This is a genomic window from Corynebacterium sp. ACRPH, from assembly GCF_022347285.1.
In the GTDB taxonomy this organism is placed as follows: Bacteria; Actinomycetota; Actinomycetes; order Mycobacteriales; family Mycobacteriaceae; genus Corynebacterium.
This window is the reverse complement of the sequence record NZ_JAKRND010000010.1, coordinates 1-57671: the sequence shown is the minus strand read 5'-3', so window position 1 is coordinate 57671 and position 57671 is coordinate 1. Positions and strand designations below refer to the sequence as shown.

Below are 57671 nucleotides of genomic sequence, written 5' to 3'. Positions count from 1 at the left end.
GGGGTCACGCCGTCGAAGCGCTGCCCGATCTCCAGCGCTGCGCGTGCCCCGCCTTCGCGCACCTGGTCGACGATCGGTGCGACGGTGGGGATCACCGAGTCCACGTCCGTTCCCCCGCGCGGCAGCCGATGGCGCAGCTCGGCGGTAGTCGGGGCCTGTCCCCGCAGATCGATCCGGCTAAAGTCCAGCTGGGCGCTAGTCATCGTGTACGCAGCTTCCTTACTGATTAATACTGATTAATACTGGCTAATACTGAATAATTATGTGCGGTTATGTACTCGGCTAAAGTTTACGCCATGGCCCAGACACTCCATTCACTGCTCCGGGACAGCCGCACCGCCGCGCAATCGGGGGCTTCGGCGGCGACGAGTTGGCGCCTGGCCAGCGACTTCGCCCGGCAGTACTGGCTGGCCACTCCCGACGAGGTGCCGGACGAGCTGGTGGGCGAGTTCTACAGCATGCGGGCCAGCGCCGCGGATCACCTGGGTTTTGCCGACGAGGCCATCGCCGCCTTGCGGGACCTGCGAGCGTGGGCGCGCAGTAACGACGATCACGCGCTGGCGCTGGAGGCTTTGGCGCTGCTGGCTCACCAGTCGCTGACTCTTCAGGAGCGCCCCGCCACCTTGGCCGTGCTGCACTCGCCGCGCGAAATGCTGGCACAACTAGCCCAGGGTTTCGCCGACTTTCGCCTGGATCCGGATTCCCCCACCCTCGCCGAGGCGCCGCACATCACCCACCGCGACCTGCCCAGGTCGATCGCCGCGCGGTTGACCTCGGCCGCCACGACGGGCTTTGCGGTGGCCACGAATCTTTCTGGTTCTTCCGATGACGCCGATGGGGGCGCTGACAATGACGCCACAGCCTTCGACTTCGCCGACACCTTCGCCCAACTGGTGCGGAGGTTCGGCTCGAAACCCCCGAGCACGGCCGACCGGCAGCTGTGGTTCGCCCAGGAGGCATGGTTCCGCGGGCGGCGCGAGGAGGCCTACGACCGGGTGACTGCACTGATCGACCGGCTGGAGGAAGATTCCCTGCTGAGCGGCAGCACGGACGCGCAAATAGTTTCCCTCTATAAGGCGCACGACATGCTGGCGCACTTCGAGATGTTCCGAGCCACCGAAAGCATCGGCGAGGATTCCTCCCTGGCCGCCGTGGCGGATCATTGGAAGGAGTGCGTACGCCTGGCCGGGAAGCTGAATGCGGAGGTGATCGCCCTGCAGTGCGCGGGTCTGGCGGCGATGGCGCTACTCGGCGAGGGGCGCGAGGGCGAGGCCTGGGAGCTCGCCAGCGCGGAGCTGGCCGCCACGGAGGGCTGCCCGCTATCCCCCGCCATTTTGAACCTGCGCTACACCCTGGCGGAGGCAGCTCTAAACTGCGGGCTCTTTGAGGAGGCTCTGGCGAACGCCCGCCTGGTGGCGGAGTGGTCGGAGTTCAGCGCGGACGACGAGCGCACCATCGGCGGCTATTCCATGGCGCTAGTCGCCGCCGCGGAGCTGGGCTACGCGGAGATTGCCGCGGAGCTGGACCAGCGCCGACGCGCGGCGCTGGAACGCTGGGAAGCCTAAAAGACCAGAACTCTAGTCCAGGCCGATGTCCAGCGCCCGCACGCTGTGGGTCAACCCACCCACGGCCACGGACTCCACGCCCGCGGCGGCGTAATCCCCGGCTACGTCCAGGGTGAGCCCGCCGGAGGATTCCAACAGCACCTGCGGGGCCAGCTGGTCGCGCAGCTCCACGGCCTTGCGCGTGTCCTCCACTGTGAAGTTATCCAGCAGCACCTGCGGCGGGTGAGCCTTGCCCTCCGCCAGCAGGTCGGCGAGCTGGTCCAGGGTATCCACCTCGACCTCTACCCACGTGGTGGCGTCCTCCCCCAAGAACTCCCGCACCCGCGCGTACGCTTCGGCGGCGCTCGAGAGCTCCACGTGGTTGTCCTTGACCATCACCTGGTCGCCCAGGTTGTAGCGGTGTGGGTAGCCACCGCCGTGGACGATCGCTCGTTTTTCCAGCATGCGCATGCCGGGCAAGGTCTTGCGGGAATCGCGAACCTTGCAGCCACGCGGGCTGGTGGCCGTGGACTCCACTGCGTCGACCCACTTGCGGGTCTGGGTGGCGATGCCGGAGGCATGGCTCAGGATGTTCAGCAATGTGCGTTCGAGCATGAGGATGTGCTGGATCTTGCCCTCCACTCGGGCGACCTCGGCCCCGGCCTCCACGCGGTCGCCGTCGGCGACCAGCGGGACGAACTCCACGTGCCGCTCGTCGGCGACCTCCGCGACGATGGCCAGCGCATCCAGTCCGCTGATAACACCCGCCTGCCTGGCACGCATGACCTTCGTGCCAGTCGCGTCGGCGGGCACCGTCGCCAGGGTGCTGACGTCCGCACCATCGCCGAAGTCCTCCTCCAGCGCGACCTTGGCCATGCGCAGATACGCAGCACGGATGCGGGACGGGTCGGTGAGCTGTGCCGGGTAGGGAAGCTCCAGGTCTTGCTGCTCCACGCCTACTCCCCGCTTCCCGGGTTGCCGATGGCGATCATGCGCTCCACGGAACGGCGGGCCGCGGCGGCGGTCTCCTCGTCCACCGTCACCTCGTCCTCGCCCAGCGCCAGGCAGCGCAGCAGGGCCGCCGGGGTGATCATCTTCATGTACGTGCAGGCCGCCCAATCGTTCACGGCGCGGAAGTCCACCTCTGGGTTGGCCTGGCGCAGCTGGTGCAGCATGCCAACCTCGGTGGCCACCAGCACGGTGGACTGGTTGGTGGACTTGGCCTGCGAGATCATGTCGCCGGTGGAGAGCATCTTCACCCGCTCCGGCTCCACGATGCCCTCGCCCGCCAGGTAGATGGCGGAGTTGGCGCAGCCGCACTCCGGGTGGATAAACAGGTCCGCCGTCGGGTTGTCGTGCGCCTGCTGGCTCAGCTCCTGGCCGGAGATGCCGGCGTGCACGTGGCACTCGCCCGCCCAGACGTGGATGTTGTCTCGCCCGGTCTCGCGGCGCACGTGCGCGCCGAGGAACTGGTCGGGGCCGAACAGCACCTCCTGATCCTCCGGCAGGCTGGCCACCACGTCCACCGCGTTGGAGCTGGTGCAGCAGATGTCCGTCAGCGCTTTCACATCGGCGGTGGTGTTGACGTAGCTGACCACCACGGCCCCCGGGTGCTCGGCCTTCCACTCGCGCAGCTCGTCGGCGCTAAGGGAATCGGCCAGGGAGCACCCCGCGTTGGCGTCAGGAATAAGAACAGTCTTTTCCGGCGACAGGATCTTCGCCGTCTCGGCCATAAAGTGCACGCCACAGAAGACGATCACGTCGGCGTCCGTCTCCGCCGCGATGCGCGACAGGGCGAGGGAATCGCCGGTGTGGTCGGCAATGTCCTGGATCTCCGGCAGCTGGTAGTTGTGCGCCAGAATCAGCGCATTCTTCTGTTCCTTCAGCCGGCGGACTTCCGCGGCCCACTCGTCGGTGGAGATGCTATCCGGCATGGTCCAGAGGCCATCCACGCGAGTGATACTCTCTATGGTTTTGTTTAGCATTCCCCCACTTTAGTCCCTAGCAGCGCGTTTCTACCTAATCCTCAAAGTCTTCCGGGTCGGCGAAAATCGTCGCCATCCAGTAGACGATCAGCGCCAGCGCCGGGGCCACGACCATCCCCACAGAGGGGCCCGCGGCGTCCAGAATGTGGAAGACATCTCCCGCCTGCGGGTGCTCCGGGAGCGGGTCTGCGTACAGCCTCTCGGCCACGCTGACGCCCACCGCCCAGGCCGCCACGGCGCCCCACAGCACAGCAAGGGTAGTCCACAGCATCATGAGCAGCCCCCGCATGCGCGTGCGAAACGCCCACAGCGCCACCGCAATTCCACCCAGCGCCGTCAGCGCCACGTAGTAGGTAAACCCGCGGAACGAGGCATCCTCGGTTCCCGGCGCGATTTCCGCACCGCCGTCGGCGGCCACCACTAGCTCGGAGGTCGGGTGGATCACACCCCACAGCACTCCCAGCAGCAGGAAGCTCACCAGGGTAATAAAGAGGACCTGCGCCGCCTCCCCGATCGGGCGGGGGATCTTGAAACTTCTGCTCAATGCGCTAGACCTACTCGCCGTCCTGGGTTTCCGCGGTTTCTGGCATGCCCACGGCGTGACAGAACTTCCACTTCTCGTCCTCGCGCTTGAAGTACATGCGGTTGGAGTCCTCGCGCTCGGCCTCGGAGATGGTGACCGTGGCGTGTGCGTTGTCACCCTCGGCCATCACTTCCTGGATGTCGGTGATGTTTGGGGTGCGGCCCGGCTGTTCGTCGAAGTTGCCCTGCCCGGCGGAGGCATCGGCCTGTTCACGCGCGGCTTCCTCGCCGCCCTGCTGCTCGATGTCGGCTCGGCAGGTGTTGTCGATGGTCCAGTGCAGGTACTCGTCCATGGGTCGGGCACCGTTGCTCAGCTCGTGCAGCAGGTTGACGATCTGCTGCTTGTCTTCGTCGCTGGCCGGGGTTGCGTAGACCGGCCCTTCGGGCATCGCTTCTTCGGTCGGGGCGGCTTGGTCAGCCTGGTTTGCTTCGTCCGCGTGACTCGACTCGCCGCTGTTTTCTCCGTCGTCGGATCCGCACGCCGTGAGTGCGAGGGGCAGGGTACACAGGGCGGCTAGGCATGTCTTCCGAATCTTCATGTCGCTCACCCTACGGCAATGTAGTCCACTACCCTTGGACACCGTGCAGTTAAACCGCAAGAAAATCGTGAGCACCGCAGTCGACATCCTGCAGCAGTACGGCCTGGCCGACCTCACGATGCGGCGGCTCGCCCGCGCTCTCGACGTCGCCCCTGGCGCCCTGTACTGGCATTTCCCCAACAAGCAGGCGCTTTTGGGAGGTATCGCCGAGTCGATCCTCACCGCCGTGCCCGCCCGCCCCGGCAGTGCGGCGGATTATTGTTCTTTTCTTTTTGACGCCCTCACCTCCCTGCGCGACGGTGCCGACATCACGCTGGCGGCGGTGGCCAGCGGGACGCTTGACCGGGACTTGGCCGAGGAAGTAAGTGCAGAGCTCAGCGCGGAGCTGGGCACAGAGCACAGTGAGGAACACAGCGCGTTGGACAGCGCGAAGCTCCTCCTGCGCTTTGTTTTCGGTTCTGTGCTGGAACTCCAGGCCCGCCAAAGCGTCGCCGTGAATTTGGGGGCGTCAGTGGGCGAACAGAAACAGGATAAAGACCAGGAACAGGAACAAGGTGCGCCTTCCGAAGCTCGCGCACGCCAGGAAGTAGTGCTGGGAGTAGAAACAATACTGCGCGGTCTTAGCCGTTAGAATGGTGGCCATGACTTTCGGACTGTCAGATAAAAGTGGATTGCGTGCGCCCGGCGAGCCTTTGGTCGGGTGGCCCGGAAAGCCCTACCCTCTCGGCGCCACTTTCGACGGCAATGGCACCAACTTTGCTCTATTCACAGAGGTCGCGGAATCCGTCGAGCTCTGTCTCTTCGACAGCCAGGGCGCGGAGACCCGGGTGAAGATGGAGGAGGTAGACGCAGACATCTGGCACTGCTACCTCCCCGGAATCGTCCCCGGCCAGCGTTATGGCTACCGCGTCGACGGTCCATGGGATCCGGCGAAAGGACTGCGCTGCGATCCCTCCAAGCTACTGATGGACCCCTACGGAAAGTCCTTCGACGGCGCCTTCGACGGCGATGCCTCCCTGTTTAGCTACGACATCAACGACCCGGATAACCCGGAGGGGCGCAACCAGGAGGATTCCGCCCCGCACGCGATGCGCTCGGTGGTGATCAACCCCTACTTCGACTGGCACCACGACCGCCGTCCGAACATTGAGATGCACAAGACCGTCATCTACGAGACCCACGTCAAGGGCCTGACGATGACTCACCCGGACGTCCCGGAGCACCTGCGCGGCACCTATGCCGGTTTGGGCCACCACTCCATCGTGGAGTACTTCAAGGACCTGGGTGTCACGGCCGTGGAGCTGATGCCGGTGCACCAGTTCGTTCACGACGACCGCCTGCGCGAGCTGGGTCTGCGCAACTACTGGGGATACAACACCCTGGGCTTCTTCGCCCCGCACCGGGACTACGCGGCATCCCCCAGTGCCGAGGGCGCAATCGCGGAGTTCAAGCAGATGGTCCGCAGCTACCACGAGGCGGGCATCGAGGTGATCCTGGACGTGGTCTACAACCACACCAGCGAGGGCAACCACATGGGCCCCACCCAGAACTTCCGCGGCATCGACAACGCCGCCTACTACCGCCTGGTCGACGGCGACGAGGCGCACTACATGGACTACACGGGCACGGGTAACTCCCTGAACGTCCGCCACCCGCACACCCTGCAGCTAATCATGGATTCCCTGCGCTACTGGGTGACGGAGATGCACATCGACGGCTTCCGCTTCGACTTGGCCTCCACCCTGGCCCGCGAGTTCCACGACGTGGACCGCCTCTCCGCATTCTTCGACCTAGTGCAGCAGGATCCGGTGGTCAGCCAGGTCAAGCTCATCGCCGAGCCGTGGGATGTCGGCGAAGGCGGCTACCAGGTGGGTAACTTCCCGGCCCTGTGGAACGAGTGGAACGGTAAGTACCGCGACACGGTGCGCGACTTCTGGCGCGGCGAGCCCTCCACCCTGGGCGAGTTCGCCTCCCGCCTCACCGGCTCCTCAGACCTTTACACCGGCCGGCGCCCCACGGCCTCCATCAACTTCATTACCGCCCACGACGGCTTCACCCTCAACGACCTGGTCAGCTACAACGAGAAGCAGAACGAGGCCAATGGCGAGGACAACCGCGACGGCGAGAGCCACAACCGCTCCTGGAACTGTGGCGTGGAAGGCCCCACGGATGACGAAGAGGTTTTGCAGCTGCGCGACAAGCAGCGCCGCAACTTCCTGACCACCCTCATGCTCTCCCAGGGCACACCGATGCTCTCCCACGGCGACGAGATTGGCCGCACCCAGGGCGGAAACAACAACGTCTACTGCCAGGACAACGAGATCGCCTGGATGGACTGGGAAAACATGGATAAGGATCTGCACGCCTTCACGCGCTACCTCATCCACCTGCGCCAGGCGCATCCGGTGTTCCGCCGCCGTCGCTTCCTGGCGGGCGGCCCGCTGGGCCAGGACGTGGCCAAGCGCGACATTGCGTGGCTCACCCCGGATGGCGATCTGATGTCCGATTCCGATTGGAACGCGGACTTCGGTAAGTCCCTGATGGTTCACCTCAACGGCATGGCCATCGAGGAGCCGGATCCACAGGGCCGCCCGGTGGAGGACGATTCCTTCATCTTCTGCTTCAACGCCCACCACGAGCCGATCACGTTCACGCTGCCGCGCCGCCACAAGGTGATGCACGTGGAGCCGAGCGAAGAGGAAAGCTGGACCGTCGTCGTGGATACCGCGGAGCCGACTGGCGTGCCGGAGGAGCCCCGCAGCTTCGCCGGTGGCGACACCCTGGAGGTCGACGCGCGCAGCACCGTGGTTCTGCAACGTCCGATCACCACGGAGGTCAAGCTCTAGGCATGGCCGCCGCTTCGTCCCCCTCCCCTGCAGCCTTCCCCGCCCGCGGCGCGGAAGTCACCCTTACCACAGAGGAGATCCGGGTGACCCGCTCGCCGCTGGCTTCCTCGCTGTACCCGGATGCCGCTCGCCCCGCCGACGAGCTCATCGGCTGGTACAAGCAGGCGCCCGAAGGCTGTTCGCCGGGGTACATCCAATTGCTTTTTGACGCCGAACGTCCCCGCGTGAACTTCTCTCCCTCGCAGACCGAGGAGTTCGCCGCGCTGGATCTTCAGCTCACCAACCTGCAGGCCGGCTACCCCCTAGATGCCGGGGCGGGATCTGCTGGGGCAGGCGCTGCTGGCTCTGCAGGCTCTGAGGGCACTGAGAACACAGAGATCTCCGCCGCGGACTGGGTCAGCTCCGCTGAATCCACCGGCGGTGGGGACGAGGGGGCGTCACCAAAGAAGACCTCAAAGAAGACACAGCAGCGCTCGCCGGCGCCGTGGGCGAAGGTAGCCACCCCGGACGAAGTCCCCGAGACGAACGAGGAGGCGGACATCGACGGCCCCATCTACGGGCAGACGGTGTGCGTGACCGGCGACGTGGAGCCCTACGACAAGGGCGAGGTGTGGGACATGATCGCCTCCCGCGGCGGTGTGGTGGCCAAGAACGTGACGAAGAAGACGACGATGCTGATCGTCGGCGAATGGCACTCCATGACCTCGAAGGAAAAGCGCGCCCGCGAGCTGCAGGATAAGGGCCAGGAGCTGCAGATCATCGGCTTCCAGGAGTTCCTGCAGCTAATCAAGTAGGCAAGTAGCCTAGAGAGCATGTCAGCGACCTATCGCCTTCAGCTCCGCGGACCTGGATCCGACCCCACCCAAGCCTTCACTTTCGCAGATGCGGAAGATCACCTGCCCTACTTTTCCCGCCTCGGTGTTTCGCACCTCTACCTCTCCCCGGTGATGCAAGCGCCGAAGGAATCCACCCACGGCTACGACGTCACCGACCCGTCTGTCATTAACCCTGAGCTCGGGGGCATCGACGGTCTGCGATCCCTGGCCGAAAAGGCCCACGAAGCAGGTATCAAGCTGCTGTTAGACATCGTGCCGAACCACGTCGGCGTGGACGATCCGCAGCTGAACCCCTGGTGGTGGGACCTGCTGAAGAACGGCAAGGAGTCCGAGTACGCGGAGTACTTCGACGTGGACTGGTCCGAGGACAACGGTGCGGGCGGGCGACTGGGCCTGCCGGTGCTGGGCAGCGAGGACGATGTCGCAAAACTGCGGATCGAAGAGGGCACAAAGGGCACAGAACCGGTGCTGTGCTACTACGACAACCGCTTCCCCATCGCCGAGGGCACGCTCGGCGGCACCCCGCAGGAGGTGCACGACCGCCAGCACTACCGCCTGATGTACTGGCGCGACGGGGTGATCAACTACCGCCGCTTCTTCAGCATCAACGGGCTGGCGGGCTTGAGGCAGGAAGACCCGGTGGTGTTCGAGCACTCCCACCGCATCCTGAACCAACTGATCGCGGCGGACATCATCGACGGTGTGCGCGTGGACCACCCGGATGGCCTGGCGGATCCCTTCAATTACTTAAAGCAGCTGCGCAAGCTGATCGGCGACGAGCGCTGGCTGCTGGTGGAGAAGATCCTCGGGGTCACCGAGCCGCTGGATCCCCGCCTGACGGTCGACGGCACCACCGGCTACGACGCGCTACGCGAGCTGGACGGCGTGTTCGTTCACCGCCCGGCCGTGGGCACCATGGCCAACCTAGCGCTGGACGTGACCGGCTCGGAGTGGGACGCAGAGGCCTTCGAGAAGGCCGAATACGAGCTGAAGTCCGAGGTCGCCGGGCAGGAGCTCGCGGCCGAGGTGCGCCGCCTGGCCCGCGCCGTGCGCAGCGACAACTGGTCCACCTCCGGCGAGGCCGTGTCCGACGAGGAGCTGCGCGAAACCCTGATCGAACTGATCGCCTCCATGCCGGTCTACCGCGCGGACTACGAATCCCTATCCCGCGTGACCAGCACCGCGATCGCCCAAATGATCATCCGCTACCCGGAGCGCGCCGACGCGCTGGACCTGATCGCCACCGCCCTGATCTCCCGCGGTGAGGCGAACGTGCGCTTCGCCCAGGTCTGCGGTGCGGTGATGGCCAAAGGCGTGGAGGATACCGCCTTCTACCGCGGCTCCCGCCTGGTGAGCCTGCAGGAGGTCGGCGGTGCGCCGGGCCGCTTCGGCGTTTCCCCCGCCGAGTTCCACCTACTGCAGGCCGAGCGCGCCCGCCTGTGGCCAAAGGCGATGACCGCGCTCACGACCCACGACACGAAGCGCGGGGAGGACGTGCGCAGCCGCATCAGCTGCATCACCGAATCCGCCGAGCGCTTCGCTGAGCTGTGCGACGGCATCGAATACGTCGACGGCGGCACCTGCCACTTCCTGCTGCAGAACATGATCGGTGTATGGCCGGTGGACGGCAACGTCACCGACGAACTGCGGGAGCGCCTCCACGCCTACGCGGAAAAGGCCATGCGCGAGGCGGGTGTGCACACCACCTGGTTCGACGTGAACGAGGAGTTCGAGACCTCCATCCACCAGTGGATCGATTCCACCATCGACGATCAGGGCGAAGACATCACCGCGTTCGTCGCGGAGATCGCCCCGGCGGCGGAGGTGGTCTCCATCTCCAAGAAGCTGCTGCAGATCATGGGGCCGGGCATTCCCGACATCTACCAGGGCACGGAGTTCTTCACCGACTCACTGGTGGACCCGGACAACCGCCGCAAGGTGGACTTCGCCGAGCGCATGGAGGCCCTGGATCGCGTTTCCCGCGGCGACGTGCGCAGCACCGACGACGAGCGCCTGTACGTCATCACCACTGCCCTGCAGATCCGCAACCAGTTCGAGCTGGACGAGGCCAGCTACCTGCCCGTCATGGCCACCGGCACCATGGAACGCCATGTGCTGGGCACCCTGCGCGGCGAGGACGTCATCACGCTCGTCACCCGCCGCCCGCTGGACATCCTGCGCGACGGCTGGGGGGACACGACGGTAGCCCTGCCCGAGGGCGTGTGGGAGGATCGCCTCTCCGGCAGCATGTGGGAGGGCGAGGTTCCGCTGGACAGCCTGTTTAGCGAGCGCGGCCAGGCGATCCTCACGCGCATGGGGGTTTAAGCCTTGGCCAAGAAAGCCCGCCGGGCACTGCAGGACTACGACACCTGGATTCAGGCGCACCCCACCGTCGCCGCCGACCTGGAGGCGCACATTATTGATGTTCTTGATGACGCCGGCCTCACGTTTGACCGCGTGAGCGTCCGCATCAAGGACCGGACGAGCTTCGCCCGCAAACTCGCCAACGAGGCATACCCGGACTACGACTCGTTTACGGACGCCCACGACGTGATCGGCGTGCGCGTGATCACCTTCCACTCCTCGGAGATCCCGCAGCTCAAGGACGCACTATCCGGCCTGTTCACAGTGGTGCGAGTGATCGACAAGGCCGCCGAAACCGCCCGCGAGGGGCGCTTCGGGTACGCCAGCCAACACCTGATTGTCTCCGCTAAGGATGAGCCGTGGGCGGCTGAGGACGGGGCGTCACCAAAGTACATAGAGATACAACTACGCACCGTGCTGCAGCACGCATGGGCCGAGTTCGAGCACGACGTGCGCTACAAGAACCAGCAGCATCCAGAGACCAGCTCCCCCGAGGTGCAGCGCGCATTCACCCTGGCCGCGGGGCTGATCGAGCTGGCGGATGAGCAGTTCGACAAGATCGCGGGCATCATCGGCACCTCCGGCGAGGAGGTCGAGGGGGCGCTCGACGAGGAGTCGCTGCCGCGCGTGCTGAGCCGCATTGTGGGGTCGAAGTACCCAACCTCGCGCGTGGACTACTACCACTACGCCATCGAGATGCTGGCCGCCCACGACATCACGACGGTCGCGCAACTCCGCGAGCTGCTGGCGCCGAAGCGGCTGAAGGCGCTGCGCAAGGCGATGAACTACCCGTACTACCCCGGCCAGGTGCGCCTGGTGGACGATATGCTGCTATTCGCCTACGGGCGCGAGCACATCCGCAAGACGGTACACATCGGCGACAATGCGCAATCCCGCCCCGGCAGGCTAGGCAACAGGTGGCAGCAGCTGGGGCAGAAAACTGGCTAGCCCCGAGAAAGAGCCAGCTAGAGCTCGCCGCGCTTGAAGCGCTCCAGCTGACGGCGCTCCCGCTTCGTCGGGCGGCCCGCTCCCCGGTCCCGGCGAGGCATGGCGGGGATCACCGGCGGGGGTGGCGAATGGTCAATATAGGCCTTGCGGGCGAGCTCCGCGCCCACGCGCTTGGAGAGCAGCTGCGTGACCTCCACGATGTGCTCGCGGTGGTGGATCCACACGCGCACCGTGTCGCCCACCACGACCGGCTGGGCGGGCTTCACCGAAACGTCGTTGATCTTCACGTGCCCGGCGCGGCAGGCAGCGGCGGCCTGGGCACGGGTCTTGCACAGGCGAACGGCCCACACCCAGGCATCGATGCGGACCTTGCTAGAGGTTGCAGGGTTGGCCAACGGGGTGCGTCACCACTGATCTTTGTGCTCGACGATGCCCTTGATCTGAAAGCCACTGTAGGCGATGAACGCCACCGCCAGGATCGGCACGATGATGGCGAAGAAGGTGGTGGGCAGGATCGTCACGCCACCGATCAGGCTGACCGCGCCGACACCGCCGGCGATCTGGATGTTCCGGGTGTGCTTGCGGACCTCCGCCTTGCGCTGGGCGATGGGATCGTTGCCCGGGCGGTTGGCGGGCAGGTTGCCATAGTTGCTCATGCTTAGCCAGTGTAGTTAATCGGCGTGTAGTTAATCAGCTACAGCGCGTCCTCGATCCAGCGCTGCCCCTCCAGGTGGGCCTCCACCGCCCCGCTGGTGATACTGGCCAGGAAATCCGGCAGCGGCGCGCCGGGTTCGCAGGCAATCGCCAGCTCCGCCGCCGCCATGTATTCCACTCCCACCACGGTGTATCCGGCGGCGCGGACCTCGGCTTCCACGCGCCCAGCGTCTGCGTGCGGCACCTCGCAGGTGTACAGGTCCAACTGGCGGCGCAGTTCTAACGGCACCTGCTGCAGTACCTCGCGGGTGGCCTCCTGGTAAGCGCGCACCAGCCCGCCGGTGCCGAGCTTCACCCCGCCGAAGTAGCGCACCACCACGACCGCCACGTCTTGCAGCGGCTCCGGGTCGTGCCAGCCCTTCAGTACTTCCAGCATGGGCTGGCCCGCGGTGCCGGCAGGCTCGCCGTCGTCACTGGAGCGTTCGATGGGCTGTGCGGCATCCACCTGCACCACGAACGCGCTGCAGTGGTGGCGCGCGTCCGGGTACTCGCGGCGGATGGCGCCTATGAAGTCGCGCGCCTCGTCCTCGGTGGCGCAGCGCGCGGCCAGGCCGATAAAGCGGGAGCGTTTGATCTCCACCTCCGAGGAGTACCTGCCCGGCTGCGGGCGGACGTACGAGGGTTCGGGGTGGGAGGCGCTCTGCGGCGCTGTATCGTCAGGCATTCTCCCATTATCGCAGCTAGGGTTGGACACATGTATTCCGTGTGGGCTCCCCTGGCCGAAAACGTAGAACTAGTCCTGCAACCTGCGCAAACAAGCACCGATACCGATTCCGGCGCAAGCACAGGCACCGAACAGTGCATCCCCATGACTCGCGAGGCGGATAACTGGTTCCTCGCCGACGTTCCCGCCACCCCTGGCGACCGCTATGGCTTCTCCGTCGACGGCTCCCCCGTCTTCCCCGACCCGCGCTCCAAGCGCCAGCCCGACGGCATCCACGGCCTGTCCGAGGTGTGGCAAATCGACAAGCCACGCAAGCAGCTGGGTCGCCCGCTGCGCGGCGAGGTCCTCTACGAGCTGCACATCGGCACTTTCACCCCGGAGGGTACCTTCGACGCCGCGATTGACAAGCTCGACGAGCTCAAAGCTGTGGGCGTCACCGCCATCGAGCTCATGCCCGTGCAACCCTTCGGCGGCGAGCGTAACTGGGGCTACGACGGCGTGATGTGGCACGCGGTCACGGACGTTTACGGTGGTCCGGACGGATTGTTGAGACTTATTGACGCCGCCCACGACCGCGACCTGGCCGTGGTGTTGGACGTGGTGTACAACCACTTCGGCCCCGACGGTAACTACACCGGGGTGTTCGGCCCCTACACCGCTGGTGGTTCGACCGGCTGGGGTGACGTGGTGAACCTGCAGGGCCGGGATTCCGACGAGGTGCGCACCTACATCTTGGAGGCAGTGCGCCAGTGGACCCAGGAGTTCGGGGTGGACGGCCTGCGCCTGGACGCGGTGCACGCGCTGGACGACACGGGCGCGGTGAGCCTAATCGAGCAGATCCGCGACGCGGCCGAGCCCGCCTGGATCATGGCCGAATCCGACCAGAACGATCCCGTGTACACCGAGGGCTACAAGGTCGCGCAGTGGAACGACGACATCCACCACGCCATCCACACCGTGGTCTCCGGCGAGGATCACGCCTACTACTCCGACTTCGGCACGGTGGAGGTGCTGGCCACGGCGTTCCAGCGAGTGTTCTGGCACGACGGGCGATATAGCTCCTTCCGCGGGCGCACGCACGGCAGGCCGGTGACGGACCCGGAGCTGTGGCGCTTTGTGACGTACACGACCACCCACGACCAGACCGGCAACCGCGCGGCGGGTGACCGGCCGAGCATGAACCTGTCGGTGAACCAGCAGCTGGCGAAGGCCACGCTGGTGCTGACCAGCCCGTTTACCCCGATGCTGTTCATGGGCGAAGAGTGGGGAGCCTCCACCCCGTTTGCGTTCTTCGTCGACCACGAGAACGAGGAGCTCAACCAGGCCACCCGCGAGGGCCGCATGCGCGAGTTCGCGCGCGCCGGGTGGGATCCGAAGGAAGTGCCGAACCCGGCAGCGGAGGAAACCTTCCGGAACAGTGTGCTGCGGTGGACGGAGCGCACGGAGCACCCGCACGCGGAGGTGCTGCGCGGGTACACGGATCTGCTGGAGTTCCGCCGCACCCACCGCCTGGCCGAGGCGGAGCTGCTAGACGTCCGCTGGTGGGCCGACGGCGAAGAGCCGGTTAGCGAGGCCCTGGCGGGAGTGAACCCGACGGTGGCGCCGGTCGACGCAGGCGACGAGCTGGCGCACGGCCGCTGGATCGAGCTGACCTACCAGGCCCCGGAATCGCTGGTAAAGGTGACCGTGAACCTGGCCGACGCGCCGCACGATGGGCTGGGGCTCGACCCGTGGGAGGCGCGCTACAGAGCCGAGTAGCTAGCCGCAGCTGGCCGGTTAGTTGGCCGGTTATTGCCAGCTGCGCACGTGGTGCAGCAGCATGCGGTTCTTGCGCTGCGAGCGGTCCATCTTCACGCCGATCTCCCGCAGGATCGCGATGGCCTCCGGAATGTGCGGCCCCTTGTTCAGCATGATGCACTCGGCGCGCAGCGCCCACGCCACGTCGGTGATCTCCGCGCGGGTAGGCAACCCGGACTTCGCCATCGATTCCAGCACCTGGGTGGCGATGATCAGCGGCACGTGCGCGGCCTCCACCATCGCCATCACCTGGCCGGGCACCTCCGCCATGCAGGCAAAGCCCATCTCCACTGCCAAGTCGCCGCGCGCAAGCATCACGCCGAACTTCGCGTGCCGCATGCCCTCCAGCAGGATGGTGGTCAGGTTCTCGAACGCCGGAATCGTCTCGATCTTCAGCACCAGGCCCAGGTCGTCGGCGCCCAGCTCATGGAACTTCTCCAGCACATAGGCCACGTCCTCGCGGGAGCGGATGAAGCTCACTGCAGCCATGTCCGCGTGCTCGGCCACGAACGCCAGCGCGGCCTCATCCTCCTCGGTCAGGCTCGGCAGCGGCAACTCCGTGTCGGGCAGGTTGATGCCCTTGTACTCCGCCAGCTTCGCCCCGCCGCGGGTGACCAGCAGCTCCGCCTCGACCGTCTCCTCTGGGCCTACTGTGCCTACTGTGCCCCCTGTGCTCTCTGTGTCCAGGGTTCCCCGCTTCCCCACCACCTTAGCCGCAATTGCGCCATCGTCGAACAGCACCTGCTGGCCTACCTCTAGTGCTCGCACTGCCTCCGGCAGCGTACAGCTGATCTTCGGGATGTCACCGTCCTGCGGGTCGCACACCACGTCGGCGCTGGTCAAAACAATCCTATCGCCGGTCTGCGGCCGCAGCTTCTGCAGCACCTGTGGCACCGCTCCCACCGCCGTCTTTGCGTTCTCCGTTTTCAGCTCCGCGCCGAGCTGCAGGTAGATGTTCTGTTGCCCCTTCGCCAGGGCGCCCTCGCTGTCTTTCTTAATGACGCCCAGCTTCCGCTTCTTGCCGCGTGCGTCCTCCACACGGATCGTCTCTCCAACCTCCAGGGCATCAAAGAACTCCCGGGAGACGTGCACGCTCACGATGGGGCGGCCCAGCGTGTTCTCCGCCATGGGGGCCTCAGCCAGCTCACGATCCTCCGGGATCATCCACAGGCGGCAAGGCTGGATGACCGTGCCCGCGTCGTCCCGCTGCACACGCACGCGCACCACCGCCGGGCCCGGCGCGATGCGGCCGGTGCGGATCTTCGGCCCGGCCAGGTCCATGCTGACGGGGATGTAACGCCCCGCGGCCTTACCGGCCGCGCGGACGTTGTCGATCATCCGCTTCCATACCTCCGGCCCGTCATGGGCGCAGTTGATGCGCGCCAGCTCCATGCCGGAATCCACCAGCCGGGCTACCAGCTCCTGGTCGTAGGCGGCCTCGATCGGCAGGGTGACCATGATGTACGAGGAGTCCCCTGGCAAAGCTTCTACCCCGAAGAGAGCCTCCGTGTGCTGTTCAAGCAGCTCATCGGCCCCCACGATGGCGTCAGAAACACCCTCCTCAGCGAACTGCGGCGAGCGACCATCCAGAGCAGAGACCACGTTGTGCGCGGCTTGCAAGCGCGCCTTAACCGCCGGCTCCGCAGTGGACAGGCGCGTGGCGCCCAGGCTCTCCAGATTCCCCTGCAGGCCGCGGCGGTCGCTGGTGCGCAACGTGGTGTAGTGCACCAGGTTGCGGGCGCCGACGAAGTGGGTCGGCGCGGTGGCGCTGATCTCCGGGTACCAGTGCAGGGTTTGGCTATCGAGTTCGTCGAGGAGTTCCTCGATCGCTTCTAGAACGGCTTGCTTGTTGACCTGCATGGTGAAGGGACGTCTCCTTGGGAAGTGCGCGGCTGCGCGAGCGTTGTGTCCCTTCTATCGTGTCAGGTTGGCCGGGGTTGCGCTCGGCAAAGATGATGCGGGGCTATAGCTCGGCAATAGCTCGGCAGCAGCTCTAAGAGAAAATGTCCTCCCACGTGGAAGCCTTCAGCGCCCCCATCAAGGACGGAGACTTGTTCACGCGCATCTCCGGGGCCAGGAGGAACTGCACCTCCTCGTCGCCGTCGATGAGGGTGAGGTAGACATCCGAATCGCCCTTGTTCTGGCTGAGCACGCGGCGCAGATTGGCCATGTTGTCGGGAGTTGCCTGGTCTACGCGGAGGTTCAGGCGCAGCGGCACGCCGGAGCCCGCGCCGACGGTGAGCTCTGCCGACTTGATGTCTTGGCAGAACAGGCGCATATCGTCTTCGCGGTAGTTGATCTTCGCCTTAGCCAGAACGATGGCGTCCTCGACGATCTGCGGGGCCACAATCTGGTAAGTCTTCGGGAACACCAGTAGCTCCACCTGCGCGCCGTGCTGGTCCTCCAGCGTGGCGATTGCCCAGGGGTTGCCGTTGCGGTCGATGCGGCGCTCGACGGCCGAGATGATGCCGCCGATCTTCAGGTCCTTGTTGTTCGGCAGTTCGCCGGACAGCACGGTAGTCAGGGGCGTGTCGACCTGCGCATCCAGCGCGTCCTCGAAGCCGTCCAACGGGTGACCGGAAACGTACAGGCCCAGCATGTCGCGCTCGAGGGCCAGCTGGTGCTTTCGCTCCCACTCCTGGTCGGGCACCTCAACGCGGAAGACATCGCCCGCACCATCGTCGCCGCCCAGGCCTGCAAAGAGGTCGAACTGGCCCTTCGCGGCGGCCTTCTTGGTGGCGGTGACGGCATCCACCGCGTCCTCGTGGACCAGCACCATGCCCTTGCGCGGATGGCCCAGCGAGTCGAATGCTCCGGCCTTAATCAGAGACTCGGTGACGCGCTTATTCGCCGCTACCAGGTCGATCTTGTCCAGGTAGTCGGAGAAGTCGGTGAACGCACCCTTTTCCTCGCGGGAGGCGATGATGGAATTCACCACATCCTCGCCCACGTTGCGCACCGCGCCCAGGCCGAAGCGGATGTCCTCGCCGACGGACTGGAAGGTGTAGCGTGAATCGTTGACATCCGGCGACAGCACCCGAATGCCCAGGTGGCGGCAGTCTGCCAGGTAGATCGCGGACTTGTCCTTCTTATCCGCCACGGAGGTCAGCAACGCGGCCATGTACTCCGGCGCGTAGTTGGCCTTCAGGTATGCGGTCCAGAAGGAAACCAGGCCGTAACCCGCGGCGTGGGACTTGTTAAATGCGTAGCCGGCGAACGGCAGGATCGTATCCCACAGCGTCTTGATGGCATCGGCGGAGTAGCCGTTGGCCTCCATACCGGATTCGAAGGTGACGAACTCCTTTTCCAGCACCTCCGGCTTCTTCTTACCCATTGCCTTACGGAAGCCATCGGCCTGGCCGGCGGTGTAGTTCGCGACCTTCTGGGAGATCTTCATGATCTGCTCCTGGTACACGATCAGGCCGTAGGTCTCCTCGAGGATCTCGTGCAGCGCTTCTTCCAGCTCCGGGTGGATCGGCACGATCGGCTTGCGGCCGTTCTTACGGTCGGCGTACTCCCAGTGCGCGTCCACACCCATCGGACCCGGTCGGTACAGCGCCAGCGCGGCCACGATGTCATTGAAGCCCGTGGGCTTCATACGCTTCAGCAGCTTCTGCATGCCCGCGGAATCCAGCTGGAACACGCCCAGCGTCTCGCCGCGCGCCAGCAGCTCGTAGGTGGGGTCATCCACCGTGTCGAGGTTTTCCAGGTCCAGATCGAAGCCGCGGTTGGTCTTGATGTTTTCTAGGGCGTCACCAATAACCGTAAGGTTTCGCAGCCCCAGGAAGTCCATCTTCAGCAACCCGATGGCCTCACAGGCGGGGTACGGCCAGCCGGTGATCAGCGCGCCGTCCTGCTTGCGCTTCCACATGGGGATGCAGTCCAACAGCGGCACGCTGGACATAATCACGGCACAGGCGTGCACACCGGCTTGGCGGATCACGCCTTCCAAGCCGAGTGCGTCCTTGTAGATCTTCGCCACGTCCGGATCGGTTTCGATCAGCTGGCGAACCTCGGCGGCCTCGGGGTAACGCTCGTGCTCGGGGTCGGTGATGCCGTGGAGTGGAATGTCCTTGGCCATGATCGCCGGCGGTAGGGCCTTGGTGATCCGGTCGGCCATCTGGAAGCCCGCCTGGCCGTAGTGGGCGCGCGCGGAGTCCTTGATGGCCTGCTTCGTCTTCACCGTGCCGAAGGTGATCACCTGGGCGATCTTGTCCTCTCCCCACCGGTCGGCGGCGTAGCGGATCATTTCGCCACGGCGGCGATCGTCGAAGTCGATATCGATATCGGGGGCGGATGGGCGCTCGGGGTTCAGGAAGCGCTCGAACAGCAGGCCGTGTTCCATCGGGTCGATGTTCGTGATCGTCAGGGCATAGGCGACCAGCGCGCCGGCAGCCGAACCACGGCCGGGGCCGACACGGATGCCCACGGAACGGGCGTACTTAATCAGCTCGGCGACGATCAGGAAGTAGGACGGGTAGCCCTTCATGTCGATCACGCTGATCTCGTACTTCGCGCGGTCGATGTACTCGGCGGGCACTTCCTTGCCCGGGAAGCGCTCCTCCAGGCCCTTCATCACCTCGTGGGTCAGCCAGGTTGTCGGCGTGTGACCTTCCGGCACGTCGGCGATGGGCATGCGGTCGTGCGGGTGCTCCTCCCAGATCTCGGAGTAGTCCTGCACGCGCTCGGCCACCCACAGGGTGTTGTCGCAGCCCTTCGGCACTTCCTTGTCCCACTGCGCGCGGATGTCCTCCGCGCTGCGCACGTAGTAGCCGGTGCCGGAGAACGCGAAGCGCTTACCGCCCTGGTCCAGAGTCGGCTCGTCCAGCGTGGAACCGGTCTGCACGCACAGCATCACCTCGTGTGCCGGGGCCTGCTGCTCCAGCACGTAGTGGCAGTCATTGGTCACCAGCGGCGGCAGCTCGAGCCTGCGGCCGATCTCCAGTAGGTCGTCGCGCACCCGCTTTTCGATCTCCAGGCCGTGGTCCATCAGCTCCAGGAAGAAGTTGTCCTTGCCGTAGATGTCCTGCCACATTCCAGCGGCCTCCAGGGCCTTGTCGAACTGCCCCAGGCGCAGGCGGGTCTGCACGTCGCCGGACGGGCAGCCGGTGGTGGCGATGATGCCCTCGGAATGCTGGGCGATCAGCTCGGCATCCATGCGGGGCCATTTGCCCAGCTGACCTTCGTAGCTGGCCATGGAGGACAGGTAGAACAGGTTGCGCAGGCCGGTCGCGTTCTCCGCGATCATCGTCTGGTGCAGGTAGGCACCGGAGGCCGACACATCGTCGGACTTCTGCTCCGGCTTGCCCCAGCGCACACGCTGCTGGTTAAAGCGGGATTCCGGGGCGATGTAGGCCTCGATGCCGATGATGGGCTTCACGCCAGCGTCGGTCATCGCACGGTAGAAGGCGTCCGCGCCATACATGTTTCCGTGATCAGTCATTCCGACGGCGGGCATCCCCTGCCGCACCACCTCTTTGGCCAAGAGATCGACCTTGGCCATGCCGTCGAGCATGGAGTACTCGGTGTGGTTATGCAGGTGGACAAAGGAGGAACCGCTCATGATTGGCCATCATAGCGCGTCGCAAAAATCGCATTTTTCGGCACATGCGATTCCTTATCGCTATACAGTTATTTTTCATGAAAAAAGATATTCGCCTCGCAGTGGCGCACCTGGACGCACCCTTCGCGGTGTTGGATCTGGATGCCGCCAGAGCCAACGCCTTGGACATGGCGCACCGTTCCCGCGGTACCCCGATTCGGGTGGCCAGTAAATCGCTCCGCATCCGTTCGCTGATCTCGGAGGTCCTCACCCTCCCCGGCTATCGCGGCATTCTGGCCTATAACCTCAATGAAGCCCTGTGGCTGTGCCAGGAGCAGGTCAGCGATGACATCCTCGTCGCCTACCCCTCCACCCACCGCGAGGGGCTGCACCGCCTGATCCACGATGCGCGCGCAATGGAATGCGTGACCCTCATGGTGGATTCGATTGCTCACCTGGACTTTATTGATGCTGTGGTACCACCCCGTGAGCGCGGTGAGGTACGGGTCTGTATTGATATTGACGCCGCATTGCGCGCCGGCCCCGTTCACATCGGAGCTCTACGCTCTCCCCTGCACACGGCTGACGAGGTGCGTGAGATCGCCCGGCAGGTTCGCCAGCGCGAAGGCTTCCGCCTGGTCGGTTTGATGGCTTATGAGGGCCAGGTGGCGGGCACCACCGACACTTCCCCGGCGATCGCGGCGATGAAGGCGCTGTCCGTCCGCGAGCTGGCCGGCCGCCGCGCGAAGATCGTCGCCGCCGTCGCAGAAGAACTGCGGGTAGCGGGCCTGCCCCCTTTGGAGTTCGTCAACGGCGGCGGCACCGGCTCCATCGAAACCACCAGCGCGGAGGCCGCGGTCACCGAGATCGGCGCGGGCTCCGGCATCATCGGCCCGGCCCTGTTCGACCACTATCGGCAGTTCCAGCCCACTCCGGCGGAGTGGTTCGTGGTGCCAGTCGTGCGCCGCCCTGCGGAGGACACGGTGACGGTGGCCGGCGGCGGCCGCGTCGCCTCCGGCCCGGCTGGCAAAGACCGACTGCCGGTCGTCGACTGGCCCCGCGACCTGAAGATGGCACCCCTGGAAGGCCCGGGTGAGGTACAGACTCCCCTGACCGGCCCCGCCGCCCGCAACCTCCGCCTCGGCGACCACGTTTGGATGCGCCATGCGAAGGCCGGCGAAGCAACTGAATACATCGATACCGTGCTGGTCGTCTCGGCCGGCGAAATCATCGCGGAGTGGCCCACCTACCGCGGCGAAGGAAAGAGTTTTGTCTGATGAGCACCACCACAACCCGCAAGCCCGCTTATAACTCTCGCTGGGTCAACTGGTCCGGTGTCTCCGCCGCCCAGCCGCGCAAACAGGTCGCACCGCGTGATGAGGCCGAGCTGATCCAGATCATTCAGCGGGCAGCTGCCTCCGGCGAGAGGGTCAAGCCCATCGGTGCTGGCCACTCCTTCACCTCCGTGGCCGCCACGGAGGGCATCCAAGTGAGCCTGGACAACCTGGCCGGACTCATCCGCTTCGACCCGGATAAGATGACCGCCCGCCTGCGCGCGGGCACCCGGCTGCGGGACGTGCCGGGCATCCTGGCTCCCCTGGGCGTGGCGCTGGCCAACCAGGGCGACGTGGATCCGCAGTCGCTGGCAGGCGCGATCGGCACCAGCACCCACGGAACAGGGCTGGGCTTCACCGGCTTCGCCGGAATGCTGCGCGCCTTCCGCATCATCACCCCGGACGGCCAAGCGCACGAGTGCTATCCGGGCGCAGACGGCATCGCCGGCGAGCTATACGACATCGCGCGCGTTTCCCTGGGCGCCTACGGCATCATCACCGAGGTGGAGATGGACGTGGTGGATACCTTCGTCCTCCACGCGGTCGAGCGCGCAGAGCCGAACGACGAGGTGGTGGAGAACTTCGCCGAGCGGGTACGCGGCAAGGATCACCTGGAGTTCTACTGGTTCCCCGGCACCGACGTGGCCCACGTGAAGACGAACACCCGCCTGGCGGGCAACACTCCCACCAACCCGATCCCGCGGTGGAAGGAGGTGCTGGACGACGAGCTGCTGAACAACGGTGCATACCGGGTGATGAACGATCTGGCGCACCACTTCCCCTCCTTATGCCGGCCTTTCGCCAAGCTGAGCGCGAAGACGCTGGCGCAGCGGGAGTACTCCAACGTCGCTCACGACGTGTTCGTCAGCGCCCGTCGAGTGCGTTTCAACGAGATGGAATACTCGGTGCCGCTGGCCGATGCCCGCGAGATCCTGCGGGACGTCCAGCACACCATGAACACTTGCGGCGAGCAGGTGCTCTTCCCCATCGAGGTCCGTGCCACGGCGGCGGACGACGTGCCGCTATCCACGGCTAAGGGCCGCGAGTCCTGCTACATCGCCATCCACCGCTACAACAAGGACAGCCACCAGGCGCTGTTCCGTCACATCGAGCCGATCTTCAAGGCCGCTTCCGGTGGCCGCCCGCACTGGGGCAAGCTGCACACCCTCACCCACGAGGATCTGCTGGAGCGGCACGAGGATCTGGCGCGGGCATGTGGGATCCGCGCGAAGGTGGATCCGCAGGGCATGATGCGCAACGCGATGATCGATCGCGTTTTCGGGCTGGCCTAACTCAGCTTTTTCACCCGCCGCACCCGCGGCGGGCGGTTGCGCACAAGGTCGACGATGAAGACGATCACCGCGATCCAGATCAGCACGAAGCCAACCCAGCGGGCGGGCTCGATGTGCTCGTTGTTCACGAACACCGCCCACAGCATCTGAATCACTGGCGTGATGTACTGCACCATTCCCAGACTGGTCAGCGACATTTCCTGCGCGGCGCGTGCGAAGCACAGCAGCGGCAATGCGGTCACCACGCCCGCCAGCATCAGCAGTGCTGCGTGGCCGGCACCCAGCTGCACAAAAGTATTGGTGCCCTGGGATTGCAGGAACCCCAGGTAAATCAGCCCTACCGGCGCCAGTACAAGAGTTTCGGCGGTGAGGGACTGAATGGGCGTCAAACGAACCTGCTTTTTCACTAGCCCGTAGAACCCGAAACTAAAGGCCAGACCCAAAGAGATGATCGGCGGCGAGCCGAGTGCGACTGTCAGAACGACCACGGCGATGGTGGCAATGCCGACGGAAACCAGCTGCAGGCGGCGCAGCTTCTCCCCCAGTACGATCACTCCCAGCAGCACGCTGACCAGTGGGTTTACAAAGTATCCGAGGGCAGCGTCCGCGACGTGGTTGTTGTTCACCGCGTAGATGTACAGCCCCCAGTTCACGCTGATCAGCACCGCGGCGGCAGAGACGATCCACCACTGGCGCGCCGTGATCGCCCGCAGCTGCTTGTACCCGCGCACTGCAGCGAGCAGCAACAGCATGAACACCAGCGTCCACACGAAGCGGTGCGCCAGGATCTCCATTGGCGTCGCCGGCTGCAGGAGGGGGAAGAATGCGGGGAAAAGCCCCCACATCAGGTAGGACAGCAGGCCCCAGATCACTTATCTAGCTCCCATCGGTCGAATTCCAATACGCCCATAGACCGCCTCGGGGTCCGCGGGCTCCACGGCGTATGCCCGCTGCGCGAGTTCGCGGAGCTGCTCGGGCGTGGCGTGAACCAGCACCCCGTCGATCCGGAGCTTCTCCGGCTCGGTCTGCGCACTGCGGGCCATCCGTCCTACTGCCTGATTGATGACATCGGCGCGGGTGCGGCCCACCGCCGGCTCGGGCAGCACAGCCTGCGCGGTCGCTCCGAAGTATAGGGTACTCACGCGCGCATCCAGGCCCTGCACCAGGTCGATCACCGCCTTAGAGTCCCACGGGTGTTCCGGGTCGGGGGAAACTAGTGCCCAGCGAGGTTCGTCCCCGGTCATCTGGTCTAGCTGCTCGCGTGCATGCTCCCGGTACTGCGCCGGGGTGCCGTCGAAGGGGCCGAGCTGGTCGCCGTTGATGTTCGGCGGTTTCGAGGTCAGGTCCGAGGTGCTCATGGCTATGACGCCCAGTCCCATCGCAATGAGGCACAGTCCGGAAAGCCAGGCTACCCAGGCGGGCCGGCGCGTATCCTCCCAGTCCAGCTGGCGCTGCCGCTTCTTGTTCGCCTTCAACTGCTGGGGGCTGCGTCCCCGATACTGCCGTTCTTGGCTCACGGGTGTGTCCCTTCACCGGAACCCGGCGTGGCTATACCGTTGGCATCCCGCAGCCTGTCGAGGGCCAGCTGCAGATCCTCCGGGTACGGCGAGCAGACGGTCTTCCAGGAGCCATCAGGGTGCGGAAAGCCCAGCTCCACGGCGTGCAGCCACTGGCGGATGAGCCCCAGCTTCTCCGCGAGCTTCGGATCGCTGCCGTACATCGGGTCGCCGCACAGCGGGTGATGCAGCGCAGAGAAGTGCACGCGGATCTGGTGGGTGCGGCCTGTTTCCAGCTTCACCTCCAGCAGACTGGCTTGGCGGTGCGCCTCCAGCGTGTCGTAATGGGTGATGGCATGTTTGCCGTCTTCGCGCACGCTAAAGCGCCAGCCCGCGGACGGGTGGCGGCCGATCGGCGCGTCAATCGTTCCGGAGGTCGGGTCCGGGTGGCCTTGAACCAACGCATGGTAGGTCTTGGAAACCTCCCGGTCGCGGAAGGCATTCTTCAGCACGGTGTAGGCGCGCTCGCTGGCGGCGACAATCATCACCCCGGAGGTGCCGACGTCCAGGCGCTGCACGATGCCCTTGCGCTCCGGCGGGCCGGAAGTGGAGATGCGGAAGCCCGCGGCAGCCAGGCCGGAGGTCACGGTGGGGCCCTCCCAGCCGACGGTGGGGTGCGCGGCCACACCGACGGGCTTATCCACCACGATCACATCCTCGTCGGAGTAGAGGATGTCCATTCCCTCCACGTGCCGGGCGGGTTCTGCAGCCAGATCCCGCGGCGGGGCGGGCAGCGTCACGTCCAGCCACGCGCCTGCCACCAAGCGGTCGGACTTCCCCACCGGCGCCTGGTCTTGCAGGATGTCGCCGTCGGCAGCCAGCTCCGCCACTGCGGTACGGCTGAGCCCCAGCAGCTTGGATAAGCCGGAATCCACGCGCATGCCGGCCAGACCGTCCGGCACGGGCATCACTCGGTTCTCGCGAGTCATCGGCTCACCTCCTCGCTGGCATCCTCCTGTTCCTCACCGGCGTCCCCCTGTTCTTCCCGCTCCTCCCGTTCTTCACGCACGTGATTCGCTGGCTCGATGAAGAACGCGTAGATCAGGTAGCAGACAACACCGACGGTGATGGCGGCGTCCGCAACATTAAAGATCGCGAAGCTACCGAAAGAAAGAAAGTCCACAACGTGCCCGTGCATGCCCCCGGGCTCGCGAAACATGCGATCCAGCAGGTTGCCCGCCGCACCGCCGCCGATCAGGCCGATCGGTAGCGCCCCGGCCATGTAGCGCGTGCGCAGAGCCAGAACAATGCAGGCCAGGAACGCGATTAGCTGGAATACGGAGAAGATGATGGTGACGTTCGTCCCCATGGAAAAAGCCGCGCCGGGGTTGCGCACCAGATAAAGCCGGAAGAACTCGCCGATGACGGGGTAGGCCCGTTGCTCCTCTAGATTTTCGACGACCGCCCATTTAGTGATCTGGTCGACGACGATGATCCCGAACATCAGGGTCAAGGCGGCGAGAGATGCACGTTTTGAAGTCACGCTTATTCAGTCTAATGTCCGCCTGTTACGCTGTGAACTTGTGGGTATTTCTAGTAAGTCCGCGCTGGCTGTTTGCAGCGCCATTGGTATGGCCTTCACGACCGTCGCATGCTCTGACTCTGAGCAGCCGCAAGCTAAGCCGGCAGATGTGGCCGTGCCGGGCGTCAAGGTGGAGCTTGTAAGCCGCGGGGCTTCTCCCCAGGAGCCGATCGCCTGGTTCTCGCAGGAGGGCAGCCAGGAGGTCACGTACCACGCCACCCAAGGGTTCGCTCAGCACACTGTTGGTGCCGCTAAGGATGATGACGCCACCGCGTCGGCCACCGACGCCTCAGAGACGGCGAAGGAAGACGAGCAGCCGGATGTTGACGAGCTGGACTACGACGAGGTCACCATGAACCTGCCCTTGTCCGCCGAGGTCACGACTGACGGTAAGGGGCGCCAGACCAATGTGACCGTGGGCGAGCCAACCGGCACCAACGACGAGCGGAACGAGGACATCGCCACGGCCAAGGGCTTCAAGATGACCACTGAACAGGAAATCGACGGGCGCGCGACCTCCCGCAGCTACACCGCCCCCGATGAAGCCAGCGCGACCGCCCGCGCCAGCGTGGAATCCGCGCTGAACCAGATGAACGACTTCCCTTTGATCTTCCCCACCGAGCCCGTGGGAGTGGGCGCGAAGTGGACGGTTTCCAACCGCGTGGACGGCGACATTTCGATGACCCAGAAGGTCACTTATTCCCTGCTGGAACGCGAGGGGCAGACCGTCTCGCTCAAGGTGGAGGTTTCCCGTAGTCCTGCAGTGGCCACGTTGGCACAGACCGATCTGAAGGTGCTGGACGTCGAAACCGAGTCCAGCGGGCAGATCGCGCTGGATCTAAACAAGGTTCTGCCCACCCGGGGCCACATCAACGTGGAGACGAAGGTCACCTACGGGCAGGATGATTCCCCGGTCCGCGTGGTGCAAACCTCCACCTCGAAGTCGAAGTGGAGCCCTGAAAACTAACTCCCCCCCTGAAAAGGCAGGCGGCCTAGAGGTCCTTGCACATCGGCGGTACCTGATCCGGCAAGACGTTTTCCACCAGGGTGCAGGCCCAGCCCTGGTCCAGCTTCCACTTGCCGTCCTCGCTGACGAATTCCACGTCGCTGACCACGTGCGGTTCCTGGTCGGGCACGGTCAGGTTCACGGTTGCGTTGACGTTGCCGGGGGTCAGGCTGGGCAGTACGGGGTCGACGACTTCGAGGGTCGCGCCGGACTCGGTGCGGGACTTCGTCAGGGCGTCAAAAAGCTCCGGGGCCTGGTCGCCGTTCACGACCGTGTCCACCTTCTCCTCGGTCGGAACTTCCGGGTCTACGGCGCGGTTCAGCACGCCCGACAGCTCCTCCGCAGTCGGGGTTTCGTTCTCAGCCGCTTCAGAGGATTCAGCGGAGGTGGTGGCAGAGGAAGAGGAGGTGCTGTCGGAGGAATCGTCGTCGTTGCCGCAGGCGGAAAGGGTCAGCCCGGCAGCCAACACGGCGGATACCGCCGTTGCGCGAGTAAGGATCTTGGTGCTACGAGAGTGGCGCTGGGTAGAACGCACGAGAATGCTCCTTCGAAGATTGGACGGTGTAATGCTAATGATCGTGTGCAAATAACCGAGTAGGAAAATAGTGCTCGGTGGCACACTGCCGGAGACAGCTGTGCACATGGAGTACACGTTCCAAAAAAAAATTTGGGGAACCAGTTTCCGACTATACAAGCCATACTGTTGCAGATGTTATTCGTGTGATTTGCACCAAAAGGCACGAGCCGCCGACCAGGGATGGACATTACAGAAGCAGCCTCACCTATGCGTTGGCATACACGACTATTCCGTGGAGCTCATACGCTGCCGGGCAAACTGACTGAGCAACGCCAGCACTGCTATCCCGGCCGCGGAAATACAGAGAAGAGTTGGCGTCGCATTTACCGAAACCAGTAAAGCCCCGAAGATTGCCCCTAGTGCGGAGCCCAAGTAATTGGCGGAAGCATTCGCAGCCACGGCTGTAGCCCCGTCGGCCGGGTTCGCTTGAAGCAGGATGTGTTGCTGAGGTGCGAGCGAGGCCCACCCGCACATTCCCCATACGAACAAGCTAGCAACCATGATCCACGCGGTTTGGTCTTGTGTCATGCCGAGCAGCGCAAGAGTGAGACCCCCGAGTATGACCATGCTCAGTTGCAACGGGGCACGCCGGTCTAACAGTCTGCCTACACCTAGTGCTCCCACCGCGCCCCCAATGCCCCAGACCCAAATCGCAAGCGTCTGGTGAGACGCCAAGCTTCCTGCGGACAAAATCACGGTCATGTAGGTGTAAAGCCCAAGAGAAGCAACACCAGTCAGCAGAGTTACGGTCACCGTAACTAGATTTTTAGGTCGCGCGATCGAGAGCAATCGTTCCCGGGCACCAGAAGCAGGGATCTCTGGCAGCTCGCCTCCGCGCAGGACAATTCCCGCTAGCGCGGCGCCTCCGATAGCTGCGATCAGCAGCATGGCGGCTCGCCATCCCCATTGGTGTGCTAACGCCAGACCTGTCGGGACGCCAAATACGGTGCCGATTGCCAAACCCGCAAGAACCAGTGCCAATGCACGCCCACGATGTGCTTCCCCTGCAATCTCTGCCGCGACCGCGGATGACAAGGGCGAGTACACACCCGCTGCTGCGCCAGCCACCACTCGGGAGACTAAGAAGAACCCTACAGTCGGCGAAAACGCCGTGGCTAGGTTTGCCACAGTGAAGATAAGCAAGGACACGATGAGGCTCCACCGTGACCGCCTTCCTGCGCGTCCAGCCAACAAGGGCCCTGCTATCGCATATGAGCCGGTGAAGGCTGCTACGCCCAGGCCGACAGTAGCTTCGCGTGCGTCTAGCGATGAGGCGATAGTGGGAAGGAGACCAGCAACAACATATGCGTCCAGCCCGAGCGCGACACTCCCCACCACGAAGGGCCAGAGCCGTCCCATCATTCCTGTACCTCTGTAGAGACAGTATTGGCCACCACAGCGGAAAGCACTCCAGGGAACAAGCGATCGAGGTCTTCACTCCGCAACCGGATCAGACATGCACGCCCCTCGCTCCGGGTCCAAGTCACGCCCGACTCCCGCAACATACGGGTGTGGTACGTAAGCGTCGATCGAGGCAAGTCGTCCGCGAGCTCGAGACTGTCGTGCTCGAGCCCGTCAGCCAGACGTCGAATCATCTCGAGACGCGTGGGATCGCTCAGGGCGCCCAACACCCTGGCCAAGGTGATTTCATCAGTTTCTGGGTGGTGATACTTGCGAGGGGACATACAACCTCCTTCAATCGTGCAACAATACTTGCATGATAATCATGCAAGAATTACTGCACAACTTCATCCCATTCGCCGAGACTCGATCAACGCCTTCGATTAACGCGCCTAGGCGTCACGTAAATTGGTCACATGACTTCCAGCCCCTCGCAGAACTACCTGCAGATCCCCGTCCTCGGCACCGGCGGTACCATCAGTTGCACCCACTCCCCCGAAGGCGACCTTGTACCCACTCTGACCTGTGCAGACATTGTCAACCAGGCTCGTATTCCCCAGGGCTTCCAAGCCCTGCCGCACGACATCATGAGCATCGACTCCAGCTCCATCACCCTGCCCCAGATCGACGAGCTCGTCGCCCACATCGCACGCTTCTGTTCCCCCGCCCCGGCCGGCGTCGTGGTGCTGCACGGAACCGACACGATGGAGGAATCCGCACTCGCCGCCGCATGCGCTTTGGATCTTCCCTGCCCTGTTGTGTTTACGGGCGCCCAGCGCCCGGGTGATGACGCCGCACCGGACGGCCCGGCCAACCTTTCCCGCGCGTTCGCCGCACTTGCATCGGGGGAGCTTTCTGCGGGGGTTCACATCGTTTTCGGGGATGCCATCCTGCCCGCCCGCGGGGCTTACAAGGCTCACACCACTGCCGAAACGGCCTTCCGCAATGCACTGATTGACTCTGGGAAACACGATGGCGCGTCCCCCATCACGGATGGCACTGCCCTACCTCCGCTACAGGTAGCGGGGCTATACGTGCCCATCGTCAGCACCTTTGCGGGCGATGATGGGCAACTTATTCGGGCGCTGCGAGAGCAGGACAAGCGGGAGCAGGGCACAAAGGTTGGCGCCAAGGTAGGTGCCGTGGACGGCCTGGTGCTGGCCGCCATGGGCTCCGGCAACATTCCCACAGCTGTCGCCGAGGAGCTGGAGGCCTGGCGCGCGGAGCGTACCGCCGAGCTGCCGGTGGTGGTCTGCAGCCGGGTACCAACCGGCGGGATTTCCTTCGTCTACGGAGGTACGGGCGGCGGCGCCCAGCTGGCCCGCGCCGGCTTCCGTAGCGGCGGGGCGCTGCGTCCCAGCCAGGCGCGCATCGAATTGCTCTACAAACTCGCCCGCGCTCGCTAGTCCCCTCTCAGTTTCTAGTCCTCCGCCAGCCCGTCGAGGTCCCAGGCCAGGCTGTCCAGCGGGTCGGCGGGGCTTAGGTCTTCATCGTCAATGCGGAAGGTGCGGGTCTTCCCCGGGCCGGTCGCGGCGGTCTCGAAACGCACGCTGACCACCCCGTTGCCGGATCCCTGCACCCACCCGTGCCCGAACTCCACGTGCGATACATCCTGGGTGGCATGCCACACGGGGCGGGCCGTGGTGGCGTCATCAACCAAAGAACTAAACCCCGCATCGGTTTCAGGGGCGACGATGGGCACCGGCGGGCCGTCGAGTTCGGGGAACAGCAGCTCCTGGCGGTCGGCCACCAGCCCGGACACGCTCACCCCGACCAGGCGAAAGGCACCGGCCTGCTCGGGGCGTGGCATCAGGCGCTGGGCGAGGGCAAAGATCTTGTCGAAGTCCTCCGTCGGCGCGGGCAACCCGGCGGACTTCGTGTGCAGCTGAAAGTCGGTGGTGCGCGTCTTGACGGTCACAGTGCGGGCGGCGCGGCCGTCCTTCAACAGGCGGCGGTGCATGGCCAGCGCGGTCTCGTGCAGCACGCGCATGGCCTCTGCGGTGGTGCGCGCGTCCACCTGCAAAGTCCTTTCCGCGCTGACTTGCTTGGCGGGCGCGCGGGGAGCGACGGGCCGCGGGTCGTCGCCGGCGGCCATGCGCTGCACCTCGACCCCAACCGAGCCCAGGGCGCCGCGCACATCCGTGGTGTCGGCGGCAACGAACTGTCCGATCGTGTCGATCCCCATGGTGTGCAACTTGCCTTGTGCAACCTTGCCGATCCCCCACACGTCGCCAACGGGCCGGTCGGCGAAGACCTCCATGCGCGCCTCGGGCGGTACTACGAACACCCCGTGGGGCTTAGCCAGGTCGCTGGCCATCTTCGCGTCCAGCTTGGTCGCGGCCATGCCGACGGAAGCGGGCAGGCCGGTCTCCTCTTCGACTCTAGCCTGCAGGTTCTCGGCCCAGTCGCGGGCTTCCGCGGCGCTATCCAACCCCTGCGGCTCGGCGAAGCCCTCGTCCACGGATAGCTGTTCCACCACGCCAGCGTGGGAGCGGATGACCTGGAAGATGCGGCGGGAGGCGGCCGCGTACACCTCCTTGCGTGGTTTAACCACCACGGCGCGGTTGTTGCACAGGCGCACGGCCTGCCCCATCGGCATCGCCGAGCGGGCCCCGAAAGCCCGAGCCTCGTAGGAGGCACCGGCTACTACCCCACGGCCTCCCAAGCCACCGACCAGCACCGGCCTATCGCGCAGGGTCGGTCGGGTGAGCTGCTCGACGGAGGCGAAGAACGCATCCATATCGATGTGAGCCACCCAGCGCATGCGCGTACCCTGCGGGTCTTTCTTTAGGACGCCACCGACGCCACCGCGATGTCAGCCGAGCAGCCATCGGCGACGTCGTGGCTGAGCTGCTCGTCGACGACAACCTTCACATCTGTGGCCAGCACTTCCTTGGCGATGGCATCCGCGTGGGTGCGCGCCCACTCTTCCTTGTCCGCGGGCACGGAAAGGGTCAGGTGGATCCGGTCGGTGATCTGCAGGTCGGCGGCCTTGCGGGCCTCCTGCAGGCCGCGCACGCGGTCGGCGGCCCAGCCCTCGGCCTCCAGCTCCGGGGTGGTCTGGGTGTCCAGCACCACCAGGCCGTCCTGGCCGGATACCTCTGCCGTGTGCTCCGGCTCAGCGGCCACGAGCTTGCGGGTGAACTCGCCATCCTGCAGGTCGATGCCGTCGGCGGTGACCACGCCCGCGTCGTCGACGGTGTAGTTGCCGGACTTCACGGCCTTGATGACGCGCTGGACGTCCTTGCCCAGACGTGGCCCGGCCGCGCGGGCATTCACCACGACCTCGAAGCCGCCGACCTGGGCGACGTCCTCGGTCAGCTCGACCTGCTTGACGTTCACCTCGTCGGCGATGATCTTCGTGAAGTCCTCCAGCGCGCTGGCGTTCGGCAGCGCGACGGTCAGCTTCGGCAGCGGCAGGCGGTTGCGCAGCTTGTGTGCCTTGCGCAGGGAGCTCGTCGCGGAGCTGACCGCGCGCACGGCATCCATGGCCTCCACCAGCTCCGCGTCGGCGGGTAGATCCTCGGCCTTCGGGAAGTCCGCCAGGTGCACGGAGCGCTCACCGGTCAGGCCGCGCCAGATCACCTCGGTGGTCATCGGCAGCAGTGGAGCTGCCGCACGGCACAGGGTCTCCAGCACGGTGTACAGGGTGTTGAAGGCCTCGGGGTGGACGGCGTCGCCCGCCCAGAAGCGGTCGCGGGAACGGCGGACGTACCAGTTAGTCAGCGCGTCGCAGAACCAGCGGATCTCGTCGCAGGCAGTGGCGATGTCCGTGTTGTTCAGCGCATCGGTCACCCCCTGCACAGTGTCGCGCAACTTCGCCAGGATGTAGCGGTCCAGCACGTTGGTGGAGGACGTATCGTACTGCGCCGGCAGGGAGGCGTAGAGGCGCAGGAAGGAGTAGGCGTTCCACATGGGCAGCATCGCCTGGCGCACGCCCTCGCGGATGCCCTGCTCGGTGACGATCAGGTTGCCGCCGCGCAGGATCGGCGAGCTCATCAGGAACCACCGCATGGCGTCGGAGCCGTCGCGGTCGAAGACTTCGTTGACGTTCGGGTAATTGCCCTTGGACTTACTCATCTTCAGCCCGTCATCGCCCAGCACGATGCCGTGGGCCACGACCTTTTTGAAGGCCGGGCGGTCGAACAGGGCGGTGGACAGAACGTGCATGGTGTAGAACCAGCCACGGGTCTGGCCAGAGTACTCCACGATGAAGTCCGCCGGGGAGTGGGTATCGAACCACTCCTTGTTCTCGAACGGGTAGTGCTTCTGCGCAAACGGCATGGAGCCCGACTCGAACCAGCAGTCCAGCACCTCCGGCACGCGGCGCATGGTGGACTTGCCCGTCGGATCATCCGGGTTCGGGCGGGTCAGCTCATCAATGTCCGGGCGGTGCAGAGAGGCCGGCTTGCGGCCGAAATCGCGCTCCAGCTCCTCCAGGGAGCCGTAGACATCCATGCGCGGGTAATCCTCGGAGTCAGAGACCCACACCGGGATCGGCGCGCCCCAGTAACGGTTGCGCGAGATGTTCCAATCGCGGGCGCCTTCCAGCCACTTGCCGAACTGCCCGTCGCGGATGTGGGAGGGCATCCACTCGATCTGCTCGTGGTTCAGCTCCACCATGCGGTCGCGGAACTTGGTCACGGCCACGAACCAAGACGGCAGGGCCATGTAGATCAGCGGCTCGCCGGAGCGCCAGGAGTGCGGGTAAGAGTGCTCGATCGTCTGGTGTCGCAGCACGCGGCCCGCGGCCTTCAGGTCCTTAATGATTGCCTTGTTCGCGTCGAAGACCAGCTGGCCCTGGTAGTCGGGCGCCAAGGAGGTGAACTTGCCGTCCATGTCCACCGGGATCTCCAGGTCAATGCCCGCTGCCTCACAGGTGAACATATCGTCCTCACCGAAAGCCGGAGCCTGGTGGACCACGCCCGTACCGTCGGCGGTGGTGACGTAGTCGGCGCACAGCACGCGGAAAGCACCCGCCTTGAACTGCCTGCCCTCTCCGCCCTCGGTACCCTCGCCGGCGCCGGTTTTCTCGCCCGCACGCTCGGCGAAGTACTTGAACAGCGGCTCGTAGGTCATGCCCTCCAGCTCAGCACCCGTGAAGGTGCCCAGAACCTCGGCCTTCTCCCCCAGCTCCTTGGCGTATGCACCGCGCAGGTCGTCGGCCAGCACCACGGTCTTTCCATGCATGCCCTCTGCGCCGTCGGCACCGATGGCGTCATCACCAATCCGCACCGCGGCGTAGGTCACCTCGGGGTGGACCGCCAGGGCGAGGTTCGCCGGCGTGGTCCACGGGGTGGTCGTCCAGCCGATAAACGCGGCATCGGCGAGCTCCGGGTGCTCAGCCAGGGTCTTCACAGAGGCAGTGTCCTCGGTCGCGCCGGTGATCGGGAAGGTCACCGTGATGGTCGGATCCTGGCGCATCTTGTAGGAATCATCCAGGCGGGTTTCCTGGTTGGACAGCGGCGTGTGCTCCGCCCAGGAGTACGGCAGAACGCGGAAGCCCTGGTAGATCAGGCTCTTGTCGTAGAGGGCCTTGAAGGCCCACATGACGGACTCCATGAAGCCCGGGTCCATCGTCTTGTAGCCGTTGTCGAAGTCCACCCAGCGCGCCTGGCGGGTGACGTATTCCTTCCACTCGTCCGTGTAGCGCAGCACCGAGGTCGCGCAGTACTCGTTGAAGGAGCGCATGCCCATCTCTTCGATGCCGGCGCGATCCTTGATGCCCAGCTGCTTCTCCGCCTCCAGCTCGGCGGGCAGGCCGTGGCAGTCCCAGCCGAAAACGCGGGCAACCTTCTTGCCCTGCATGGTCTGGTAGCGCGGGACGATGTCCTTGACGTAGCCCGTCAGCAGGTGGCCGTAGTGCGGCAGGCCGTTGGCGAAGGGCGGACCGTCGTAGAAGACATATTCCTCGTTGCCCTCGCGGGAGTTAACGGATTCGTTGAAGGTGCCGTCCTTCTCCCAGTACTTCAGCACGTTCTCTTCGAGTGCGGGGAAGGCGGTCGAACCGCCATTGGACATATCGACGCGCGGGTAGGCGCCGCCTGCTGGGGTTGCTTCGCTCATGGTGTGGTACCTGTTTCTTCGCTCTTTTTAGTGACGCCCACAGTTTCGCTGTCGGCGGTGTTCTCGCTAAAAAACAGGGACGCATCGGCTAGAAACGCCTTGCGCGGTACCACCCTGATTGGCGTAATTCGTGATACGCCCTCTTCGTCTCTTACGGCGATAACGTGCCGCGACTCCGCCTGGGTCTAATAAGTGCCCGCCCTAGCCTTCGCGTGTGGAGTGCGGACACCGTTCTTCCAGGAACGCTCCCCGATGATGGCCGGATCAATGCGTACTTTTGAAGGATATTCAGTTACGGCTCCCACCTTACACTGCCGTGTGCGGGATCAGAGCCTTAGCCCTTAGCGAACCTTTAGCGCTTGCGATGGCGGATCAGATCGTAGACAAACAATGCCACGCCGATCAGGGCTACGGTCACGCAGATCCAGGCCCAGATGGTGGATCCGACCGCGAGACTAACGACTAGGGCCGCAAAGCCGAGAACCGCCAGGAGGATTGCTGCAGCGAGCATCGTTACTGTTTCCTCCTGGCGGTCGGTAGTGGGCCGTTACTAAGGCGCTGGTGCTATTAGTTGTCTTCGCCCTCGATCTCGATGGAGCCCGCCGGAGCGGCGGTGCCGCGGCTGTTCAGATCTTCCAGCTGAGACTCCAGGAAGGTCTTCAGGCGGGTACGGTACTCGCGCTCGTAGGTGCGCAGCTCCTCGATGCGTGCCTCGAGGGTGGTCTGCTGCTTCTTGACCGTGTTCATGATCTCGGTGTGCTTGCGCTCTGCGTCCTCCTGCAGGGCGTTTGCCTTCTCCTGTGCGGAGCGGATCTGTGCCTGGGACTGAGCAGTAGCGTCGGAGATCATGACCTCGGACTTCTGCTTTGCGTCTGCCAGCAGTGCGTTGGACTTCTCCTCCGCGTCTGCCAGCATCTTCTCGGAGCGGGTCTTCGCATCCGCCAGCTGAGCCTCGGAGCGCTTCTGTGCGTCCGCCAGGGTGTTCTTGGAGCTGCTGTCGGCGTCGTCGATGGTCTTCTTCGCGGTAGCGCGAGCCTCTTCCAGCATGGCGTTGGACTCTGCCTTCGCGTCACCGGTCAGGCGGTCTGCCGTCTCCTGTGCCAGGGACAGCACGCGGGCTGCCTGCATGTGGGTCTCGGCGGTCGCGACGCCGGACTTGCCGTCGCCGGAAGCAGCCGGAGCCTGCTTCTTGGCATCCTCAGCAGCCTTCTCTGCCTTAGCGGCGCGATCCTCAGCGGCCTTCAGCTTGGCCTCGTAGTCAGCCTTGATCTTCTTCTCGATCTCGGCGATGTTTGCCTGGGAAGCGGCCTGCGGCTGAGCCTTGCCCTGCTCTGCCTGAACCTCGGCGCGAGCGTCCTTGCGAGCCTGCTCCAGCTTCGCGGAGTACTCGGACTCGAACTGGCCACGCAGGTCGGACTCAATCTTGCGACGCAGTGCAGCCTCGTCAACCTGGGAAGCACCAGCAGCGCCTGCTACACCGGCGCCAGCGCCATTAGCGGAACCGGACTCCAGCTGCTCGACCTTCAGCTTGAGGTCGGAGTTTTCGTCCTGCAGTTCCGCAAGAGTGTCCTCCACGAGATCCAGGAACTGGTCGACCTCGTCCTCGTTGTAACCACGCTTGCCGATCGGCGGCTTGCTAAAAGCTACGTTGTGCACATCAGCCGGAGTGAGTGGCATAGGTTGTCCCTTTCCCTTTCGGATTGCCTCAAAGTGCTAGAAGGCGTTCACAACAGTAATGAACTATTGATGGTTTATGAAACAGTTACAAAGCATACCAGCATAAGCTGGTTCAGTCTCAACTTTAGATCGAGATTAACTGCGTAGCGCGGCATAACACCGTATAGCTCAGCCTCAACATTAATTTACTGCAACCTCATTAACACCACAGACAGGACATCACCCCCTAGTTTCACCCCCATACAAAAGTTTCTTCACCTATTCGGTGTGAACACGTAACGCTAGAAACGCGCCGACGATGTAACAGGTGAAGGAAATAAGGAAACCGCCACCGGCCAAGACCCACATTCCCGACCGGCAGCGGCTTCCGTCACTACACACGACATCTCCGCAGCCTCACTCACTTACCGCGAAGATGTCTCCAATCCTAGCCCCACGAACGGATATTCACAACAGCTTGCTGAATATCCGTTTCATTCTTCTCCCCCCGGCATCCACCCCCTTAGTTTTATAACTTTAAGGATGCACTGATATCGGCCTCGCTAGTGAACTACTAGCGGGTTCTTGGACGAAGAATCCTCCAAAGAACTTTTCGCCCTATCTTCGCCGTACTGTCGCTGCACTTTCGCTGTGTTAGCGAACAAATGCCCCAAGAAGCATGGTCAGCAACTGCAGACCGAAAAACAAAACAAGCACGGAGACATCCAGCCCCACACCCCCGAGCTGAACCGGCGGAATCAACTTCCTAAGCGCCTTAACCGGGGGATCTGTAACCACAAACAGCGGCTCGGCCACAATGCTGAACCAGCGCTGCGGGCGCCAGTTACGGGAAAAGGACTGAATCATTTCGATAATGATGCGCAAGATCAAAATCAGAATGTAGAAGCGAATCAGCCACATCAGCAGAAGCAGGATTTCGTTCACTTAAGCACTCTCTATTGTTTAACGACCTTTATGAGTTAAAAGACTTCTAAAACGGCTGGCGCGCTGGCTAGATGGTCTCCGCGATGGCATCCAGCTGATCCTGCGCCAGGGTCACGCCCTTCGGCAGCAAGATGAAGTTACGCACACCCTTGAGCTTCTTTAGCTGTGCATCCAGGCCGCGGCTCAGGCCAGCGGCGAAGTCTAGTACTCGCTTTGCCTCGCCCTTTTCCATTCCGCTGAGGGAGAAGACGACAACCTCGCGAGCCTTGAGGCTATCCACCAGCTCGCCGGCCTGGGTGTAGGAGCTCAAGGTAAAGGACACGAAGGCCGAAGGATCCTTCTCCTTCGCCGGAGCCTCCGCGTAGGAGGAGGAATAGTGGCTTCCGCCGCGGGAAGAGTAGCGATCCTCGCGGTCGCCCCGCTCTGCGCGGTCAGCGTACTCGGAACGGCCATAACGGCCGCCGCGCTCTGCGCGGTCGCCAAAGTCACGCTCAGAACGGGAACGGTAGGAAGGCTCGTGGGCATCACGCTCAACACGGTCTGCGCGATCAGCACGGTCGCGCTCGCGAGAGCCGTAGCCGTCGCTGTAGTAATCCGTGTTGTAGGTTTCCACGGAATCAAAACCGAAGAACCGCTTGGTCTTGTCCATGAAGTTTTCTGACATTGCTCTGTAGGAACCTTCCGTTGGTTGAATCTCTTAGCTTGTTAAGGAATGTATGCAGCTATGTGGTTTAAAGTACTGGTCGCGCGCCCATTATATCCGTACCGACACGCACCAGCGTGGAGCCTTCCGCGAGGGCAATCTCCAGGTCGCCGCTCATTCCAGCGGAGTACACGGCAGCGCCCGTCACACGGTCTGTGATGCGCTCGACGAGCTGCCGACCCCGGGCAAATACGGCCGCCGGATCGGCGTCCAGCGGCGGTACCGTCATCAGCCCGCGCAGCTCCAGGTTCTCGGCCGCGGCCACGGCATCGGCCAGTTCGTCGATGTCCGCCTCCACTGCCCCGCCGCGCTGCGGATCACCGTCGGCGCTGAATTGCAGGAGCACCGGCAGGCGCTCGCTTCGATCGCCGCGCTCCAACGCCAGGCCCGCGCCGCGATCCAGCGCATTCAGCAGCTTCAGCGAATCCACGGTGTGCACGGCGGCTGCCCACCGCGCAACAGAGTTCGCCTTCTTCGTCTGCACCTGACCCACCATGTGGAACTGCAGACCTGTATCTACCAATTGTGCGTGCTTATCGCGCGCTTCCTGTTCGCGGTTCTCGCCGACGGCGGTGACGCCCAGCTGTGTCAGCAGCTTCACGTCCTCAGCAGGGTGAAACTTGGTGATGGGCAGCAGATCCGCTCCCCCGGCCACCGCAATGCGGCGCCTGACGCGCGCCAGGTTCTCAGCGATCTCCTGCGCCCGGGGACTCAGGTTCGCCGAGCCACCGGGAAGGTCATCGGCCACCTGGTTTTCGCTGTTCACGCTCTTCTGCTCCGTCATGGCATCCACACTACGCCCGCCTGACGGCCAGTCGTCCCCTCCCGGCGGTAGGAGAAGAAACGATCGGCGTGCTCCGGGTCGATTGTGCAGCGCGGATCCGCATCAATACTGCGCACTCCGAGGGAGAGCAGTTGGCGGGTCAGACCAGCACGAATGTCCAACCCATGGGTGCCCTGGGCGGTGGTGGTTGCCGAGCCGGGAAGCTTGGACTCCACATCCGCAGCCATAGCCTGCGGCACTTCGTAGTTCTCTCCGCTAGCAGCGGCGCCGAGCAGCGCGTGAATGTTGCTAGGCACAGCTCCCAGGTCTTCCATGCGGGCAATGGTGCGGCGCAGAATTCCGTTGCGGGCTCCCATTCGCCCAGCGTGAACCGCAGCGATCACGCCCGCGTCCTCATCGGACAGCAAAACCGGAACGCAGTCAGCGGTGAGGACGATCAGCGCAGTACCTCGCAGGGTGGTAATGAGGGCGTCAGTAGCCTCGATGACGGGCGACGCAGGAGCCTCAGCGGGCGCAGAAGACACAAGGTGGTCGGCGGTGACCTCCGTGACGTTCGGCGAGTGGATCTGCTCCATAAACACCAGGCGCCCCACGTCCAGACCCAGCACATCCGCCAGGCGCTGGCGGTTGTGAGCCACAGCCGCCGGGTCATCGCCCACGTGATCGCCCAGGTTGAACGAGGCGTAGGCGCCCGTAGAGATCCCACCGTTGCGGTCGGTGAAGACCTTCCGCACCTTCGGGCTCTGGTCGTGGCTCAAAGCAAACTCCTTAGTTTTGGCATCTGGTGAGGTGGTATCCGGCGGACTAGTTGAAGTCCGGCAGATCCAGGTCGTCCTCTTCCTCAGTCAGATCCACGCCAGAGTTGGTGGAGTTTTGCGGCTGCTGCGGAGCGGAAGTGAACAGGCCGCCACCCTGGTTAGTCTGCGGCTCCGGCTGCGCGTGCTGCGGCACGGTGCCACGGCGCTGCGCGAAGCTGGACTGGGTGCCAGCCTGCGGTGCGGCCGGATCGGCCTGCGCGGAGCCCGCCTGCGGGGCCTCTTGCCCCTGCACTGCGTACTGGGAGTTCTGGCCAGCCTGCGGAGCCTCCTGGCCGCCGAACAGGTTGGTCGACTGTGCAGCGCCGGCACCTGCAGCCGCGTCCGCGCTCTCCTGCGCGTGGTGCGCACCGGAGCGCTGGTTGTTGGACGTCGCGGACGGGGAATCGTCGAAGCCGGTGGCGATGACGGTCACGCGGACTTCGTCGCCCAGCTGGTCGTCGATGATGGTACCGAAGATCAGGTTGACGTCCTCGTCGGCCTTCTCCTCCACCAGGTCCGCGGCCTGGGAAACCTCCAACAGGCCCAGGTCGGAGCCGCCAGCGAAGGAAAGCAGCACGCCCTTGGCGCCTTCCATGGTGCTCTCCAGCAGCGGGGAGTTAATAGCCGCCTGGGTGGCCTTGACCGCACGCTGATCGCCGCGAGCGGTGCCGATGCCCATGAGGGCAGAGCCCGCGTCGGTCATGACGGAGCGCACGTCGGCGAAGTCCACGTTGATCACACCGGGGGTGGTGATCAGCTTGGTAATGCCCTCAACACCGCTGAGCAGCACCTCATCGGCCTTGCGGAAGGCCTCCATCATGGACAGCTGTTCCTCGGACATCTTCAGCAGCGAGTCGTTGGGAATAACGATCAGCGTGTCACAGACCTCGCGCAGGGCCTCGATGCCCTCCATGGCCTGCTTGCTGCGGCGACGGCCCTCGAAGCCGAAGGGGCGGGTAACCACGCCGACGGTCAGGGCGTTCTGCTTCTTCGCGATGTTCGCCACGACCGGGGCTGCACCCGTGCCGGTGCCGCCACCCTCACCTGCGGTGACGAACACCATGTCGGCACCGGCCAGGATCTCTTCGATCTGGTCCTTGTGATCCTCTGCGGACTTGCGACCAACGTCCGGGTTAGCGCCAGCGCCCAGGCCGCGGGTCTCCTCGCGGCCGATGTCCAGCTTGATGTCCGCATCGGTCAGCATCAGAGCCTGTGCATCGGTGTTGATGGCGATGAATTCCACGCCCTGCAGCTGCTCGTCGATCATGCGGTTGACGGCGTTTACTCCGCCGCCGCCGACACCGACCACCTTGATCTCAGCGAGGTGGTTTCCAGGATTCGTCATGTGCGCTTTTCCGCCTTCCTAAAGAATTTTTCGTGCTTTGCGGTTTACCGGTTTGCTGTTGCGTCCATCTTCCTAGCCGTCAAGCATTTAGCGGTGCATATTTTTGGTGGCGTGTCGTATCCTTAAAGTTCAACTTAAAGCTTAAACTGGGGTTTCATCCCCACTTCAGCCCTGCCTGACGGTGGGCATAGCGGGGTTCGAGACATTCCAATTTCCCTCGCGTCCCAACACAATTCGGGTCGCCTCGGCCTTCTCGTCCGCCCTATCGGCGGAGCCCCAATACACAGCCTGATTAGGGAAGAAGAGGCGAATGCTATCCGCCGACTCGGCCTCAATCCCCTCCAGCTTCCCGCGCAGATCATCCGAAAGCGCAGTCAGAGCCTTCGTCGCCGCGTCGATAGCCCGGGCGTCGTCCGCCTTGGTCTTCTTAAACTCCAAAGACCCTTCAGGCTTCACACCCGTCAAAAACACCTGCCCATTTTCGTCCACCACGTGCGGTGTGTCGCCATCCATGACGTAGCCGATGGCCTGGTGCTCGGTCACATCGACCGTCACCGTCGTGGGCCAGGAGCGCTTGACGGTCACCTTCTCCACCCACGGCACGGCGGATACGCCCTGGGCGGCTTCTGCCATGTTCAGGCGCAGCATGTTATCGCCCGCGTTAATGGCGCTGGCCTCTCGGATCGCCTGCGGATCCGCGTTCGTCGTGCCCTGCACATCGATCTGCGACACCTTCACGATGGGCGCCGCATACGCGAGCACACCCAGCAGCACGACCAGCGCCACTAGCCCCGCGACCAGCCACTGCAGGCGCTTACGCGGCGTGTTCTGACCCTTCTGGCCCTTCGAGCTTCGCTGGTTCTTCTCGCTTCTTGCTCTTGACGCCCTACTCACCCGCGATCACCACGGTCCAGCTCCAGCAGAATCTCGTCCGCCAGCATCGTCACGGTGCCCGCCCCGATGGTCAGAACCATGTCGCCACGCTGCACCAGCCCGGCGACTACCCCGGCCACACGCGAGAAGTCAGGCTCGAAGACGCACTCGGTGGAGGCATCGATCTTGTCTCCAACAATCCGCGAATCCACGCCTTCCACCGGCTCCTCGCGGGCGCCGAAGATGTCCAGCAGCACCACCTGATCGGCCAAGGACAATGCCTCGGCGAACTCGTCGGCGAAGTTGATCGTGCGCGAGTAAAGGTGCGGCTGGAATACGGCCACGATGCGCCCACCGCGGGCTTCCACCCGCTGACGTGCGGCCGACAGGACGGCCGCGACCTCGGTCGGGTGGTGCGCGTAGTCGTCGTAGACTTCCACGTCCTGGCGGGTGCCGTGGTACTCAAAGCGGCGGCGAACGCCGTCGAAACCACCGACGCCCGCGATGACTTTCTCCACGTCCGCGCCCAGCAGCACACTGCCCAGCACGGCCGCAGTTGCGTTCAACACCATGTGGATGCCCGGAATGGCCACGCGCAGCGAATAGGTGCCAGCACCCTGCTGCGCGGCTCTGTTCACGGTCTCAGTCAGTCGCAAGGCGGAGACGGTGCCCTCGGCGGTAACCTCCGTGCTTTCGATGATCGCTGCTGGGGGCACGGAAGAGTGGGCGTCACAAGCCTCGGCAGTGCCATAACCAACAACGCTAAACGGCAAGGGCTCGCCGTCCTCGGCACCGGCGATTAGCTTCTCGGCAAGCGCGGCCGAACCCGGATCGTCGAGGCACGCGACCAGGAAGCCACCCGGCACAATGCGGTGGGCGAACTTCTCGAATACCTCCCGGTAGGCCGCTTCGGTCTTGAAGTAATCCAAGTGGTCGGGCTCGATGTTTGTGACCACCGCGATTTCGGGCGAATAGGATAGGAAGGAACCATCGGACTCGTCAGCCTCGGCTACGAAAATCTCACCGGTGCCGTTGTGGGCATTCGTTCCCGCGCGATTCAGCTGGCCGCCAATGGCAAAGGAAGGATCCTGCCCCGCAGCCTGCAGCGCCGCCACGGCCATCGACGTCGTAGAGGTCTTGCCGTGCGTACCCGCCAGCAGGAAAGCACGACGATCCTGCAGCAACAGCGCCAGGATGTCGGAGCGGCGGAGCACCGGAATGCCTGCCTCGCGGGCGCCGACGAGTTCCGGATTATCCTGCGGAATCGCGGCGAAGGAGGTGACGACCACCGTCGGCGCCTCCCCCAGCAGGCGCAGATTCTCCTTTGCATGCCCGACCTGGATCTGCGCGCCGGCCGCGCGCAGCGCCATGATGCTGCGCGACTCCTTCATGTCCGACCCGCTGACCTGGTAGCCGCGGTCCAGCAGGATGCGGGCGATACCGGACATGCCGGCACCGCCGATGCCCACCATGTGCACGCGGGAGAGGTCCGTGGTCTGAGGCTGCTTGCTCATCGTGGAAGATGCCTTTCTGGAAGGAGGGGGTACAAAGAATTTGTTATGGGGGCTAGGGCTAAGCTTCGGCTGCTGCGATGATCTTTTCGGCGATCTTCTCGGCAGCGTCCCTGTGGCCCGCGGCCAGCGTTGCCAGGCTGGCGGCGTGCCAGCGGGTTTCGTCGCGCAGCAACGGGATGACTTCCTGGGAAACGCGGTGGCCGGTAAGCTCGGCATCCTTGATGATCACTCCGCCACCGGCGTGGGTGATCGGGCGGACGTTGAGCTCCTGCTCGCCGTTGCCGTGCGGCAGCGGCACGTAAATTCCCGGCAGGCCGACGGCGGAGACCTCGGCCACGGTCATTGCGCCTGAGCGGCACAGGATCGCATCCGCGGCGGCGAGAGCCAGATCCATGCGCTCGATGTACGGCACGGCCACGTAGGGAGGTGTGCCCTCCTTCACCGCTGTGGGCAGCTCAACCTCGTTCTTCTTGCCGTAGGCGTGCAGCACACCGATGCCCGCGTCCTGCAGGGTCTTCGCCGCATCCACCACTGCGTTGTTAATGCTGCGCGCGCCCTGCGAACCGCCGGTGACCAGCAGCAGCGGAGCTTCCGGATCCACGCCGAAGAACTCGCGAGCTTCCGCGCGCAGGGCCTTGCGATCCATCTTCAGCACGGATTCGCGCACGGGGATGCCCACGATCTCGGCATCCAGGCCAGAATCCTCCACCGCGGCCAGGCCAGTTCCGCCCAGCTTCACGCCCAGCTTGTTGGCCACGCCCGCGCGGGCATTGGCCTCGTGGACGAAGAAAGGGATCTTCAAAGAGCGTGCGGCCAGGTAGGCCGGGGCGGAAACATAGCCGCCGAAGCCGATAACCACGTCGGCCTCCACCTCGCGCAGCACCCGCTTCGTCTCCTTCAGAGCCTTGCGCAGGCGCAGCGGCAGCGTAGCCAGGTCCTTGTTCACCTTGCGCGGCACCGGCACCGGAGGGATCAGCTCCAGGTCGAAGCCGCGTGCCGGCACCAAGGTGGTCTCCAGGCCACGGGTGGTGCCCAGCGCGGTGATGCGCGCGTCGGGGCGCTGCGCGCGAACTGCCTCTGCCACGGCCATGGCGGGTTCAATGTGCCCGGCCGTTCCGCCGCCGGCAACGACGACTGATAGCTTCCGGTCGGCTTCTGGCTTCGGGTTCACTTTGGCTAGCGCCTCCTGTGTCGGTTATCGATAGTTCTGCGAGTCTTGCGCGCCCTCGGCGGCCCCGCCTCGTCCGCGCGGTGGCGGCTACGCGGCATTGGCTTCGGTGTCGCGGTGGGCGGCAGGTCCTGCCTTCGCGCTCCATCGTAGCCACGCAGGCGCGACTCGCCGCCGACGCGACGGATGGACTGCTCCACCCGGTCGCGTTCGCGGCGGACGTCCTGGCTCCCCCGGCCAGCGCTCGCCCGCTGTCGGGTAACTGGCTCGCCGTAGCTATAGGCCGTCTCGCGGCGCTCGTTCCGGCGCTGCTCGCCCGCCTTGTAACCCTGCGGCTCCGGCAGCAGGAGAATGCGGTCGATGAGCGGTCGGCCTTCGTGCTGCATGGAGGAGACCGTCTCGGGCTCGTTACGGGCACAGTTGCACAGCAGCCCCATGGAAATGAGGGTGATGATCGCCGACGAACCGCCGGCGGAGATCAGCGGCAGCTGGATGCCAGTCACCGGCAGCAGACCCACAACGTAGCCCATGTTGAAGAAAGCCTGCACGGAAATACCGATGGTCAGCGTTGCCGCCAGCAGCCGCAGGAAAGGATCCTTTTGCGCCAGGGCTGTGCGAATCCCGAACCAGGCCAGCATTCCAAACAGGAACACAACGAAGAGTGCGCCAAGAAGCCCCAGCTCCTCGCCCACAATGGCAAAAATAAAATCATTCTTTGCTTCTGGCAGGTAGAACCACTTTGCTCGGGACTGTCCCAAACCGACGCCGAACATCCCACCATCAGACAGAGACAAAATGCCCTGGTGGGAATGGTAGGCCGCACCTTGGGTCGTGGACTCGCTGAAGTTCAGCGTCAGGGCGTCCTTCCACGTCTTAATACGATCACCGCGGAAGCTCTGACGGGTGATCGCATACACGCCCAGCACCGCGACTGCCCCCAGCACCCAGGTGATCACTCGACGGCTAACGCCGGCGAAGATAATGAGCGCGGCGACCACGATGCCCACGGAGAACATCATGCCGAGGTCCTTCTGTAACAGCACCAGCATCACAATCGCAGTGCTTACGGCCAAGAAGGCACCGAGGCCGGTATTAAGGCGCTGCGTGGCGCGTGCTCGGTAAGAAACGGTCGCTGCGCCCCACACCGCCAGCGCTAACTTCGCCACCTCAGAGGGCTGCACGCCAACGGGGCCAATACGGATCCACGAGTTAGAACCGACCTCGTCGCCGCCGATGCCAACTCCGGGGATGAGCACCGCTATCAGCATCACAATCGCAACTACCAGCAGCCACGGGGAATACCTGCGAATCGTCTCCGGGCGCATCCGTAGCGCCACCCACATAGCCACCAATCCGAGGAATACGACCACGGCCTGCTTAATAAACTCACCAAAGACGCTCGCGCCGCTGGCGTAGGAAGTCACCATCGACGACGACAGCACCATGACGAGCCCCAGGATGGTCAGGCACGCCGTGACGACCATCAGCACCTTGTAGTTCAGCTGCGGGGTGGCCAGCTGAGCGGTGAACTTGCGGTGCAGGGATGCCAAGCCGCGCTCGGCGCCAGATTCCTGGTTCGCGGCCTTGCGCTCCGGCTCGGGTCGCTCACCGTGCGGGCTGTTCTCCCCTGCGCCGGGGATGCGCCGGCGCTTCGAATTGGACGTCGGAGTGGACATCGCGCGCCTATCCCCTTTCCTGTGTTGCTTGAGTCTCTCGGGCCTCTTGGGCCTCTTGGGCCTTTTGTTCGGCTGTATCGGCCCCAGCATATGCCACCGCATACTGGGCGAACAGGTCGCCACGCTGGCTCATGCCGGTGTACATATCCAGCGACGCTGCCGCCGGGGCCAGCACCACGCTGTCGCCGAGTTGCGCCAACCCGTGGGCGGCGCGGGCGACGGCACGCATCGCTTCTTCTGGATCGGTGGCGTCAATAACAGTGACCGGCAGGTCGGGCAGCTGCCGCGACACTTCCGCGACGAGCTCCGCGCGATCCACGCCCAGGGCCACGACTGCCTTGAGAGCGCCGCCGACCGCCCGAATTAGCCCGTCGACCGCGGCACCCTTCAGCTGTCCGCCGGCAACCCAGATCACGTTGCGCTGGCCCCGCAGCGCGGCCTCGGCGGCGTGCGGGTTGGTGGCCTTCGAGTTATCGATCCAGGTAACGCCTCCGTGCTCTAGCACAACCTGCCCGCGGTGTGCCTGCACCTTGAATCCGGCCAGCGCGGCTTCGATAGCCGCCGGAGCCACGCCCAGCGCACGCGCCATCGCCGCACTCGCCGCGGCATCGGCAAGCCCTGCAGGTCCGGGAGGGCTAATCCCCTGCGCCGGAGCGAGGCCCGTGGTTTGGCTCGGGTCGTCGATGACGACCTCGATCAGCCGCCCGTCGCGCACCCCGACTACTCGTTCCGTGTTTTCTGACGCCACCTCTTCAGGGTCGTGAATCGTGTACCCACGGCGAGCCGCGACCTGGCGAGCGCGTGCGGTGGCCACAACGTCTGAGTCGTCCAGGGCCAGGACAGACTCCTCAGCGGTCAAGACCTGTGCCTTGTCCGCGCAATAGTTGTCGTAGCTCCCGTGCCAATCCAGGTGGTCTTCGGCGAGGTTCAGAATGCAGCCAACGGCGGGCTCGAACATGGGCGCCCAGTGCAGCTGGAAGCTCGATACCTCGGCGACAAAGACGTCGGAGCGGGGTTCGCCACGGTGCTGGCCAGCCAGGGCGGCGGAAGGGGCGATGCCAATGTTGCCCACAGCCAGGGCAGCGCGCCCATCGGCGATCAGCATGGAGGTCAGCATCGCCGTAGTGGTGGTCTTACCATTCGTTCCCGTCACCGCCAGCCATGTGCGGGGCTCGCCGAAGGCCCCGGCCTGGTCCGCCAGCCAGGCTGCGGCAATATCCCCGATCACGGGAATGCCCAGCTCGGTGGCGCGGGCCAGCAGCGGGGACTCGGGCTTCCAGCCCGGGGAGGTCACGACGAGTCTCGGCGCCAGGTCTTCTAGGGAGTCGATGGCCTCGGAGACATTCAGCAGCCGCAGTTCCGTCTCCCCATCGTCGGCGATGTGGCCAAGCGCCTGCGCGTTGTCGTCTGCCACCAGGACCGACCGGGCGCCGAGGGCGCAGAGCATGGAGATCACACCCCGCCCGGCCACGCCCGCACCCGCGACCAGCACGGTCTGGGTGCGCATGGTCTCTAGGGCGTCTGCGGGCTGAAGTGCGTGTGTCGATTCCACGGCTGGATTGTCCTTACATTGCTAGCGAATTGTGGGTTTGCGGGCCTGCCACCGGCAGGCCTAGAAGCTGGCGCCGTTGAGCCACTCCGCGTAGAAGATGGCGAAACCGGACATCGCAGCCAGCGCGGCGAGCAGCCAGAAGCGGATAACGACGGTGGTCTCCGCCCACCCCTTGTTCTCGAAGTGGTGGTGGATCGGCGCCATGCGAAACACGCGCTTGCCGGTGGCCTTGAAGGAGATCACCTGGATCACCACGGACGCGGCCTCGATGACGAAAATGATGCCGACCAGGATCATCAGCAGCTCGGTCTGCGTCGTGATGGACAGGCCGGCCACCAGGCCGCCCAGAGCCAACGAGCCGGTATCGCCCATAAAGATTTTCGCCGGAGCCGCGTTCCACCACAGGAAGCCCAGGCAGGCGCCCAGGCCAGCGGAGGCCAGCATCGACAAATCCAACGGGTCGCGTACCGCGTAGCAGGCGGTCGCTGCGCTGATGGTGCAGGAGTTACGGAACTGCCAGAAGGTGATCAGCACGTAGGTGCCCATCACCATCGCGGTCACGCCACTTGCCAGGCCATCCAGGCCGTCGGTGAGGTTCACTGCATTCGACCAGGCGGAAATCACCAAGTAGATGAAGATCAGGAACAGAACCATGCCCACGATAGCCGCCCCAATGGCGATGTCGAACGTCGCAATATCGCGGACGAACGACAGGTGCGTGGAGCCCGGGGTGAGCCCGTGCGCGTTCGGGAACTGCAGGATCAGCAGGCCAAAGACAATCGCGGTAACCAGCTGCCCGACGAGCTTCGCCTTCGCGTTCAGTCCCAGGTTCCGCCCCTTCACCAGCTTGATGTAGTCATCGGCGAAGCCCAGCCCGCCGAGGGCCAGGGTCAGCCCGAGCACCAGCCAGCCGCTGACGCCCGGCCCGGCGCCGGTGGTTATGAGCCCCACCAGCACGGCCACCAGGTAGCCGAACACGATGCCCGCCAGCACGGCGATGCCGCCCATGGTGGGGGTGCCGCGCTTCTTAAAGTGCGACTTCGGCCCCTCCTCGCGGATCTCCTGGCCCAGTCCTTCGGCGGAGAACCAACGGATCAGCACCGGGGTCAGCAGTACGGACACAAGGAAAGCAACCGCACCTGCGATAAAGATTTGCAACATGGGATTTTTAAGCTCCTTGGTCCTCGCCGATGAGCAGTCCTTCTGCTACCGCCCATAGTCCGTCTGAATACGATGCCTTGATCAGCACCGCATCCTGCGGGTTCAAACTCATGTCTAGGTAGTTCACCGCACCGTCGATGTTCTCGACGACCTGCGTTTCTACCCCGCTCTCCCGGGCAGCCTCGGCCAGCGCGCGCTGGTTCACCCCGTTGCCCACGATGACCGCGTGGTCGATGCGGCGTTGCGCCAGCACGTGGCCGAGCTCGGCGTGCTCTTCGCTTGCGTCCTCGCCCAGCTCGCCCATCTGCCCCAGCACAGCCCAGCTTTCCGCCTCGGGGCGGCCCTTGGCTGTATAGGCCAGCGCGTCGATTCCCGCCCGCATAGATTCGGGGTTGGCATTGTAGGAATCGTTGATGATGGTCACCCCATCGGATTCGCGGGTGCGCACGTCCATGCGGTTCACGCTGGCGGCGACGTGAGAGCTCAGTAGGGATGCAACCGTGGCGGCGTCAATACCCAACTCGATACCAACCGCCGCGGCGGCGAGCGCGTTCGAGACCTGGTGGGCGCCGAACACCGAAAGCTCCACGCGCACCGGCTGACCTGCCGGGTGGTGCAGCATAAAGCTGGCGCGGGCCACGGCATCGAGCTCGATGTCGGTGGCATAGTAATCCGCCGGAACACCCGCGGCACCCGTCGCGCCCTCCGTGGAGAAGCGCACAACGCGCGCCGCGGTGCGCTTATCCATCGCCGCGACCTTGTCGTCGTCGGCGTTCAGTACGGCCAGGCCACCCTCGGCGGCGGCTGGCAGCGCCTCCACGAGCTCGCCCTTCGCCTGCGCGATGGCCTGGCGGGAACCGAACTCGCCCAAGTGGGCGCTGCCGACGTTCAACACCACGCCCACGCGCGGTGGAGTGACGGTCGTCAGGTGCTGGATGTGGCCCACGCCGCGGGCGGACATCTCACTGACGAGAAAGCGCGTGTCGCGGCCGGCACGCAGGGCGGTGTACGGCAGGCCGATCTCATTGTTGAAGCTGCCGGGCGGGGCGACGGTCTCCCCCGCCTCGCGCAGCACCGCGCCGATCAGGTCCTTCGTGGAGGTCTTGCCCGCGGAGCCGGTCACGCCAACGACGACCATGCCCTCCTCGGCGGCCAGCACGTCGGTGTTGTAGCGCGCGAGCTTGTCCACGGCAGCCAGCACTGCGGCGCCGTGGCCTTCCACGTCGAATTCAAAGGCGGTGGCGTTGGAGGTCTGCTCGTTGACCTCCACCGGAGCGGCCAGCAGCGCGGGCTGCTCCACCTGACGGCCGACGATCAGTAGCGCGGCGCCGTTCTGCAGTGCAGCGTCGGCGAAGTCGTGCCCGTCGGCGCGGGCTCCGGGCAGGGCCATGAAGATCGCGCCAGGGGTGATCTTGCGCGAGTCGAACTCCGCCGGGCCGGTCACTACGGCCTGCGGGTCCACGTCGTTAATCAGCGTGCTGCCCGTTACCTCGGCGATTTTCTGGGTTGTTAGTTCAATCATCGCTTCTGCCTACCTTCACCATTATCTGCCTCACGCTCTTGCCGCACCCGGTTCTTCAGGGCCGCCGCCAGCTCCTCCACATCGTCGAAGGGGTGCATCGTACCGGCCACCAACTGGCCCTTTTCGTGCCCCTTGCCGGCCACGACCACCGCGTCTCCGGGGCGTGCCCACGCCACAGCCGCGGCGATGGCCTCTGCACGGTCGGGCACGATCTCGCACACGGTCTCGCCGTCTGTTGGTTGTTCTTGTTCCTTCTTTTGGACGCCCTCTCGCGCCCCCGCGTAGATAGCCTCCCTAATCGCGGAAGGTTCCTCATCCCGAGGGTTGTCATCCGTGACGAACACCGCATCCGCCAGTTCCGCGGCGATGCGGCCCATAATCGCGCGCTTGTCGTGGTCGCGGTTTCCGCCGGCCCCGAGGACGATGCCGATGCGGGCTTCCGGGTCCGGCAGGTAGTCGTGCAAGCTGCCCAACACGGCCTGAACCGCGCCCGGCTTGTGCGCATAGTCAACCATCGCCAGGAAGTCCTGGCCCTCCTCGACCAGCTGCATGCGGCCGGGCACCTGCACGTCCTTCAGGGCCTGTACGGCGGCGCTGTCGCTGGTCAGCGGGTCTCCCATGGCGGTCTCGATGCAGGCCAGCGCCACCAAGCTGTTGGCCTGGTTGAAGGAGCCAGCCATACCGATGCTGTAATCCAGCTCGCGGGGTTCGGCGCCGCCGGCGATGGACAGGCGAATGTGCTGACGACCGCTAGGGGTCACTTCGGCGGAGACAATGGACCATACCGGCCCACCAGTTTCGGCCGCATGGTCACCACCCTGGGGGTACAGCGCGACGGTCGGCGAGTGCTCCGCGGCGATGGCGCGCATGCGCTCGCCCCACTCGTCCTCGCAGCAGATCACAGCGGTGCCTGGAACGCTACCGTCCTCCACGCGCTCGAACAGCAGCGCCTTCGCCTGGAAGTAGTCCTCCATCGTCGGGTGGAAATCCAGGTGATCCTGGCTCAAGTTCGTAAACGCCACCACGTCGAAGTGCACCCCGCGCACACGCCCCAGCTGCAGGGCGTGGCTGGAGACCTCCATCACCAGGTGCGTGGCGCCCTCAGCAACCATGCGCGCCAGCAGGGCCTGCAGGGTGGGAGCCTCCGGGGTGGTCAGTGAGGTCGGAATGGGCTGGCCATTGATGCGGGTGCCGGTGGTGCCGATCAGCCCCACTTTCAGCCCCGAATCCAGCAGAGCCTTCTCCACCAGGTAGCTGGTGGTGGTCTTGCCGGACGTGCCGGTGATGCCAATGGTCTTCAGCTGGCGTGCCGGGTGGCCATAAACCTCCGCAGACACGGCGCCCATCCACTCGCGAACGTCGTCGACGACGATGCACGGTAGCGGCGTAGGGGCGTCATCAATAATGCGCTGTCCTGCGGCGTCGGTAAGAACGGCGGCGGCCTTGCTATCCGCGGCGAAGGTCGCGCCGTGGACCTTCGAACCAGGAACGGCACAGAATAGGCCGCCCGGCTGCACATCATTAGAACCGATCGCGGCAGAGGTCACCTCCACACCCTCCCAGGGGCCGGTGAGGGTTCCTCCGCAGATTTCGGCGAGCTGCTTCAGCGATGTCATTGATTTGCCTCCAGCATCAGCTTTGGTCCTGCTTCCTTGGACAGTGGCACGTTGTAGTGGTCGAGCATCCACGCCATGATGTCGTGGAACAGAGGCGCCGCGCTGCCACCTGCGCCCCCGTCAGTACCGCGCTCGGGGTCATCCAGCATGATGCCCACCACGAAGCGGGGCTTGTCGGCGGGTGCGATACCCGCGAAGTTGATCCAGTACTTGGAGTTCGAATAGGCACCCGTGTCCGGGTCCACTTGCTGGGCCGTGCCCGTCTTGCCGGAAACCTGGTAGCCGTCGATGGCCGCTGGCGCGCCAGAGCCCTGCTGAACTCCGCTTTCGTCCTTCTGCGTCACCGCGCGGAACATGTCCACGGTCGTGCGGGCGGTCTCCGGGGAGACCACGCGGGTCTCCTTCACCGGGTCGGAGTCCAGCTCCGCGCCGTCAGAAGTGGTGATCTTGTTGATCAGCCGGGGCTCCACCCGCACGCCATCGTTGGCCAGCGCCTGGTAGATGCTGGTCATCTGCAGCAGGCTCATGGACATGCCCTGGCCGATCGGCAGGTTAGCAAAAGTGCCGCCGGACCACTGGTTCCGCTCCGGCATGTAGCCAGCAACCTCGTATGGCAATCCCACGCCCGCAGTCTGGCCCACACCGAACTTGCGGAAGTAGTCGTACATCTTGTCCTCGCCCACGCGCTCGGCGAGCATCAGGGTGCCGACGTTCGAGGACTTACCGAAGATGCCGGTGGTGGTGTACGGGACCTCGCCGTGGTCCCATGCATCCTTCACTGTCACGCCGGACATCTCGATGCTGCCGGGAACCTTAAGCACCTCATCCGGGGTGGTCTTGCCCTCCTGGATGGCTGCCGCGGCGGTCATGATCTTGGCCACGGAGCCAGGCTCGAAGGAATCGGCCGTGGCGCGATCGCCGAAGACCTTCTTGCGCTTCAGCTGCTTTTCGATGTCCCCGTTCGGGTCGATGGAATCGCTAGAGCCCATGGCGATGATCTCGCCGGTCTTCGAATCCAGCACGACGGCCGAGGCCGATTTTGCGCCCGACTTCTCCCGCGCCTGTTGCAATGCCTGCTGTACATAGGTCTGCGCGTCCAGGTCGATGGTCAACTCGTAGGAATCGCCGTTGACGGCCGGGTGCACATCGCGGGTAGACCCCGGAATCAGGTAGCCATCGCCTCCAATGTCCACGGTGCGCGAACCGTTGATGCCCTGCAGGCGCGCATCCTGGGAAAGCTCCAGGCCGAACTGCCCCTGGTTATCGGTACTGATCTTGCCGATCATGTTCTGCGCCACCGCACCGTTGGGGTATTGGCGCAGGTCCTGGCGTTCGACCGTGATCTCGGGGAATTCCTTGCCGACCTTCTCGGCAACGTCCGGGTCGACGTTGCGCACCAGCACCTGGTAATTCCTATCGCTGGTCAGTTTGTCGCGAATATCGTCTTCCTCGATATCGTCGCCTTCTTTATTGATCATCTCGGGCAGACGCTTGGCGATCTCTTCGATGCGCCGCTTGGGCTCGGGGTTCTCCTCGGGATTTTCTTCATAACTGTCCTGCATGCGCTTTTCGGCCTGCTTCGGGAGCACAGAGAGGCTGCGTGCGTCCATGGTGTAGGCCAGCACCTGGCCATTGCGATCCGTAATGCCTCCGCGCAGAGCCGGTTCGGTAATCACCGAAGTACGTTGCAGCTGCGCTTGATTAGACAGCGATGGGCCGGCAACCAGTTGTACCCAAGCAAGGCGCAGCATCAGGGCGAGAACCGTCAGGAAGATGACTAGGAACACAAGGCGTACGCGCTTGTTAAAGCGCGCGAAGGAGGTATCCAGGATCAACCACGAGTTAGAGTCAACCGTCCGCGGGGAGCGGCGGTCGTTGGGTGTGGACACGTGGTTGCCCTCCTTTCTATTCACTCTTGGTTATTGTCCCCGTAAATACGAAAACAGGCCGGGGTTGGCCCCGGCGTGTCTGAAGTTTTCGGTTCGCTGTCCGCGGTGACCTAGCGCGGTGCCGGGGCCGGGGCCTCAGCTGCAGGCGATGGAGCGGGAGCAGGTGCCGCCGGTGCAGGCGCCTGACCCGCCGGGCCGCCGGAGTACGGAAGACCACCGTTGCCCTGCGAGTTGTTACGGGGACCGATGACGTTTACATCCGGGGCGCGGTCACCTGCGAGGACCGGGTGATCCGGGTGCAGGCCCTCGACGCGTTCGGTCTTGTTCGGATCACTGGTTGCGCCACGACGCTTAGCTTCGCCGTTGACGTCGACGACTTCCTTGCCATCTTCAGCGTTGGCCGGGCGGGTTTCCTCGATTTTGCCGCCGCGATCCTCCAAAATTCCGGACTGGTTCGGGGTAACCATGCCCATCTCGCTGGCTTCCTTGGCGATGTTGGCGGAGGACTTCGCGTTGGCGACGTCCCGGTTCAGACTCTCGATCTCGTTTTCCAACGTGGTGCTTCGAGACTGCGCATCGGAGATCTGGAACGACTGCTTAGTCGTGACGGCGGACAGCGCCATGATGGAAACCACGCCGAGGATGAAAACAGTAACCGCCAGCACGATTCGGCGGGTGAGCTTCGGGTTCCCGCGCTCCAGGGCAATGATGCGCCGTCCGCGGACCGAGACCTGCTGGCGCGAGCCCACCCGGCTACCGCCGAAGCGGCGAGTGCTGCGCCCCGGGGCGCTGGTGCGGTTGGCATCCCAGGCACTTCCGCGGCGGGTCGGCTCGGCGGTGCGCTGGCTAGAGCGCGCCGGGCGAGCCTTGGCGCGTGAGCGGTCGGCAGCGCCGCGACCGGCTACGGTGGTGCGATCGCGGTCGGTGTGCTGGCCTCGGGTGCGGATGGTGCCTGGTGCTGTCATGTGATTCCTTCCGAAGTTTCGGCAGGTTCGGGGCTGTTTCTATCAGTGGTATTTGGGGGGGTTTTGCTTAGCTAACTGGGCGTGTCCAGCGGAAATGTTGTTTTTCCTCTGTCGCTGACCCTGCTGTAGGCTCTCACCCTCACGGGGGCGGCCCGGGAGTTCTGCTCGATCTCCACCTCGCTGGCCTTCTCTGCCCCGCGGGTTTTGAGCTCGAACTCGGCTTCCATGCCGGGCAGCTCCATCGGCAACCCCGGCGGGGTCTTTGATGTGCTGAGCTGCATCAATGCCTTCTTGACGATCTTGTCCTCCAGCGACTGGTAGCTCATGAACACGCCGACGGCGCCGACATGTAGCCAGCGGGAGATCTCGGGGATCAGGTTCTCCAGCGACTCGAGTTCCGCGTTCACCTCGACGCGCAGCGCTTGGAAGGTGCGTTTCGCCGGGTGCCCGCCGGTGCGGCGCGACGCTGCCGGGATGGTTGCGTACAGCAGCTCCACCAGCCGCGCGGAGTTCTCGAAGGGTTGCTTCTCGCGCTCGCGGACGACGGCGGAGGCGATCTTGCCCGCGAAGCGCTCGTCGCCGTAGGTCTTCAGGATGCGCGCGATCTCGCCGTGGCTGTAGGTGTTGAGGATTTCGGCGGCGGTCAGCGGGCTACTGGGATCCATGCGCATATCCAGCGGCGCGTCTACCGCGTAGGCGAATCCGCGTTCCGGCTGGTCCAGCTGCATGGAGGACACTCCGAGGTCGAACAGAAACCCGGAGATGCCGTGCTCCCGCACGCTGGCCGGGAGCTTGCCCTGCTCCATCAGGTCCTCCAGCGCTTCGGTTACTCCATCGAAGCGGGTCTGGTAGGAAACGAAGCGGCCCCCGAAGCGCGCCAGGCGCTCATTGGCCTCCGCCAGGGCGTTGGGGTCGCGGTCTAGGCCGACGACGGTTGCGTGGGGAAAGGCGTCCAAAAAGGCCTCGCTATGGCCACCGGCGCCGAGGGTGCCATCGACGATGACGGGGTGGGCGGGCGCGTTTTCGCTGTTCACACCCAGCCCCACGAGCTCGACCATGCGGTCGCGCATGACTGGGGTATGGCCGTGCTTTTCGCGCTGCTCGGTACCGTGCTCTTCCTTCATCGATGTTCCCTCCTTCCTTCACTGCGTTTCTTGGGGCTCTATGTAGTTCATGTGCCACATAGATACTTATGTGACTCAAAAGCTAAAGGAGCGCGTACAGGGCCTCACCTGCGTGGGTGCGGGCTTGACATTGGGGAAGTACGTCAAGATTCCGCGTCGTCCACGCAGGTAAGGGCCTGCGCACACTCCGTTTTCACTATGAATTTGTCTTATCTGGTCAAGCGCTAAGGCCTTCGGGGCTACAGGAATGTCGCCAACACTTCGTCGTCGCCGTCAGAGAAATCCTCTTCGTGCTCCGCGCTGTACTCGGCCCAGCTTTCGGCGTCCCAAATCTCAATGAAGTCGACGTTGCCGATCACAACGCATTCCTTCGTCAGCCCCGCGTAGTCCCGGTGCATCGCCGAGACTGAGATGCGCCCCTGCGAATCGAGGGTTTGCTCGTCGGCACTGGCCGCCAGGTTGCGCACGAAGGCGCGAGCTTTCGGGTTTGTGCGTGAGGCTTCAGCCGCCTTCTTCGCCCGCACCAGAAACTCTGCCTTGGGGTACACAGCCAGGCTGCGATCCTGCCCTTTCACGACCATCAGGCCGTCACCGAGCTCTTCCCGAAACTTTGCTGGCAGGGTCAGTCGACCCTTGTCGTCCAGCTTCGGCGTGAAGGTGCCGAAAAACATACATCGGCCCCTTTCTGTTGGAAGATCTCTTGCTTTCTATCGCCGTTTTTGCCGTAGGTAGCGGACTGTTACTAGCCCTGACCAGTGGTTTCGCTATGAAGTTTGGAGTTGTTGGCACAGCTTTGTTCCAACGAGCCCCACTTTACCCCACTCTCCCCCACAAACTCCACAACACGAGGTGTTTGTGCGCATCTTTTCTCAATATTCTTCACATCAACAACGTTCAAGCTGGACTTTACCCCTTCGCCCCTCACCCCTTCACACACGACCCCTCACCCTTCTTTCTTTGTGACGCCACCATTCCCCCACCCCTTCACCTCAGCCAACTGAGACATTTGCGCAGCTAGGAATATTCAAGCCATCCCTCTGCCGACGCTTGGACGCTCCCGTCCACAACACCAGAGAGATCAAAAAGGCTTGAGGTGGGGCAAAGTGGGGAGAATCCCCCTGGTTTCGACTGGATACGACAAAACCGGGTTAATAGACAAAAAGTGTGTCCGCTCGGCGTGTCGCCGGGGTGGGCCCCTTTTTTATTTCATTGGTCCTTTCCGGATGCCTAAGTTGTGTTGGTATTCGGTTGGGATAGCGTTGTCGT

The 57671-nt window shown here is 64.4% G+C and carries 48 protein-coding genes (1 of these 48 running past the window's edge); 11 read left to right on the top strand and 37 right to left on the bottom strand.

Annotation, left to right across the window (positions count from 1 at the left end; genetic code table 11):
• Positions 1-203: the 5' portion of a histidinol dehydrogenase gene (gene hisD, locus MHX66_RS06805; protein ID WP_239201512.1), read on the bottom strand. 1165 nt of this gene lie to the left of the window's left edge; only the first 203 of its 1368 coding nucleotides appear in the window; it begins with the start codon at positions 201-203; its stop codon lies beyond the left edge, outside the window.
• Positions 204-296: 93 nt separating this feature from the next.
• Here hisD and MHX66_RS06800 point away from each other — a divergent pair, with 93 nt between their 5' ends.
• A complete protein-coding gene (locus tag MHX66_RS06800) occupies positions 297-1565 on the top strand; it encodes a hypothetical protein (protein ID WP_239201506.1) in 1269 nt (422 codons plus the stop codon).
• Positions 1566-1577: 12 nt separating this feature from the next.
• Here the strand turns inward: MHX66_RS06800 and nadC are convergent, their stop codons facing one another.
• From nadC to MHX66_RS06780, 4 genes are read right to left on the bottom strand one after another with little or no spacing between them, the layout of a single operon-like run.
• Complete coding sequence (gene nadC / locus MHX66_RS06795) at positions 1578-2498, bottom strand: carboxylating nicotinate-nucleotide diphosphorylase (RefSeq protein WP_239201500.1); 921 nt, start codon at positions 2496-2498, stop codon at positions 1578-1580.
• A gap of 2 nt (positions 2499-2500) precedes the next feature.
• Positions 2501-3529: a quinolinate synthase NadA gene (nadA, locus tag MHX66_RS06790; protein ID WP_255717263.1), complete on the bottom strand. Its 1029-nt coding sequence runs from the start codon at positions 3527-3529 to the stop codon at positions 2501-2503.
• 34 nt (positions 3530-3563) lie between these two features.
• Positions 3564-4073, bottom strand: coding sequence for a hypothetical protein (locus MHX66_RS06785; RefSeq protein WP_239201498.1), 510 nt, complete (start codon positions 4071-4073; stop codon positions 3564-3566).
• Between the two features lie 10 nt (positions 4074-4083).
• Positions 4084-4650: a hypothetical protein gene (locus MHX66_RS06780; RefSeq protein ID WP_239201497.1), complete on the bottom strand. Its 567-nt coding sequence runs from the start codon at positions 4648-4650 to the stop codon at positions 4084-4086.
• A 67-nt stretch (positions 4651-4717) separates the two neighbouring features.
• Between MHX66_RS06780 and MHX66_RS06775 the strand changes: the two genes are divergently transcribed.
• Genes MHX66_RS06775 through MHX66_RS06755 form a run of 5 tightly spaced genes read left to right on the top strand, consistent with a single transcriptional unit; the run spans position 4718 to position 11644 of the window.
• Positions 4718-5281: a TetR/AcrR family transcriptional regulator gene (locus MHX66_RS06775; protein WP_239201496.1), complete on the top strand. Its 564-nt coding sequence runs from the start codon at positions 4718-4720 to the stop codon at positions 5279-5281.
• A 10-nt stretch (positions 5282-5291) separates the two neighbouring features.
• Positions 5292-7496 (top strand): glycogen debranching protein GlgX, encoded by a 2205-nt coding sequence (glgX, locus tag MHX66_RS06770; protein ID WP_239201494.1) that lies wholly within the window; start codon positions 5292-5294, stop codon positions 7494-7496.
• Between the two features lie 2 nt (positions 7497-7498).
• Positions 7499-8290, top strand: a complete 792-nt coding sequence (locus MHX66_RS06765; protein ID WP_239201492.1) for a BRCT domain-containing protein — start codon at positions 7499-7501, stop codon at positions 8288-8290.
• 18 nt (positions 8291-8308) lie between these two features.
• Positions 8309-10657 (top strand): malto-oligosyltrehalose synthase, encoded by a 2349-nt coding sequence (gene treY, locus MHX66_RS06760; protein ID WP_239201489.1) that lies wholly within the window; start codon positions 8309-8311, stop codon positions 10655-10657.
• Positions 10658-10660: 3 nt separating this feature from the next.
• Positions 10661-11644 carry a GTP pyrophosphokinase family protein gene (locus tag MHX66_RS06755; RefSeq protein WP_239201487.1) on the top strand — a complete coding sequence of 328 codons (984 nt, stop codon included), beginning with the start codon at positions 10661-10663 and terminating at the stop codon, positions 11642-11644.
• A gap of 17 nt (positions 11645-11661) precedes the next feature.
• Here MHX66_RS06755 and MHX66_RS06750 read toward each other — a convergent pair whose 3' ends face one another.
• The 3 genes from MHX66_RS06750 to MHX66_RS06740 are packed head-to-tail and all read right to left on the bottom strand — an operon-like array spanning position 11662 to position 13022.
• On the bottom strand, positions 11662-12039 hold the full coding sequence (locus tag MHX66_RS06750) for an RNA-binding S4 domain-containing protein (protein ID WP_239201481.1): 378 nt from the start codon (positions 12037-12039) through the stop codon (positions 11662-11664).
• Positions 12040-12048: 9 nt separating this feature from the next.
• Entirely contained in the window at positions 12049-12300 is a 252-nt protein-coding gene (locus MHX66_RS06745) for a hypothetical protein (RefSeq protein ID WP_239201479.1), read from the bottom strand.
• A 38-nt stretch (positions 12301-12338) separates the two neighbouring features.
• Positions 12339-13022 (bottom strand): YigZ family protein, encoded by a 684-nt coding sequence (locus MHX66_RS06740; protein WP_239201477.1) that lies wholly within the window; start codon positions 13020-13022, stop codon positions 12339-12341.
• 30 nt (positions 13023-13052) lie between these two features.
• Here MHX66_RS06740 and treZ point away from each other — a divergent pair, with 30 nt between their 5' ends.
• The gene (gene treZ / locus MHX66_RS06735) at positions 13053-14780 is read left to right on the top strand and encodes a malto-oligosyltrehalose trehalohydrolase (protein ID WP_239201472.1); all 1728 of its coding nucleotides are present in this window, start codon (positions 13053-13055) and stop codon (positions 14778-14780) included.
• Positions 14781-14810: 30 nt separating this feature from the next.
• Here treZ and MHX66_RS06730 read toward each other — a convergent pair whose 3' ends face one another.
• The gene (locus tag MHX66_RS06730) at positions 14811-16679 is read right to left on the bottom strand and encodes a pyruvate kinase (protein WP_239201469.1); all 1869 of its coding nucleotides are present in this window, start codon (positions 16677-16679) and stop codon (positions 14811-14813) included.
• Positions 16680-16812: 133 nt separating this feature from the next.
• Positions 16813-20385: a DNA polymerase III subunit alpha gene (gene dnaE, locus MHX66_RS06725; RefSeq protein ID WP_239201642.1), complete on the bottom strand. Its 3573-nt coding sequence runs from the start codon at positions 20383-20385 to the stop codon at positions 16813-16815.
• A 74-nt stretch (positions 20386-20459) separates the two neighbouring features.
• Between dnaE and MHX66_RS06720 the strand changes: the two genes are divergently transcribed.
• A complete protein-coding gene (locus MHX66_RS06720) occupies positions 20460-21638 on the top strand; it encodes an amino acid deaminase/aldolase (protein ID WP_239201462.1) in 1179 nt (392 codons plus the stop codon).
• Positions 21638-22987 carry a D-arabinono-1,4-lactone oxidase gene (locus MHX66_RS06715; RefSeq protein ID WP_239201459.1) on the top strand — a complete coding sequence of 450 codons (1350 nt, stop codon included), beginning with the start codon at positions 21638-21640 and terminating at the stop codon, positions 22985-22987. Before MHX66_RS06720 ends, MHX66_RS06715 begins: the two co-directional genes overlap by 1 nt.
• Here the strand turns inward: MHX66_RS06715 and rarD are convergent.
• The 4 genes from rarD to lspA are packed head-to-tail and all read right to left on the bottom strand — an operon-like array spanning position 22984 to position 26026.
• Positions 22984-23859, bottom strand: a complete 876-nt coding sequence (rarD, locus tag MHX66_RS06710) for an EamA family transporter RarD (protein ID WP_239201450.1) — start codon at positions 23857-23859, stop codon at positions 22984-22986. The two genes, MHX66_RS06715 and rarD, sit on opposite strands and share 4 nt — an antisense overlap.
• Positions 23860-24504, bottom strand: a complete 645-nt coding sequence (locus MHX66_RS06705; RefSeq protein WP_239201447.1) for a hypothetical protein — start codon at positions 24502-24504, stop codon at positions 23860-23862. It abuts the gene before it with no gap.
• Positions 24501-25472: an RluA family pseudouridine synthase gene (locus tag MHX66_RS06700; protein ID WP_239201444.1), complete on the bottom strand. Its 972-nt coding sequence runs from the start codon at positions 25470-25472 to the stop codon at positions 24501-24503. The genes MHX66_RS06705 and MHX66_RS06700 overlap by 4 nt, the downstream gene beginning before the upstream one ends.
• Positions 25469-26026, bottom strand: coding sequence for a signal peptidase II (gene lspA, locus MHX66_RS06695; RefSeq protein WP_239201441.1), 558 nt, complete (start codon positions 26024-26026; stop codon positions 25469-25471). Before lspA ends, MHX66_RS06700 begins: the two co-directional genes overlap by 4 nt.
• Positions 26027-26066: 40 nt before the next feature.
• Here lspA and MHX66_RS06690 point away from each other — a divergent pair, with 40 nt between their 5' ends.
• Positions 26067-27032, top strand: coding sequence for a DUF6263 family protein (locus MHX66_RS06690; protein ID WP_239201438.1), 966 nt, complete (start codon positions 26067-26069; stop codon positions 27030-27032).
• A 25-nt stretch (positions 27033-27057) separates the two neighbouring features.
• On the opposite strand, the gene MHX66_RS06685 is transcribed toward MHX66_RS06690, so the two are convergent.
• Both MHX66_RS06685 and MHX66_RS06680 read right to left on the bottom strand, forming a co-directional pair.
• Positions 27058-27606 (bottom strand): hypothetical protein, encoded by a 549-nt coding sequence (locus MHX66_RS06685; protein ID WP_239201434.1) that lies wholly within the window; start codon positions 27604-27606, stop codon positions 27058-27060.
• 267 nt (positions 27607-27873) lie between these two features.
• Positions 27874-29007: an MFS transporter gene (locus MHX66_RS06680; RefSeq protein ID WP_239201640.1), complete on the bottom strand. Its 1134-nt coding sequence runs from the start codon at positions 29005-29007 to the stop codon at positions 27874-27876.
• Between the two features lie 458 nt (positions 29008-29465).
• On the opposite strand from MHX66_RS06680, the gene MHX66_RS06670 reads away from it, so the two are divergent.
• The gene (locus tag MHX66_RS06670; protein WP_239201432.1) at positions 29466-30455 is read left to right on the top strand and encodes an asparaginase; all 990 of its coding nucleotides are present in this window, start codon (positions 29466-29468) and stop codon (positions 30453-30455) included.
• 14 nt (positions 30456-30469) lie between these two features.
• Here MHX66_RS06670 and MHX66_RS06665 read toward each other — a convergent pair whose 3' ends face one another.
• From MHX66_RS06665 to mraZ, 21 genes are all read right to left on the bottom strand, one after another.
• Positions 30470-31813: a DNA polymerase IV gene (locus MHX66_RS06665; RefSeq protein ID WP_239201430.1), complete on the bottom strand. Its 1344-nt coding sequence runs from the start codon at positions 31811-31813 to the stop codon at positions 30470-30472.
• A gap of 23 nt (positions 31814-31836) precedes the next feature.
• The gene (gene ileS, locus MHX66_RS06660) at positions 31837-35115 is read right to left on the bottom strand and encodes an isoleucine--tRNA ligase (protein WP_239201428.1); all 3279 of its coding nucleotides are present in this window, start codon (positions 35113-35115) and stop codon (positions 31837-31839) included.
• Between the two features lie 352 nt (positions 35116-35467).
• The gene (locus tag MHX66_RS06655; protein WP_239201414.1) at positions 35468-35626 is read right to left on the bottom strand and encodes a hypothetical protein; all 159 of its coding nucleotides are present in this window, start codon (positions 35624-35626) and stop codon (positions 35468-35470) included.
• 56 nt (positions 35627-35682) lie between these two features.
• Positions 35683-36792 (bottom strand): DivIVA domain-containing protein, encoded by a 1110-nt coding sequence (locus tag MHX66_RS06650; protein WP_239201412.1) that lies wholly within the window; start codon positions 36790-36792, stop codon positions 35683-35685.
• A gap of 633 nt (positions 36793-37425) precedes the next feature.
• Positions 37426-37716 (bottom strand): YggT family protein, encoded by a 291-nt coding sequence (locus MHX66_RS06645; protein ID WP_034986534.1) that lies wholly within the window; start codon positions 37714-37716, stop codon positions 37426-37428.
• Between the two features lie 67 nt (positions 37717-37783).
• Positions 37784-38380, bottom strand: a complete 597-nt coding sequence (gene sepF, locus MHX66_RS06640; RefSeq protein WP_239201409.1) for a cell division protein SepF — start codon at positions 38378-38380, stop codon at positions 37784-37786.
• Between the two features lie 67 nt (positions 38381-38447).
• Positions 38448-39203, bottom strand: coding sequence for a YggS family pyridoxal phosphate-dependent enzyme (locus MHX66_RS06635; protein WP_239201403.1), 756 nt, complete (start codon positions 39201-39203; stop codon positions 38448-38450).
• Entirely contained in the window at positions 39200-39961 is a 762-nt protein-coding gene (gene pgeF, locus MHX66_RS06630) for a peptidoglycan editing factor PgeF (protein WP_239201401.1), read from the bottom strand. Before pgeF ends, MHX66_RS06635 begins: the two co-directional genes overlap by 4 nt.
• A gap of 46 nt (positions 39962-40007) precedes the next feature.
• Entirely contained in the window at positions 40008-41345 is a 1338-nt protein-coding gene (ftsZ, locus tag MHX66_RS06625; protein ID WP_239201397.1) for a cell division protein FtsZ, read from the bottom strand.
• Positions 41346-41510: 165 nt separating this feature from the next.
• Positions 41511-42239, bottom strand: coding sequence for an FtsQ-type POTRA domain-containing protein (locus tag MHX66_RS06620; RefSeq protein ID WP_239201393.1), 729 nt, complete (start codon positions 42237-42239; stop codon positions 41511-41513).
• Positions 42236-43732: a UDP-N-acetylmuramate--L-alanine ligase gene (gene murC / locus MHX66_RS06615; RefSeq protein WP_239201391.1), complete on the bottom strand. Its 1497-nt coding sequence runs from the start codon at positions 43730-43732 to the stop codon at positions 42236-42238. The genes MHX66_RS06620 and murC overlap by 4 nt, the downstream gene beginning before the upstream one ends.
• A 58-nt stretch (positions 43733-43790) precedes the next feature.
• The gene (murG, locus tag MHX66_RS06610; protein ID WP_239201389.1) at positions 43791-44903 is read right to left on the bottom strand and encodes an undecaprenyldiphospho-muramoylpentapeptide beta-N-acetylglucosaminyltransferase; all 1113 of its coding nucleotides are present in this window, start codon (positions 44901-44903) and stop codon (positions 43791-43793) included.
• 5 nt (positions 44904-44908) lie between these two features.
• Positions 44909-46576, bottom strand: a complete 1668-nt coding sequence (ftsW, locus tag MHX66_RS06605; RefSeq protein WP_239201388.1) for a putative lipid II flippase FtsW — start codon at positions 46574-46576, stop codon at positions 44909-44911.
• Between the two features lie 7 nt (positions 46577-46583).
• Positions 46584-48128 carry a UDP-N-acetylmuramoyl-L-alanine--D-glutamate ligase gene (gene murD, locus MHX66_RS06600; protein ID WP_370646282.1) on the bottom strand — a complete coding sequence of 515 codons (1545 nt, stop codon included), beginning with the start codon at positions 48126-48128 and terminating at the stop codon, positions 46584-46586.
• Between the two features lie 60 nt (positions 48129-48188).
• Positions 48189-49289: a phospho-N-acetylmuramoyl-pentapeptide-transferase gene (mraY, locus tag MHX66_RS06595; RefSeq protein WP_239201386.1), complete on the bottom strand. Its 1101-nt coding sequence runs from the start codon at positions 49287-49289 to the stop codon at positions 48189-48191.
• A gap of 7 nt (positions 49290-49296) precedes the next feature.
• Complete coding sequence (gene murF, locus MHX66_RS06590) at positions 49297-50811, bottom strand: UDP-N-acetylmuramoyl-tripeptide--D-alanyl-D-alanine ligase (protein WP_239201384.1); 1515 nt, start codon at positions 50809-50811, stop codon at positions 49297-49299.
• Positions 50808-52427: a UDP-N-acetylmuramoyl-L-alanyl-D-glutamate--2,6-diaminopimelate ligase gene (locus MHX66_RS06585; RefSeq protein WP_239201382.1), complete on the bottom strand. Its 1620-nt coding sequence runs from the start codon at positions 52425-52427 to the stop codon at positions 50808-50810. The genes murF and MHX66_RS06585 overlap by 4 nt, the downstream gene beginning before the upstream one ends.
• The gene (locus MHX66_RS06580; RefSeq protein WP_239201380.1) at positions 52424-54316 is read right to left on the bottom strand and encodes a penicillin-binding protein 2; all 1893 of its coding nucleotides are present in this window, start codon (positions 54314-54316) and stop codon (positions 52424-52426) included. Before MHX66_RS06580 ends, MHX66_RS06585 begins: the two co-directional genes overlap by 4 nt.
• Before the next feature lie 110 nt (positions 54317-54426).
• Positions 54427-55281, bottom strand: coding sequence for a hypothetical protein (locus tag MHX66_RS06575; RefSeq protein WP_239201378.1), 855 nt, complete (start codon positions 55279-55281; stop codon positions 54427-54429).
• Positions 55282-55352: 71 nt separating this feature from the next.
• On the bottom strand, positions 55353-56405 hold the full coding sequence (gene rsmH, locus MHX66_RS06570; protein ID WP_239201376.1) for a 16S rRNA (cytosine(1402)-N(4))-methyltransferase RsmH: 1053 nt from the start codon (positions 56403-56405) through the stop codon (positions 55353-55355).
• A gap of 239 nt (positions 56406-56644) precedes the next feature.
• On the bottom strand, positions 56645-57076 hold the full coding sequence (gene mraZ / locus MHX66_RS06565; protein ID WP_239201372.1) for a division/cell wall cluster transcriptional repressor MraZ: 432 nt from the start codon (positions 57074-57076) through the stop codon (positions 56645-56647).
• Between the last annotated feature and the right edge of the window lie 595 nt (positions 57077-57671).

Bases quoted from the DNA above. Each gene is read 5' to 3' on its own strand.
- MHX66_RS06800 (WP_239201506.1), top strand. From the start codon at position 297: ATGGCCCAGACACTCCATTCACTGCTCCGGGACAGCCGCACCGCCGCG.
- nadA (WP_255717263.1), bottom strand. From the start codon at position 3,529: ATGCTAAACAAAACCATAGAGAGTATCACTCGCGTGGATGGCCTCTGG.
- MHX66_RS06780 (WP_239201497.1), bottom strand. From the start codon at position 4,650: ATGAAGATTCGGAAGACATGCCTAGCCGCCCTGTGTACCCTGCCCCTC.
- glgX (WP_239201494.1), top strand. From the start codon at position 5,292: ATGACTTTCGGACTGTCAGATAAAAGTGGATTGCGTGCGCCCGGCGAG.
- MHX66_RS06765 (WP_239201492.1), top strand. From the start codon at position 7,499: ATGGCCGCCGCTTCGTCCCCCTCCCCTGCAGCCTTCCCCGCCCGCGGC.
- treY (WP_239201489.1), top strand. From the start codon at position 8,309: ATGTCAGCGACCTATCGCCTTCAGCTCCGCGGACCTGGATCCGACCCC.
- MHX66_RS06745 (WP_239201479.1), bottom strand. From the start codon at position 12,300: ATGAGCAACTATGGCAACCTGCCCGCCAACCGCCCGGGCAACGATCCC.
- MHX66_RS06740 (WP_239201477.1), bottom strand. From the start codon at position 13,022: ATGCCTGACGATACAGCGCCGCAGAGCGCCTCCCACCCCGAACCCTCG.
- treZ (WP_239201472.1), top strand. From the start codon at position 13,053: ATGTATTCCGTGTGGGCTCCCCTGGCCGAAAACGTAGAACTAGTCCTG.
- MHX66_RS06730 (WP_239201469.1), bottom strand. From the start codon at position 16,679: ATGCAGGTCAACAAGCAAGCCGTTCTAGAAGCGATCGAGGAACTCCTC.
- MHX66_RS06720 (WP_239201462.1), top strand. From the start codon at position 20,460: ATGAAAAAAGATATTCGCCTCGCAGTGGCGCACCTGGACGCACCCTTC.
- MHX66_RS06715 (WP_239201459.1), top strand. From the start codon at position 21,638: ATGAGCACCACCACAACCCGCAAGCCCGCTTATAACTCTCGCTGGGTC.
- MHX66_RS06700 (WP_239201444.1), bottom strand. From the start codon at position 25,472: ATGACTCGCGAGAACCGAGTGATGCCCGTGCCGGACGGTCTGGCCGGC.
- MHX66_RS06680 (WP_239201640.1), bottom strand. From the start codon at position 29,007: ATGGGACGGCTCTGGCCCTTCGTGGTGGGGAGTGTCGCGCTCGGGCTG.
- MHX66_RS06670 (WP_239201432.1), top strand. From the start codon at position 29,466: ATGACTTCCAGCCCCTCGCAGAACTACCTGCAGATCCCCGTCCTCGGC.
- MHX66_RS06665 (WP_239201430.1), bottom strand. From the start codon at position 31,813: ATGCGCTGGGTGGCTCACATCGATATGGATGCGTTCTTCGCCTCCGTC.
- ileS (WP_239201428.1), bottom strand. From the start codon at position 35,115: ATGAGCGAAGCAACCCCAGCAGGCGGCGCCTACCCGCGCGTCGATATG.
- MHX66_RS06655 (WP_239201414.1), bottom strand. From the start codon at position 35,626: ATGCTCGCTGCAGCAATCCTCCTGGCGGTTCTCGGCTTTGCGGCCCTA.
- MHX66_RS06650 (WP_239201412.1), bottom strand. From the start codon at position 36,792: ATGCCACTCACTCCGGCTGATGTGCACAACGTAGCTTTTAGCAAGCCG.
- sepF (WP_239201409.1), bottom strand. From the start codon at position 38,380: ATGTCAGAAAACTTCATGGACAAGACCAAGCGGTTCTTCGGTTTTGAT.
- MHX66_RS06635 (WP_239201403.1), bottom strand. From the start codon at position 39,203: ATGACGGAGCAGAAGAGCGTGAACAGCGAAAACCAGGTGGCCGATGAC.
- ftsZ (WP_239201397.1), bottom strand. From the start codon at position 41,345: ATGACGAATCCTGGAAACCACCTCGCTGAGATCAAGGTGGTCGGTGTC.
- murC (WP_239201391.1), bottom strand. From the start codon at position 43,732: ATGAGCAAGCAGCCTCAGACCACGGACCTCTCCCGCGTGCACATGGTG.
- ftsW (WP_239201388.1), bottom strand. From the start codon at position 46,576: ATGTCCACTCCGACGTCCAATTCGAAGCGCCGGCGCATCCCCGGCGCA.
- mraY (WP_239201386.1), bottom strand. From the start codon at position 49,289: ATGTTGCAAATCTTTATCGCAGGTGCGGTTGCTTTCCTTGTGTCCGTA.
- murF (WP_239201384.1), bottom strand. From the start codon at position 50,811: ATGATTGAACTAACAACCCAGAAAATCGCCGAGGTAACGGGCAGCACG.
- MHX66_RS06585 (WP_239201382.1), bottom strand. From the start codon at position 52,427: ATGACATCGCTGAAGCAGCTCGCCGAAATCTGCGGAGGAACCCTCACC.
- MHX66_RS06575 (WP_239201378.1), bottom strand. From the start codon at position 55,281: ATGACAGCACCAGGCACCATCCGCACCCGAGGCCAGCACACCGACCGC.
- rsmH (WP_239201376.1), bottom strand. From the start codon at position 56,405: ATGAAGGAAGAGCACGGTACCGAGCAGCGCGAAAAGCACGGCCATACC.
- mraZ (WP_239201372.1), bottom strand. From the start codon at position 57,076: ATGTTTTTCGGCACCTTCACGCCGAAGCTGGACGACAAGGGTCGACTG.